At 59.4% G+C, this 57671-nt stretch carries 51 protein-coding genes (1 of these 51 running past the window's edge); 30 read left to right on the top strand and 21 right to left on the bottom strand.

What is annotated here, in order from left to right; genetic code table 11:
* Positions 1-639: the beginning of a polynucleotide kinase-phosphatase gene (locus ACYU7Q_RS02460; RefSeq protein WP_460607848.1), read on the bottom strand. It extends 2091 nt beyond the left edge of the window; the window shows 639 of its 2730 coding nt (coding positions 1-639); the start codon lies at positions 637-639; its stop codon lies off the left edge, out of view.
* Positions 640-820: 181 nt separating this feature from the next.
* Between ACYU7Q_RS02460 and ACYU7Q_RS02455 the strand changes: the two genes are divergently transcribed.
* Both ACYU7Q_RS02455 and ACYU7Q_RS02450 read left to right on the top strand, forming a co-directional pair.
* A complete protein-coding gene (locus ACYU7Q_RS02455; RefSeq protein ID WP_460607847.1) occupies positions 821-1258 on the top strand; it encodes a hypothetical protein in 438 nt (145 codons plus the stop codon).
* 3 nt (positions 1259-1261) lie between these two features.
* Entirely contained in the window at positions 1262-1867 is a 606-nt protein-coding gene (locus ACYU7Q_RS02450; RefSeq protein ID WP_460607846.1) for a hypothetical protein, read from the top strand.
* Here the strand turns inward: ACYU7Q_RS02450 and ACYU7Q_RS02445 are convergent.
* The gene (locus ACYU7Q_RS02445) at positions 1830-3350 is read right to left on the bottom strand and encodes a 3' terminal RNA ribose 2'-O-methyltransferase Hen1 (protein ID WP_460607845.1); all 1521 of its coding nucleotides are present in this window, start codon (positions 3348-3350) and stop codon (positions 1830-1832) included. The genes ACYU7Q_RS02450 and ACYU7Q_RS02445 overlap by 38 nt on opposite strands.
* A gap of 141 nt (positions 3351-3491) precedes the next feature.
* Between ACYU7Q_RS02445 and ACYU7Q_RS02440 the strand changes: the two genes are divergently transcribed.
* A complete protein-coding gene (locus ACYU7Q_RS02440; protein ID WP_460607844.1) occupies positions 3492-4121 on the top strand; it encodes a hypothetical protein in 630 nt (209 codons plus the stop codon).
* 78 nt (positions 4122-4199) lie between these two features.
* Here ACYU7Q_RS02440 and ACYU7Q_RS02435 read toward each other — a convergent pair whose 3' ends face one another.
* The 4 genes from ACYU7Q_RS02435 to ACYU7Q_RS02420 form a co-directional block, all read right to left on the bottom strand.
* Positions 4200-5657, bottom strand: a complete 1458-nt coding sequence (locus tag ACYU7Q_RS02435) for a glycoside hydrolase family protein (RefSeq protein ID WP_460607843.1) — start codon at positions 5655-5657, stop codon at positions 4200-4202.
* A gap of 32 nt (positions 5658-5689) precedes the next feature.
* Positions 5690-6742, bottom strand: coding sequence for a glycosyltransferase family protein (locus ACYU7Q_RS02430; protein ID WP_460607842.1), 1053 nt, complete (start codon positions 6740-6742; stop codon positions 5690-5692).
* A 140-nt stretch (positions 6743-6882) separates the two neighbouring features.
* The gene (locus ACYU7Q_RS02425) at positions 6883-7815 is read right to left on the bottom strand and encodes a UDP-2,3-diacylglucosamine diphosphatase (RefSeq protein ID WP_460607841.1); all 933 of its coding nucleotides are present in this window, start codon (positions 7813-7815) and stop codon (positions 6883-6885) included.
* A complete protein-coding gene (locus ACYU7Q_RS02420; RefSeq protein WP_460607840.1) occupies positions 7812-8039 on the bottom strand; it encodes a hypothetical protein in 228 nt (75 codons plus the stop codon). The genes ACYU7Q_RS02425 and ACYU7Q_RS02420 overlap by 4 nt, the downstream gene beginning before the upstream one ends.
* 228 nt (positions 8040-8267) lie before the next feature.
* Between ACYU7Q_RS02420 and ACYU7Q_RS02415 the strand changes: the two genes are divergently transcribed.
* Both ACYU7Q_RS02415 and ACYU7Q_RS02410 read left to right on the top strand, forming a co-directional pair.
* Positions 8268-8858: a hypothetical protein gene (locus ACYU7Q_RS02415; protein ID WP_460607839.1), complete on the top strand. Its 591-nt coding sequence runs from the start codon at positions 8268-8270 to the stop codon at positions 8856-8858.
* A 306-nt stretch (positions 8859-9164) separates the two neighbouring features.
* Positions 9165-9929 carry a hypothetical protein gene (locus ACYU7Q_RS02410; RefSeq protein ID WP_460607838.1) on the top strand — a complete coding sequence of 255 codons (765 nt, stop codon included), beginning with the start codon at positions 9165-9167 and terminating at the stop codon, positions 9927-9929.
* A gap of 216 nt (positions 9930-10145) precedes the next feature.
* On the opposite strand, the gene ACYU7Q_RS02405 is transcribed toward ACYU7Q_RS02410, so the two are convergent.
* On the bottom strand, positions 10146-10736 hold the full coding sequence (locus tag ACYU7Q_RS02405; protein WP_460607837.1) for an NUDIX domain-containing protein: 591 nt from the start codon (positions 10734-10736) through the stop codon (positions 10146-10148).
* 222 nt (positions 10737-10958) lie between these two features.
* Between ACYU7Q_RS02405 and ACYU7Q_RS02400 the strand changes: the two genes are divergently transcribed.
* Positions 10959-12473, top strand: coding sequence for a DEAD/DEAH box helicase (locus ACYU7Q_RS02400; RefSeq protein WP_460607836.1), 1515 nt, complete (start codon positions 10959-10961; stop codon positions 12471-12473).
* A gap of 106 nt (positions 12474-12579) precedes the next feature.
* Positions 12580-13068, top strand: coding sequence for a hypothetical protein (locus ACYU7Q_RS02395; RefSeq protein WP_460607835.1), 489 nt, complete (start codon positions 12580-12582; stop codon positions 13066-13068).
* A gap of 109 nt (positions 13069-13177) precedes the next feature.
* Here the strand turns inward: ACYU7Q_RS02395 and ACYU7Q_RS02390 are convergent, their stop codons facing one another.
* From ACYU7Q_RS02390 to ACYU7Q_RS02380, 3 genes are all read right to left on the bottom strand, one after another.
* Complete coding sequence (locus tag ACYU7Q_RS02390; RefSeq protein ID WP_198068736.1) at positions 13178-13363, bottom strand: hypothetical protein; 186 nt, start codon at positions 13361-13363, stop codon at positions 13178-13180.
* Positions 13364-14332: 969 nt separating this feature from the next.
* Complete coding sequence (locus ACYU7Q_RS02385; protein ID WP_460607834.1) at positions 14333-15106, bottom strand: helix-turn-helix domain-containing protein; 774 nt, start codon at positions 15104-15106, stop codon at positions 14333-14335.
* Between the two features lie 427 nt (positions 15107-15533).
* Positions 15534-17285, bottom strand: a complete 1752-nt coding sequence (locus tag ACYU7Q_RS02380) for a L,D-transpeptidase family protein (RefSeq protein WP_460607833.1) — start codon at positions 17283-17285, stop codon at positions 15534-15536.
* A 391-nt stretch (positions 17286-17676) separates the two neighbouring features.
* Here ACYU7Q_RS02380 and ACYU7Q_RS02375 point away from each other — a divergent pair, with 391 nt between their 5' ends.
* The 3 genes from ACYU7Q_RS02375 to ACYU7Q_RS02365 all read left to right on the top strand — a co-directional run bounded on the left by ACYU7Q_RS02375 (position 17677) and on the right by ACYU7Q_RS02365 (position 21666).
* The gene (locus ACYU7Q_RS02375) at positions 17677-19509 is read left to right on the top strand and encodes a M1 family metallopeptidase (protein WP_460607832.1); all 1833 of its coding nucleotides are present in this window, start codon (positions 17677-17679) and stop codon (positions 19507-19509) included.
* 91 nt (positions 19510-19600) lie between these two features.
* A complete protein-coding gene (locus ACYU7Q_RS02370; protein WP_460607831.1) occupies positions 19601-20521 on the top strand; it encodes a cyanophycinase in 921 nt (306 codons plus the stop codon).
* 158 nt (positions 20522-20679) lie between these two features.
* Entirely contained in the window at positions 20680-21666 is a 987-nt protein-coding gene (locus ACYU7Q_RS02365; RefSeq protein ID WP_460607830.1) for an aldo/keto reductase, read from the top strand.
* An 82-nt stretch (positions 21667-21748) separates the two neighbouring features.
* Here the strand turns inward: ACYU7Q_RS02365 and ACYU7Q_RS02360 are convergent, their stop codons facing one another.
* Positions 21749-22729: an isoaspartyl peptidase/L-asparaginase family protein gene (locus ACYU7Q_RS02360; protein ID WP_460607829.1), complete on the bottom strand. Its 981-nt coding sequence runs from the start codon at positions 22727-22729 to the stop codon at positions 21749-21751.
* Between the two features lie 132 nt (positions 22730-22861).
* Here ACYU7Q_RS02360 and ACYU7Q_RS02355 point away from each other — a divergent pair, with 132 nt between their 5' ends.
* Positions 22862-23275: a DUF3127 domain-containing protein gene (locus tag ACYU7Q_RS02355; protein ID WP_460607828.1), complete on the top strand. Its 414-nt coding sequence runs from the start codon at positions 22862-22864 to the stop codon at positions 23273-23275.
* 112 nt (positions 23276-23387) lie between these two features.
* Positions 23388-24014, top strand: coding sequence for an AlbA family DNA-binding domain-containing protein (locus ACYU7Q_RS02350; protein WP_460607827.1), 627 nt, complete (start codon positions 23388-23390; stop codon positions 24012-24014).
* 409 nt (positions 24015-24423) lie between these two features.
* On the opposite strand, the gene ACYU7Q_RS02345 is transcribed toward ACYU7Q_RS02350, so the two are convergent.
* Positions 24424-25923: an alpha/beta hydrolase-fold protein gene (locus tag ACYU7Q_RS02345; protein ID WP_460607826.1), complete on the bottom strand. Its 1500-nt coding sequence runs from the start codon at positions 25921-25923 to the stop codon at positions 24424-24426.
* 196 nt (positions 25924-26119) lie between these two features.
* On the opposite strand from ACYU7Q_RS02345, the gene ACYU7Q_RS02340 reads away from it, so the two are divergent.
* From ACYU7Q_RS02340 to ACYU7Q_RS02305, 8 genes are all read left to right on the top strand, one after another.
* Complete coding sequence (locus ACYU7Q_RS02340) at positions 26120-26827, top strand: alpha/beta fold hydrolase (RefSeq protein WP_460607825.1); 708 nt, start codon at positions 26120-26122, stop codon at positions 26825-26827.
* Between the two features lie 51 nt (positions 26828-26878).
* On the top strand, positions 26879-28063 hold the full coding sequence (locus ACYU7Q_RS02335; RefSeq protein WP_460607824.1) for an ATP-grasp domain-containing protein: 1185 nt from the start codon (positions 26879-26881) through the stop codon (positions 28061-28063).
* 77 nt (positions 28064-28140) lie between these two features.
* Positions 28141-29244: a carboxylate-amine ligase gene (locus ACYU7Q_RS02330; protein ID WP_460607823.1), complete on the top strand. Its 1104-nt coding sequence runs from the start codon at positions 28141-28143 to the stop codon at positions 29242-29244.
* Between the two features lie 119 nt (positions 29245-29363).
* A complete protein-coding gene (locus tag ACYU7Q_RS02325) occupies positions 29364-30188 on the top strand; it encodes a type 1 glutamine amidotransferase (protein WP_460607822.1) in 825 nt (274 codons plus the stop codon).
* A 31-nt stretch (positions 30189-30219) separates the two neighbouring features.
* Entirely contained in the window at positions 30220-31410 is a 1191-nt protein-coding gene (locus ACYU7Q_RS02320; protein ID WP_460607821.1) for an ATP-grasp domain-containing protein, read from the top strand.
* 84 nt (positions 31411-31494) lie between these two features.
* Entirely contained in the window at positions 31495-32016 is a 522-nt protein-coding gene (locus tag ACYU7Q_RS02315; RefSeq protein WP_460607820.1) for a YkvA family protein, read from the top strand.
* Positions 32017-32146: 130 nt separating this feature from the next.
* Positions 32147-32446, top strand: a complete 300-nt coding sequence (locus ACYU7Q_RS02310) for a YciI family protein (protein ID WP_460607819.1) — start codon at positions 32147-32149, stop codon at positions 32444-32446.
* Positions 32447-32501: 55 nt separating this feature from the next.
* Positions 32502-33374: a DUF1571 domain-containing protein gene (locus tag ACYU7Q_RS02305; RefSeq protein WP_460607818.1), complete on the top strand. Its 873-nt coding sequence runs from the start codon at positions 32502-32504 to the stop codon at positions 33372-33374.
* Between the two features lie 157 nt (positions 33375-33531).
* Here the strand turns inward: ACYU7Q_RS02305 and ACYU7Q_RS02300 are convergent, their stop codons facing one another.
* On the bottom strand, positions 33532-34404 hold the full coding sequence (locus ACYU7Q_RS02300) for an SDR family oxidoreductase (RefSeq protein WP_460607817.1): 873 nt from the start codon (positions 34402-34404) through the stop codon (positions 33532-33534).
* Between the two features lie 189 nt (positions 34405-34593).
* Between ACYU7Q_RS02300 and ACYU7Q_RS02295 the strand changes: the two genes are divergently transcribed.
* The 3 genes from ACYU7Q_RS02295 (at position 34594) to ACYU7Q_RS02285 (ending at position 37310) form a co-directional block, all read left to right on the top strand.
* Positions 34594-35472 carry a Rossmann-fold NAD(P)-binding domain-containing protein gene (locus ACYU7Q_RS02295; RefSeq protein ID WP_460607816.1) on the top strand — a complete coding sequence of 293 codons (879 nt, stop codon included), beginning with the start codon at positions 34594-34596 and terminating at the stop codon, positions 35470-35472.
* Between the two features lie 43 nt (positions 35473-35515).
* Positions 35516-36790 carry a BaiN/RdsA family NAD(P)/FAD-dependent oxidoreductase gene (locus ACYU7Q_RS02290; RefSeq protein WP_460607815.1) on the top strand — a complete coding sequence of 425 codons (1275 nt, stop codon included), beginning with the start codon at positions 35516-35518 and terminating at the stop codon, positions 36788-36790.
* Positions 36791-36851: 61 nt separating this feature from the next.
* Positions 36852-37310, top strand: coding sequence for a ferritin family protein (locus ACYU7Q_RS02285; RefSeq protein WP_460607814.1), 459 nt, complete (start codon positions 36852-36854; stop codon positions 37308-37310).
* A 260-nt stretch (positions 37311-37570) separates the two neighbouring features.
* On the opposite strand, the gene ACYU7Q_RS02280 is transcribed toward ACYU7Q_RS02285, so the two are convergent.
* Together ACYU7Q_RS02280 and ACYU7Q_RS02275 are read right to left on the bottom strand one after the other, a co-directional pair.
* Positions 37571-39556, bottom strand: coding sequence for a DEAD/DEAH box helicase (locus ACYU7Q_RS02280; protein WP_460607813.1), 1986 nt, complete (start codon positions 39554-39556; stop codon positions 37571-37573).
* Between the two features lie 439 nt (positions 39557-39995).
* Positions 39996-40190 carry a cold-shock protein gene (locus ACYU7Q_RS02275; protein ID WP_168673032.1) on the bottom strand — a complete coding sequence of 65 codons (195 nt, stop codon included), beginning with the start codon at positions 40188-40190 and terminating at the stop codon, positions 39996-39998.
* A gap of 156 nt (positions 40191-40346) precedes the next feature.
* Between ACYU7Q_RS02275 and ACYU7Q_RS02270 the strand changes: the two genes are divergently transcribed.
* Entirely contained in the window at positions 40347-40757 is a 411-nt protein-coding gene (locus ACYU7Q_RS02270) for an acyl-CoA thioesterase (RefSeq protein ID WP_460607812.1), read from the top strand.
* A 5-nt stretch (positions 40758-40762) separates the two neighbouring features.
* Here ACYU7Q_RS02270 and ACYU7Q_RS02265 read toward each other — a convergent pair whose 3' ends face one another.
* Positions 40763-41104 carry a hypothetical protein gene (locus ACYU7Q_RS02265; RefSeq protein WP_460607811.1) on the bottom strand — a complete coding sequence of 114 codons (342 nt, stop codon included), beginning with the start codon at positions 41102-41104 and terminating at the stop codon, positions 40763-40765.
* Between the two features lie 80 nt (positions 41105-41184).
* On the opposite strand from ACYU7Q_RS02265, the gene ACYU7Q_RS02260 reads away from it, so the two are divergent.
* The 4 genes from ACYU7Q_RS02260 to ACYU7Q_RS02245 all read left to right on the top strand — a co-directional run bounded on the left by ACYU7Q_RS02260 (position 41185) and on the right by ACYU7Q_RS02245 (position 47913).
* Positions 41185-44583: a UvrD-helicase domain-containing protein gene (locus ACYU7Q_RS02260; RefSeq protein WP_460607810.1), complete on the top strand. Its 3399-nt coding sequence runs from the start codon at positions 41185-41187 to the stop codon at positions 44581-44583.
* 43 nt (positions 44584-44626) lie between these two features.
* On the top strand, positions 44627-45208 hold the full coding sequence (locus ACYU7Q_RS02255) for a hypothetical protein (protein WP_460607809.1): 582 nt from the start codon (positions 44627-44629) through the stop codon (positions 45206-45208).
* 481 nt (positions 45209-45689) lie between these two features.
* Positions 45690-46418 (top strand): hypothetical protein, encoded by a 729-nt coding sequence (locus ACYU7Q_RS02250; protein WP_460607808.1) that lies wholly within the window; start codon positions 45690-45692, stop codon positions 46416-46418.
* Positions 46419-46590: 172 nt separating this feature from the next.
* Entirely contained in the window at positions 46591-47913 is a 1323-nt protein-coding gene (locus ACYU7Q_RS02245) for a leucine-rich repeat-containing protein kinase family protein (protein WP_460607807.1), read from the top strand.
* Positions 47914-47988: 75 nt separating this feature from the next.
* Here the strand turns inward: ACYU7Q_RS02245 and ACYU7Q_RS02240 are convergent, their stop codons facing one another.
* Positions 47989-49179 (bottom strand): hypothetical protein, encoded by a 1191-nt coding sequence (locus ACYU7Q_RS02240; protein WP_460607806.1) that lies wholly within the window; start codon positions 49177-49179, stop codon positions 47989-47991.
* Complete coding sequence (locus ACYU7Q_RS02235) at positions 49179-50105, bottom strand: alpha/beta hydrolase (RefSeq protein ID WP_460607805.1); 927 nt, start codon at positions 50103-50105, stop codon at positions 49179-49181. Before ACYU7Q_RS02235 ends, ACYU7Q_RS02240 begins: the two co-directional genes overlap by 1 nt.
* A 140-nt stretch (positions 50106-50245) precedes the next feature.
* On the opposite strand from ACYU7Q_RS02235, the gene ACYU7Q_RS02230 reads away from it, so the two are divergent.
* Both ACYU7Q_RS02230 and ACYU7Q_RS02225 read left to right on the top strand, forming a co-directional pair.
* Complete coding sequence (locus ACYU7Q_RS02230; protein ID WP_460607804.1) at positions 50246-51067, top strand: transporter; 822 nt, start codon at positions 50246-50248, stop codon at positions 51065-51067.
* A gap of 99 nt (positions 51068-51166) precedes the next feature.
* A complete protein-coding gene (locus tag ACYU7Q_RS02225; protein WP_460607803.1) occupies positions 51167-51619 on the top strand; it encodes an META domain-containing protein in 453 nt (150 codons plus the stop codon).
* Positions 51620-51652: 33 nt separating this feature from the next.
* Here ACYU7Q_RS02225 and ACYU7Q_RS02220 read toward each other — a convergent pair whose 3' ends face one another.
* From ACYU7Q_RS02220 to ACYU7Q_RS02210, 3 genes are all read right to left on the bottom strand, one after another.
* Entirely contained in the window at positions 51653-52471 is an 819-nt protein-coding gene (locus ACYU7Q_RS02220) for a hypothetical protein (RefSeq protein ID WP_460607802.1), read from the bottom strand.
* A gap of 218 nt (positions 52472-52689) precedes the next feature.
* Entirely contained in the window at positions 52690-54027 is a 1338-nt protein-coding gene (locus tag ACYU7Q_RS02215) for a zinc-binding metallopeptidase family protein (RefSeq protein WP_460607801.1), read from the bottom strand.
* A 7-nt stretch (positions 54028-54034) separates the two neighbouring features.
* Complete coding sequence (locus ACYU7Q_RS02210) at positions 54035-57475, bottom strand: pyruvate carboxylase (protein ID WP_460607800.1); 3441 nt, start codon at positions 57473-57475, stop codon at positions 54035-54037.
* Positions 57476-57671: the final 196 nt, after the last annotated feature.

The raw sequence follows: 57671 nt of genomic DNA, 5'->3' as shown, positions 1-57671 counted from the left end.
TTCCAACACCTGATACCCCAGCTGCTCCAGCAGCGCGCGCAGCTCCTCGTAGCAGCCGTGCACGTCGCCGATGATGTCGAAGGGGCCGGTTTCCTGCTGGCGGTTGTTGTAGAGGCGGTCGCGGGTGATGGACTGGACGGCGTCGATTTCGCCCACGTTGCGCAGGTGGTGGATGTGCCGGAAGCCCTCCTCTTTCAGACTGCGCAGGCTGCGGCGCAGGTCCTGGCGGTGGCGGGCGATGACGTGCCGGCCCAGGTGGCGGCGGTCGGGGCGCTCGGCGTTGCGCTCCTGGGCGACGGATTCGGGCACATCGAGCACGATGGCCACGGGCAGCACGTGGTATTGGCGGGCCAGGGCTACCAGGGGCTTGCGGCCTTCGGCCTGCACGTTGGTGGCATCGACGACGGTGAGCAGCCCGCGCTTCAGGCGCTTGGCCACCAGGTAGTGCAACAGCTCAAAGGCGTCTTTGCTGGCCGATTGGTCGTTTTCGTCGTCGGCCACCAGGCCCCGGCAGGCATCGGAGGACACGATTTCGGTGGGCTTGAACAAGCGCCGCGCAAACGTGGACTTGCCCGCGCCCGTGCTGCCGATGAGGAGGATAAGGGAGAGTTCGGGGAGCTTGAGGGTATCTTGGGGCATTGGAAAGGAAAAGGCGTAGAGTTGCCGTATACAAGGTTAGGCACGGCTACCCACAACTGAAGCATTAATTATGAAAGTCGGCCGGCAATTCAACACCCTCACTTACGGCGAGTACCTGCATCTCATTGAGAACCACAAGAAATTCACGGACTTCAACACGTTGGGCCTATTTCGCTCCATTGTGGAAACCACGAAGTTGAGCCTCGAAGAGAAACTTGAGCTTCGGAAAGTGGCTGTGGCGGCGTTTGCGAAGACGTTTGAGTTTCTGCAATTGAAAGACCCGCAAACCTATTTTGAGGTGACGACGCTTGGCGAAAGCCTGACCGTCGCTGATAAGAACCAGGCGTGGGATGATATCAAAGCAAATCAACAACGGATACTGGAAAGCAAAAGAATAAAACACCGCAACTTGGGGATTTATTCTAAACACAATTGCCCTTATGCCGACTGTCCATTTAATGGTGTGATGTTTAAACAAGATTCTCTTTTGTCCGATAGAAATATGCATTTCCATACAGACAGTGGGAACAGTTACTCTCGCTGGGAAAGGTCAGAGGGAAGGAGGAAAGACCGGAAATCGAAACAAGGATTAATCAGACAACGAATGCTTGAGGAATAATTTATGGAATCTATCGAACCTCGCTATAACGCACCAGCTACGATAGGTCGCTCCTACATGCACGAATATGCTGTTGAGTGCCCAAAGTGCCAGCACTTAGCATTGGTAACAACTGGTTCCCGTAACCAATGTGGTAATTCGCAATTAGATTGTAGGAACTGTGGACATACTGAAAAATCTATTGATTCAGTTCGGTATAAAGTTTCGGTCAGGAGGAATTGTGACAATTGTGGCAAGCTCATTAGTAAAATAATCCCGCATTCCAAAGGACCTGTTGATACATTCGCTCTGCCATGTCCAAACTGCGGTGAGGTCAGGATTTATAAGCCACGAAATGAAAGATATTATCAGCCTCACAACGAATATGCTAGTGGACAAGCCTCCATATTTGGTTTACCATTATGGCTGCAAGGAAGCATAAGAGGGGAGTTATTTTGGGCTTACAACAGGCAGCATCTACACGACATCAAGGAGTATGTAGGCGCAAAACTTCGTGAGCGCCAAACAACCACTCATACAACGATGGTGGAGAAGCTACCACAGTTTATTAAAGAAGCCAAAAATCGTGCGGCTATTCTGAAACTGATTGAGAAATTGGAGCGGAAGTAAGCTGCTGCGAAAACACCGCCATCTGCGAGGGCGCGCCCACGCCTTCCACCTCCTCCCCCATGCTCTCCAGCCGCAGTTGATACCCGTGCCGCTCGGCCACGCCGGCGGCCCAGGCGGCAAACTCGGCGCGGGACCATTCGAAGCGGTGGTCGTCGTGGCGGAATTCGCCGGCGTTGAGCTTTTCGAAGAGCTGGTTGTAGTCGGCGTTGGGGCTGGTGACGAAGACGTGCGCCGGGCGGGCCTGGCCAAACACCACGGCTTCGAGGGCGGCGAGGCGGTTTTCGTCCAGGTGTTCGATGACTTCGACCAGAGCCGCAACGTCGAAGCCGGCGAGGCGCTCGTCGCGGTAGAGCAGCGAGCCCTGGATGAGGTCGATGCGGGTGCGCTGGCGCGGGGGCATCTCTTCGAGGTGCAGGCGCTGGGCGGCGCGGGCCAGCGCCTGGTGCGACACGTCCATGCCGAGGATGTACTCGATTTTGGGCTGGCGCAGGAGCAGGCGCAGCAGCTTGCCCTCGCCGCAGCCCAGGTCGAGCACGCGCTTGGGGGCCAACTGGTAGATTTCGTGGGCTACTTGCTGCAGGCGCTGGTCGTGGAGCGAAAGCTTGGGCTGTAGCGTGGACTCTGCGAGTTCGCGCATCGTATCGCTTGGCTCTGCTGCTTGCGGCTGCACAGTTTCTACAGAATTGCTTTCCACGTCCTCCACGAGCGGACTCGCAGAGTCCACGCTACTGGTATCTTCCACCTCATTCCCTTCCATTAGCCGCTCCAGCGTCGGGTTCACGTAGGCAGCCAGATACCTCAGGTACCGCCGCGTGATGAAGCCGCGCTCCGGGTGCTGGGGCAACCAGTCGCCGCCGCGGTGCAGCAGCTTCTCGGCCTCGTGCTCGCCGATGTAATAGTGCTTGTCGTTGTCGAGCACCGGGAGCAGCACGTAGAGGTGGGTGAGCACGTCTTGCAGGCGCAGGCCCTCGTGGCGCAGGTGCAGGGTGTAGTAGCGGCTGTCGCCCCACTCCGGCACGGTGGGGTCGAGCGGGGTGGTTTCGATTTCAACTTGGTAGCCCAGCGGCTCGAAGAGGCGGCGCGGCCAGTCGGGGCCGGGCGCCGAGACTACGGCCACTTTGACGGCCAGCGGCAGGGCCTGGGCGGGCAGGTCGGGTTTGTCTTTGCAGGTGCCGTTCATGGCGGTGCCGTAGGCTTTGCTCAGGGCCGCGCTCAAGAAGGACGAGGCCACGTAGGGCCGGTCGTTCACGTATTGCTCCAGGGCGAAGCCTTCGCCGGCCGCGCCGCCCCGGCCGCGCACGAGGCCCACGGGGTCGAGGTCGAGCAGCAGGGCGGCAGTGCAGCGCTCGGCGGAGGCTTCGGGGTAAAAAACGTGGGCCTGGCCGCCGGCTACTTCGATGCTTTGCAGGCGTGACGGGTTTTTGTGGAGCAGGTAGCCGAGGTCGGTGGCGGGCTGGTAGGTGGTGGAGATGGTGAGGAGCATGGGCGCGGCGCGGAAATTCAGTAGGCCGAATGTAGCACGGCTGGGCCTGATGCGGGGCCAGGTTACTGGCGGGGAAGTAGGTTTGCAGTCGGTTAGCCCAGTTTTCAGCTGGTCCACCCCTCTTCACTTCTCCGCTTGCTCGTGTCCGACGCCATTCCCGCCACCCCACCTATCGGCCCCACCCTTGCCGACTTCGCCTGCTTCTATCTCTACGGCCTCACCAACCAGCCCTACCAGCAATCAACTGATTTAACGAAGTTTGGCGAGCTGTACAGCCTCGTCATCGGCAACCACGGCGGCTTGGGAATCGCCAGCTCCTTCCACCCTTACCAGTTGGTGAGCCCGGGCGGTATTTCGGTGTGGTACACGGCCTACGCGCAGTTCTACGCCCAGCCCAACCGCTTCGAGCTATTCGCCGAGATGACGCTGGAAAAAGCGCAGTTTGTGGTGGTGCCGCCGGCTTCGTTCGCCGAATTTCACATTTGGCCCGACAACCGCCTGACCACCGACGAAAACCCGATTTTCGGCCGCTTCGTCCCCTTCGTCATCCCGTTCCTCGTGCGCAAAGACCCGGAACTGCTGCGTTGGGACAAAGAATTTGCCGCCGCAGGCGACAAAAGCCGCATCAGCCCCTACTTAAAAGCGGTGAACGAAGCCATCCATTTCGTGCAGCCCGCCCCAGCCTTCGTGCTGGGCTTTGGCGAGTTTGACGAGCAGCAGCCGGAATTGTTGATTGAGCATTTCTTGAGTTGCCGCGATATGCTGCTGTAATGTAGCGCGGACGCTACGAGTCCGCGCATCGACGAGCTCGTTTCGGGGTCGTGCATACGCGGACTCGCAGCGTCCGCGCTACAGCCGCTCAACGGCTGCCGGTACTTGCTCCCGTGTCACCGCCGCGCCGCCCAAAAACGCCTGGTACCAACGGCCCGAGTCCTTCACAATCCGCTCCTGCGTTTCGTAGTCGACGTGGATGAGGCCGAAGCGCGGGCCGTAGCCCTCGGCCCACTCAAAATTATCGGTCAGGCTCCAGGCAAAGTAGCCGCTCACATCCACGCCGTCGTGCCTGGCCCGCAGCACCTGGCCGATGGCTGCTTGCAGGTAAGCCCGGCGAGCAATATCGGGCACCCGGCCGTTCGTGGCCACATCCGGGAAAGCTGAGCCACTTTCAGTTACCAACAGCGTTGGGGCGTTGGGATAAGCCGAGAACTGTTTTAGCATTTGGTAAATCGACTCCGGATACACTTCCCAGCCCATGTCGGTGTAGGGCACCCCGCGCTGCTTGGCGGGCACCAGTGCGGCCCACTGCAAGGGAAGCCAGGGCGAGAACTTCACCACTTCGCGGGTGTAGTTCTGAATGCCCCAAAAGTCAAAATCGAAGGCCATGCGCTGTTCGTCGCCGGGCTTTTGGTAGCGTTCCAGCAGCCAGCGCAGGGCAGGCAGCTCGGCCGTGGGGTAGCCCAGGCCGAGGGTGGGCTCCACGAAAAAGCGGTTCAGCAGGGCATCGGCGCGGCGGGTTGCGGCTTCGTCGTAGGCGTTGCCGGGGCGGTACGGCGTGAGGTAGGAGCACGAAAACGTGGTCCCGATTTGGGCCACGTCGGGCAGCAATGCGCGCAACGCCCGGCCGCCCTCAGCCTGGGCCAGCGTGGCGTGGTGGGCCGCCGCCAGAAACGCCCCGAGGTGCCGACGGCCGGGCGCGTGCACGCCCAGCAGGTGCCCGGCGCCCACAAACACCATCGGCTCGTTGAGCACGGCCCAGTTTTGTACCCGGTCGCCAAGGCGGCGAGCCATGATTTGGGCATAGTCCGAAAACCAGCCCACAATGCTGCGGTTGGCCCAGCCGCCTTTGGCCTGCAGGGCGCTGGGCAGGTCCCAATGGTAGAGCGTGAGCATGGGGCGCAGGTCGCGCTCCAGGCAGGCATCCACCAGCCGGTCGTAGAAATCGAGTCCGCGCCGGTTCACGGCGCCGGTACCCTCGGGCAGCACCCGGGGCCAGGCGGCCGAAAAGCGGAAATCCGTCAGGCCCAGGCTGCTGGCCAGGTCCAGGTCGGTTTCGTAGCGGTTGTAGAAATCGGCGGCCACCCGCCCGTGCTCATTGCGCCGGATAGCGCCCTTACGGCGCGTAAAATCGTCCCAAATGCTGGGGCCTTTGCCCTGGTGCTGCCACGCGCCCTCGGTCTGGTAAGCCGCGGCCGAGGCGCCCCACTGAAAATCATGGCCAAAATCGGCCCGGGAAAATGGTAGCGGAGCCGATGCCGGGTAGAAGGCCGCTGGCAGCGGCTCGGAATAGCTGGGGGGAAGTTTAATCATGCGCGGGGCGCGAAGAATTCAGCACGAATGAGTTAAGCACGCCACGCGTGACGCTCTTTTTTACGGTGTACCGGCCCGGCACCGTTTTCTGGCAATTGCTCCCGCAGCAGCTGCTCAATTACGGCGGCGGTCTGGTCGGGGTAGTCGACGGGAATTACCTGGTCCTGGTGCAGCCACTGGTCCACCTTGTCCAGGTTTTTGTCCTTGAAGTTTTTGATGACAGGCACGCCCATTTTTCCCAAGGCAGCGGCGTTGCACTGTTGCTCATACTGTTGTTTCATGGGCATTACCAGCAGCTTTTTGCCCAGGTAGAGCGCCTCGGCGGGGGTTTCGAAACCAGCGCCGCACAGCACGCCGGCCGCGCGGGCCAGGCTATCGAGAAACGCTGGCCCGCTCACGGGCCACACCCGCACGTTGCCGTACTCGGCGGGCTGGTGGCTGTGCTTGCTGAACACCTCCCAGCGCACGCTTCGGCTGAGGTATTGCAGCCGCTCCGCCAGAATTTCTTCCTCGTAGGCCGGCAAATACACTGTGTAGTGGCCCTCGTTGGTCGGGCTCAGCTCGCGCACCTGCTGGCGGATAACGGGCGTAGAAATCTCCGGCGCATACCGCTGAAAATGAAAGCCGTACCGAGCCGTGCTGGGCGCGTAGTGCTTCAGCACCGCCCGGCCGGCCGGGTCTTCCCTATCGGGGCGCGGGGCGGCGGGGTGCAGCACGGCGCTTTGGTGGCTGAGGGCCACGCAGGGCACGTGCCGCATTTTGCAGGCCCAGCTGCTCACCGGCTCAAAATCACTGATTACCAAATCATACTCTTCCACCGGCAGGTGCCGCACCTCGTGCAGAAACCTGGCTGAATTGAATTGCCCGAACGTCTTCACGAAGTTGATGCCGCCCTTTTTACCAAACACAAAGCCCATGCCCTGCGCCTTGTACTTCACCGCAAACGGCAGCGGCAAATCGGCGGGCGGGCCGCTCACCAGCACGTCGAGCTGCTCGCAGCGGCTTTGCAGCAGCGGCACCACATCGAGCGCCCGGCTGAGGTGTCCATTGCCAGTGCCCTGGATGGCGTAAAGTATTCGGGACATTTAAGGATGGTTTTATAATTCTATTTGCACAGGACGGTCATGCAGAGCGCAGCGAAGCATCTTTACCGCAGTAGTAATTGATTAGTGTCGAGGTAAAGATGCTTCGCTGCGCTCTGCATGACGTTATTCAACGCCACCGTTTACGCCTTAATCTTAAACTCGGCCAACAATCCCTCCAACAGCTGCGCCGGGTGGGCATCGGCCAGCTCCTCGGCGGCGTCGGCTGCTTCTGCTTCGGCGGCCTGTTGCATGGCTGGGTCGTCGTTGTAATAATAAAGCTGCCAGCCGGCTTCGGCCGTATATTCCAACGCCGTCAGGTTTTCCACCCAATCGCCGGAGTTCAGGTAAATCACCTCCCCTTTCCCGGTATTCAGGGTCTTAATTTCGGGCTGGTGAATGTGCCCGCAGGCCACGTAGCGGTAGCCTTCATCGGCGGCGATGGTGGCGGCCGTTTCTTCGAAGTTGCTCACCGCCGCCACCGCCGATTTCACCCGCTCCTTCACCCGCTTGCTCAGCGCCACGCGGGGCCGGCCCAGCTTGGCCAGCCCGTAGTTCACGAAGCGGTTTATCAGAATCAATAAATCGTAGCCGTGGCCGCCCAGCTTGGCCAGCCAGCGCGAGTGCCGCATGGTCACGTCGAATACGTCGCCGTGGAACAACCAGGTGCGGCCGTGGGGCAGGTCGAGCACCAGCTTGTTATCGAGCCGGAAATGGCCCAGCTTCAGGCCGGCAAATTTGCGCAACAGCTCGTCGTGGTTGCCGGTGAGGTAATGAATTTTCACGCCCTTGGCGGCCAGGCCGGCCAGGTAGCGCACCACCCGCATGTGGGCCGGCGGCCAGTAGTTTTTGCTGAACTGCCAGATGTCCACGATGTCGCCGTTGAGCACCAGCACCTGGGGCCGGATGCTCTTGAGGTAACGCAGCAGCTCGGTGGCGTGGCAGCCATACGTGCCCAGGTGCACATCGCTGATAACGGCCACCTGCACCCGACGCTTGCGGCGGGCCTTGGGCCGGGATGGTTCGGCGGGAATAATTGCCGGGTTTTTAGGCATCGAAACCGGTACTGCAATCATGCGGCAGTTGAATGACTAAACCGTCCCCCACGCGCTGGCCCCACCGAGCGACGCGGCCGAACGGCCGGCCCCGCCGTGCGCCGGCCAAACTCGCCCCCCAAAGCCGAGCGCAGGCTGCCCAGCGTGTGCAGCGCAAAAGCCACCCACAGCGCCAGTTGAAACAACTCGTACACGAGCCAGCGCCCCAGACGGCGCAGCCCCGAAATCAAAGCCGGGAAGTGCATAGCAGGAAAGGTTATAACCAGTGAAAATCCTGCTTTCAAAGGTCAGGCCATTCAATTAAGTCTTGATTACGGGTGTATTACGCTTAAATCAATTTGTATATCGACAACGCAGTCCAATTCTGCCGAATCAGAATTTTGCCGGATTTCGGCGGGGCTTCCGTTTCTTTGTTGCCCCAATTATTGGTTGGCGAACATCCCCTTATTTCATTCCTCATTTTACCGCTTATTATGCAGTTTCTACCCCGTTTGGCCCGTCATTTCTTCGTTGTGGGCCTGCTCCTGCTGTGCGCCGGGGCGGCGCTGGCCCAGCCCACCGGCAAGGCCGCCAAAGGCCGCAGCCGCTACACCTTTGCCCAGCGCGACTCGGAGTCGCCCTACGTGAAGAACCTGACCAAAAACACCGACGAGGAGCAGGACGTCGACGGTTCCTTCACCCGCCTCGGCTACCGCTCCTACACCGACATGCTTACGGAAATAACCCACCTCAAAAAGCTGCACGACTGGGCCGATACCACCTACCAGCGCCGCGTGGCCGCCATTCCGCCCGGCGGCGCGCTGGTCGTCATCGTGCACCGCCAGGGCCCCAAGGGCGTGGAAATGTCCAACCTCACCCTCACCACCACCGACAAAGCCGGCAAGGAAGTCTTCACCCAAACCCTGGCCCCCGCCACCGGCCGCTTCTTCGGCCGCGACCTCTACCAGGGCAAAGCCGTCATCCCCTTTCCCAAAATGGACCCGCAGGAGCTCAACGTCAGCATCCGCGACGCGAAGCTGTACCAGACGTTTGATTACACCCTGGAACTGCCGGCGGCGCAGTAGCCGCAATAGTTTCTTTTCACTTCAGTGGGGCGACATTCGCAGCGGCGGGTGTCGCCCTGTTGCGTTTTTGTGTGCGCAATAATCAATTACAGTCCCAGTTGAAGCGGAATGAAGCGAAAAATTACTCTCCTCTTCTCCTTGTTACTTCTGGGGCTATGGATTGCCTTCAGTTGGCCCACCTATCGTTACCCCACGCCGGCAGCACTCCGCCAAAAAGCGCATTACCTGGAGCGTATCATCCAGGCGCCGGCTAGTCAGTCGCCAGAATTGGACGCGCTGGGCAATGCGGAGTGGTCCTTGTTCTCCATGTCGTATTCGACGTACGCTTTTACCAACATGGCGCAGTTGGACAGCAGCTTTCGACCCGAAGCCGCGCGTTATACCGCTCTGGCCATTCAGAAAATGTTGACGGGCAGCATTGCCCAATCCTTTCGCAATCCCAATGCCGCCGTCCCGGCCGATTCCGTTACCTCGGTGCTCTACCTTGGGCATCTGAATCTGATGCTCGGCTGCCACCGCCTGCTCGACCCGGCTTCTCCCTATAAAGCATTGCACGACTCCCTTTCTGCCAGTCTGCACCGCCGGCTAGTCAGCGCGCCCAATCATTGCCTCGAATCGTACCCCGGTGGGGTATGGGTCCCCGATAATACCGTGGCCCTGGCCTCGCTGCAAATTCATAGTAACCTGACCGGCAGTCCCTATCATGCCTTCTGCCAGCAGTGGCTAGCTTATGCCCGCCAGCACCTCTCCGACCCGCAAACGGGCCTGCTCCTTTCCAAACCGGCCACCCGCCACCAGGCAGCTGAAGAACCCCGCGGCTCACATCTGGGCTGGAGTATTTTCTTTCTCTACCGCTTCGCCCCCGCCTACGCCGCCGAGCAATACCGAGGCTACCAACAGCATTTCAGCACCAACTTCGGCGTCTTGCGACTCTACCACGAGCGCATCGGCCGCTATGAAACCAGTGAGGGCGACGTCGATAGCGGCCCACTAATTCTGGGCTATAGCATCCCAGCCAATGCCTTTGCCTTCGGCGATGCGGTAGCGCTACGCGACTGGCGCAACGCCTAGCGACTGCGCCGGGTCATCAGTTTTGGCAGCCGCGAAGTAGCGACGCCGCAGGAAATATCCTATGGCGTCCGCTTCGTGGATTTGTCCGTCAGCCCGCTGGCTGAAGCGCTGTTATTAAATGCCGAAACAATGACACCCTGGCAAATTCCTTTCCGGAACCAATAGTTAGTTTCGGCTTAACCATACCAAAGGACTCTGCACGGGTAGTCGGCACAACTACCGCCGCAGCCGCACCCACTGCACGGCAATCACCGTCTTCGCATCGCGCAGCGGCTCAGCTACCAGCGCTTCCCAGCTCAGCTCCACCATTTCGATGTTCTCGTGTTCCTCGGCCAGCCCGCCGCCGTCCCCAGAGCGGTGGCTCACTTCGGCGTAGTACACGGTGATTTCCTCGGAGCTGGTGCCCGGCGAGGGCCAGATGCACACGATTTCCTCCAGCTTGTCGACCTCGTAGCCCAGTTCCTCGTGAATCTCGCGGCGCACGGCCGTTTCGGGGGCTTCGTTGCCGTCAATCATGCCAGCGGCAATTTCCAGAATTTCCGCTTCCGGGCCGATGCGGAACTGGCGGGTGAGCACGTACACCTGCCGGGCCGTGTCGTAGACCAGCGCGGCCACGGCCCTGCCGGGGGCGAACTGCTCGCGTTTGAGCTGGTGCTCGCCGTCCTGAACGATTAGCTGGTTGACTTTGTAATGGCCATTGAAGACCCGGGTGCGCTCGATAATCTGCATCGTCGGATTTGTGTGTTGTACCTTTGTTGTCACCAGGGCCGCCGTCGGAGCAGCCCGCTGCCCGGCTGCGTCGGGCAAAGCCCCGCGCCTCGGCTGTCTCCGCGAAGTAAGCGCACCTCACCCCAATTCCTCTTCATTCAGGGAATCTGACGGCCTCCGACGAGCCTTCAAACCCCGCCCACGCCCGGCCTCGTCCGGCGTGGCCATGCCCGCCTGTGCAGCCTCGCAGGCTCAACAACCTATTGCGCAGACTGCTGTCTGCCAGCCCAATACCAGCGTACCCAGTACCAATCCCGACCTATGACGTTTGACGAGTTAAACCTGATTGACCCCATTCTCAAAGCCCTCAAAGAAGAAGGCTACACCACCCCTACTCCCATCCAGGAGCAGGCCATTCCCCACGTCCTGGAAGGCAAAGACCTGCTCGGCGTGGCCCAGACCGGTACCGGCAAAACGGCTGCCTTCACCGTGCCCATTCTGCAGGTGCTGCACCGCACGGCCCAGGTTGCTAACCATTCTTCGCGCGCCATTCGCTGCCTCGTGCTCACGCCCACGCGCGAGCTGGCCATCCAGATTAACGAAAGCTTCGGCGCCTACGGCCGCCATTTGAGCCAGATTCGTCACACCGTTATTTTCGGCGGCGTAGGCCAGAACCCGCAGGTGCAGGCCCTCAAGCGCGGCGTGGAAGTGCTCATCGCCACTCCCGGCCGCCTGCTCGACCTCATGAACCAGGGCTTCGTGGACCTGCGTCAGGTAGAAGTGTTTGTGCTCGACGAAGCCGACCGCATGCTTGACATGGGCTTCATCAACGACATCAAGCGCATCCTGCCCAAGCTGCCTACCAAACGCCAGACCCTGTTTTTCTCGGCCACCATGCCCGGCCAGATTCAGGAGCTCGCCGCCACCATTCTGCGCCCCAACCCGGTTCGCGTGGCCGTAACGCCCGTCAGCAGCACCGCCGATACCGTTACCCAGTCGGTGTACCTGGTGGAAAACAACGACAAGCCCGCCCTGCTCCGCCACATTCTCGAGGACAAAGGCATCAAGCGCGTGCTCGTCTTCACCCGCACCAAGCACGGGGCCGACAAAGTAGTAAAAGCCCTCTCCGCCAATCAGATTCCGGCCGAAGCCATCCACGGCAACAAGAGCCAGAACCACCGTCAGCGCGCCCTGTCGAACTTCAAAGCCGGCAGCACCCGCGTGCTGGTTGCCACCGACATCGCCGCCCGCGGCATCGACGTGGACGAGCTGACCCACGTCATCAACTACGAAATTCCGAACGAGCCCGAAACCTACGTGCACCGCATTGGCCGCACCGGCCGGGCCGGCGCTTTCGGCACCGCGTTTTCCTTCGTCGAAGACGAGGAGCGCGCTTACCTCCAGGATATCCAGAAGCTTATTAGCCGCCAGATTGACGTGGAGGCCGAGCATCCCTTCGTGTCGGGCCGCATCAAGCCCGTGATGCTGCACGGCAACGAACGCATCATCCGGCCCAAGGGTCCGGCTGGCCGTCCGGCCCGCTCCGGCCCCCGCGAGGGCGGTAATGGCGGCGGTCGTTCGGGCGGTGGCCAGGGCGGCGGGCGCTCGGGTGGCGGGCGCGGCGGCGAACGTCCCAGCGGTGCCGGCAACGGCGGTGGCCGGCCCAGCGGCGAGCGCAGCCGTCCGGCCGCACCAGCCAGCAACGGCCAGTCCGATACCGCGCGTCGCTTCGGCAGCGGCGGGGCCCGTGTGAACGTAGGCGGCAACCGCGAAGGCGGCGACATGGGCGGCCGTCGCCGGGGCGATGCCGGCGGCACGCGCCGTGGCTCGTTCTAAGTGCCAATCCCAACTAAAAGCAGAAGGACCCGGAAAACTTTTTCTGGGTCCTTCTGCTTTTTAGGGCTGATTACTTGCTTTTTCCGCGAATAATTCCTCCGTTTATATGGCCCAGCCCACGCTCCCCGTTATCCAGGCCCTACGCGACACGGCCCAGCGCCTTGCCACCCAGGCTCCATACCAGTGGGGCCACATGGGCAGCTGCAACTGTGGCCACCTCGCCCAAACCGTCACGCGCCTCACCAAGGCTGAAATCCACGCCCGGGCCATGCAACGCTACGGCGACTGGGAACGCCAGATTACCGACTACTGCCCCACCAGCGGCCTGCCCATCGACCAGACCATCGACGAGATGCTGGCCCTCGGCTTCAGCCGGCGCGACCTCACCCACCTCGAGCGCATCTCCGACCCCACCATCCGGGCCGCCATTCCTTTCGAACGCCGCGACGCCCTCCGCCACAACCAGCGCGACGATGTAGTGCTCTACCTCAGCACCTGGGCCGACCTGCTGGAGCGTGACCTGCTGGCCGGCATCAGCCTGCCAAACTTCGATGCGGTTCCCGTTCCCACTCCGGTACTAGCCGCCGCTCGCTGAGTCATTAGGGCCAACATGGCTCGCTAACAACACAGAAAAAGCCCCCGCCGAAAATCTGGCGGGGGCTTTTTTATTTTTCAGTCAGGTAGCTGCGAAGCCGGCTCTTGCCTTAGTTGCGGGTCACGTTGGAGCGCTGGGCTTCGCGGTAGCCCTCGGCGCGGTGGGCGCGTTTGTAAGCGGCATCAGCGGAAGGGTCTTTCTCAGCCTCAGCGGCATCGGGGGCCTGGGCGCAAGAGGCCGTCAGGAGCATGGCCGTTGCGGCGGCCAACCAAAGATTCGTGCGGGTCAGTTTCATGCCACGAAGGTAGACCACGGCCGCCAAACGAACAACCCGGCCAGCAACGGGACCCGCACCCTCAGGCACTCCCGGCCACATTAGTGCCCTGGTACCAGGCTACCCTCGTGATGCAGCAAAAGCAGATTACAACCATTTACAATTGATAACAGCACCTCATGCCAACCCCCACACAGGACGCATGCGGCTGGCGCAACCCGCAACCTTTCAAAAGTGGAAGAATAGCTTTCCCGCCTGCTCTAAAATAGCCTATCCAAGCCGCAAAAGACAGGCTCATCATGTTAGCACCCGACAATCACGCCCAAATTACTCTTAGCACTTAACAAGGATGATTATTTTAGTCAGCATGTCAACTGCGTTAGCAGCAATGTGTGTCCTTGCGGTGTAACACTCATTGTTCGGTTGCTCAAAAATCTAGGATTATCATGTCTTCAACTCCCGTTTCAAGGCCGTAATCCCCAGCGCGTAACGCCAAACCTTTGCTTCTATTAGCTTAGTATAACTTATTGAAAAACCGCACAAAATGCAATCAGAAATCCTTCTTATACGTATCCTCGAATTATCCCCACAAAAATTAGCAGTCTATGCAATTACATATTGCTGTATCAAAGACTACTCAGACACTAGCGTCAATACTATCGGAAGCCGCCAAAGGGCAACCCCAAGGGCATGACAAATTGAATGATACTCATTCAAACCCCAAAACGTTAATTCAGATAATGCAGACTCAAAGTCTGCCTGCAGCCGGGATTTTAATAATAGGCTACAGGCAGACAGGCCAAAGAAAGTTGCGGTGAAACCCCGTTCCGCACGCCCTACATGGCCCTCCTTTTCCTATCCTCCTGCCCTTAGCTATACGCTAAACTGAACCGGACAGATTCCATTCCTCGTGACCCGATACGCTTCGCCAGCACTCCGCCGCAAAGAGTTTGGAGCATCGGAATGTGGTTCTACCACCCACCCGGAAAGTTACTCGGGCTGATAATCGGCAAATGAACCGTCGCGGTAGAAAATCACAATCCGGCGGATGGGCTTATCTCCGCCCGCAAACAGCGCCGATGCTAAGGCCGCACCGGGCTTCTCATCGCCCGGCACCGGCGGAGGCAGAGTTGTCGTAGCAGGCACTTCTGCCAAAGGCGTGGGGGAGGAAATAGGCGCGTAGGCGGCATTGCCCTGAACCGCAGCTGCCGCCTGAGGCAGCCCGGCCGTCACTGCCAAGGGTTGCGGTTGCGAGGGAGCAACCTGCTGAGCCTGCGGCGATGCATCTAACGATACTGCACTGGCTACGAAGCGTTTGGGGACAACCTGGTTACGGTTCGGGACCGTGGTGCTGGCACGCAACGGAGCTGCAATGGGCATAGCAGTGCTGGCAGGCTGCTGCTCAGCGTGTTGCCTACTGGAGGCAGGAGCCTCAGCGGCAGCATGCACATTGGCTTGGGTACGCTGCTCGTCGGCCATAACGGCTACTGGCCGAGGAGCAGCCGATGCAACCGCTATCATAGCGTCGCCCGAAGGCAGGGGCGCGGCGCTGCCCCCGGCTAGCATAGGCCCGGTACCGTTCAGCAGCCACGGCATGGCCAAATCGGGCATAGCGGCCAGAATGCGCTGGACAACTTCCAAGCTCGGCTTGTTGCGCCCCGACAGAATGTGACTGACAATGGGCCGCGCCACGCCGATAACATCCGCAAACTGCGTAGGCGTGAGTTGTCGGCTTTCTAATAGGGTTCTGATACGCTCAACCATAGCTGGAATTTAATTACAAATGTAGCGCCTGAAATTAATAGCGGCAGAACTCCGGCTCAATGCCGTTGATTACAATTGTATGCACATGGATTTGCGCACCCTGTTTACATCTGTAAAACATTTGGAAATTCCAGTCCCTCAACTGTCCTTTAAACAAATGTAATCAGCCCAAATGCGCAAATCATTCCGCCCTGGCACGCTTCGACGCTTCATCATTAGAGTCCGTTGCCCTGTATCCCGGCAGTTTTTTTCGGGAGTCAACAGGACCCAATAATGAGCTGAACACATGGATTTCTTGTCCGATTCATCTCTTTGTTTGCACCTATTACCTGGAACAACGACACAAAAAAGGCCCGGCAACTTCTCAGTTACCGGGCCTTTTGAAGCTGTCAGCGCCTCTGTAGATGGAGGCACAAGCCAGTTATAGCTAGTCGAAATACTCGCGGGCAAGCTTTTTATCCAGCCCGTAGATGTCGTCGCGGAAGTGCGGATGCCCATCAGCATCGGCCCAAGCCGTGAAATACACCAGGTAAACGGGCAGCTTTTGCTTGAGGGTAATATACTTTTCGTGGCGGGTTGCAATGGAATCCAGGATGGTGGCCTTGTCCCATTCGGGCCGGTCGCGCAGCAGGTAAGTGGCCAGCTTGATGGGCTCGGAGAGGCGCACGCAACCGTGGCTGAAGCTCCGGTTACTCTGCGAAAACAACTCATCGTGGGGCGTGTCGTGCAGGTAAATGTCGTTCGAGTTGGGGAAGATGAACTTCACATCGCCGAGGTCATTCTGGGGCCCGGGGCGACGGCGCAGCGTGTACTTGAACGTTGCCTGCGTCACGTTGGCCCAATCGATAGTGGCCGGGTCGATGATGGTGGCCTTGCGGCCGTAGCCTTTCACCACCTCCATATCGAGGCGGTCGAGGTAGTGGGGGTCGGCCACGAGTTTATCGCGCAGCTCATTGTCGATGATGCTAAACGGCACATTCCAGTAAGGCGCCAGCACCACGTACTCCATTTTGTCGCTGAACACCGGCGTTTCGTGCAGCACTTTGCCCACGATAACGCGCATATTGAAGGCCTCTTTGTTGCCCTCAATCACGTGCAGCGTGTACTCGGGAATGTTCACGAGGAGGTAGTTCGGTTCAAATTTTTTGGGCAGCCAGCGCCAACGCTCCATGTTCAGAATGAGCTGGTCGATGCGCGTGCCGATGGGCACGTTGAGCTGCTTCAGCGTCTCCCCGCTGACGATGCCAGTCGGCTTGAGGCCGGCATCCTGCTGAAATAATTTGACGGCCTGCACCAGTTCGGGGTCGTAAACCTGGGCGGCGGGGACCGCAGCGACCGGTGTTCCGGGCTGGGCAGGGTTGGCTGGGGGCGTGCTGGCGGCAGCCCCACCGGCGCTATCTAGCAGGCGCTTGCGCAGGGCTGCTACAGCTGGCGAGGTGGCCCCGGGTTTCAGGTTGAGATTGGCGGGGAGAGTGGGCCAGCCGCCGGCACGCTCTTGGGCGCGGTAGGTGGCGAGAGCCTTTTTCAGCTGGTCGTACTCAGGGTGCAGCGGGGCAAATTCGTAGTAGTTATAACGGCTTTTGCGCTCGCCCAGGAAGGTGAGCAGGGCCTTATTGAGTTTGATTTTATTGGGCTTAACCTGCCACGATGAGTCCTTTTTGTCGCGCGGGTTGGCCACGCCCCGATAGTAGTCGTTGGCCCATTTCATGTACGTGCCGGTCAGGGCAATATCAATTTGCCGCTCCAGCGCGTTGCGGCGCACAGAGTCGGCCCGAACCTTTTCAAGCTCTGCCAGCATCTTGGATATATCCTTAATCTGGTAGTCTTTAGGGTCAAGCCCCTCGTTTGCAGCTTTAGCAGTTATATCCTGCAATGTCTTCACTCGCTCTACCGGTTGGTGGTCTTTGAACCAAGCGAGTTTGAAGCCCCGCTCCCGGTAGAAGCGGCGCGCCGGTAGCAATTGGGCCTTGAACCGGGGTTCGGCCTGGAAAGCTTTGATAACCTCCGTGCTGTCGAGCCGAGGCTGGGGGCCGGCCACCGTGGTCACCGACGAGTCGGCCGCCGTTTGGCCGGCGGTCTGGTTCTGCGAGTCGGAACCGCAGGAGGCAAGGGTAGTGCTGCCAAGGGCTGCCAACAGGAGCAGCCACAGCAGGGAAGTAATTCGGAGGAGAAAAGTCATTGAAGGGAATAAAGCGGGCGGAAAAATAGCCTCGGCTGTGGCCGAAGGCTGGGCGTTGTACTGACAGGCTGCTGGCAGGGTTGCGCCGGGCCGCCCGCAGGCAGTCCGGTTGCAAAGTACGCCATTGCGAGGCACAGCGTGCTACCGCAGGGCCGGAATCGTGCCAATTCCGGGTAAAAATTGCCGCTCGGAATACCGGGTCGACTGGAATAGCCGTATTTGGCGGAGCATAGCCGGCTTCCGGCAGCTCCTGGCGGGCACTCCGTGCCTCCTGATGAGTCCAATGCACCGCTCCGGCTGTTATTTGGGGCCGGTATTTAGCGAGGCACTGGCGGACATCATCTGCTATTTCCCACCCGACTTTTTCGAATTCCTCTTCACCATTTCCCGCATGACATTTTCTGCTTCCGCCCCCGCTGCCCTGCCCACCGACCCGCATAGCTACGCCGGTAGCAGCCCAATGCGGGTGCGCCACCTCGCCCTGGACCTGGTGGTCGACTTCGCCCAGCACATCCTAACCGGCACCGCCACCTGGCACCTCGCCAATCCCGGGGCAGCGGCCGAGCTCGTGCTCGACACCCGCGACCTGACCATTGAAACCATAGAGTTGCTCGATGCCGCCGCCCAGGCCACGCCTGCCAACTTCGCACTGGATACGCCCGATGCCATACTAGGCCAGGCGCTGCGGGTGGCGCTACTGCCCACTACCACGGCCGTCCGTATTCGCTACCGCACGGCCCCGCACGCGGCGGCTTTGCAGTGGCTGCAACCGAAGCAAACGGCCGGGACCGAGCCCTTCCTCTTCACGCAGTCGCAGGCCATTCTGGCGCGCACCTGGCTGCCATGCCAGGACTCGCCGGGCATCCGCTTCACCTACGAGGCCACGGTGCGCGTGCCCGCCCACCTGCTCGCCCTGATGAGCGCCGAGAACCCGCAGGAGCGCAATGCCGCCGGCGAGTATGGCTTCCGCATGGAGCAGCCCATTCCGGCCTACCTCATGGCACTGGCGGTAGGCGACCTGGCCTTTGCGCCGCTCAGTAACCGGACCGGCATCTATGCTGAGCCAGCCACGCTGCCGGTGGCGACCCACGAGTTTGCCGACCTCGAAAACATGGTGGCCGCTGCCGAACAACTGTACGGCCCCTACCGCTGGGAGCGCTACGATTTGCTGTTGCTCCCCCCCTCCTTCCCCTTCGGGGGCATGGAAAACCCTCGATTAACATTTGTAACACCCACTATCCTCGCGGGCGACCGCAGCCTGACGAGTTTGGTGGCGCATGAGCTGGCGCATTCGTGGTCGGGCAACCTGGTTACAAATGCAACGTGGAATGATTTCTGGCTTAACGAGGGATTTACGGTGTATTTTGAGCGCCGCATCATGGAACATTTGTATGGCAGCGAATACGCCGACATGCTCCAAGTACTAGGCCGGGCCGCGCTGCATCACACCATTGAGGAAATCGGGGCGGCCAGTCCCGATACTCATCTGCACCTGGCCCTGGCCGGCCGCGACCCCGACGAAGGCCTCACCGAGATTGCCTACGAGAAAGGCTGCGCCCTGCTCCTGACGCTGGAGTCGCTCATTGGCCGGCCCCGGCTCGATGCCTTTATTAAGGAGTACTTCGCCCGCTTCAGTTTTCAGGCGATGGACACGGCCACTTTTCTGCACTACCTCCGCGCCGAGCTGCTGAACCAGGAGCCCGGCCTTGAAGCCCGCCTGAACCTGGCCGCCTGGGTCGACGGCCCCGGCCTCCCGCCCAACGCGCCCGTGCCCACATCTCGGCGCTTCGATAAGGTCGACCAAACCCTGGCCAACCTGGGAGCCGGCACCGCGCCGGCCGACCTCCGCCCGGTTACCACCGAGTGGAGCAGCCACGAGTGGGTCCATTTTCTGCACGGCCTCTCCCCGACCCTGGCGGCCGAGCAGTTGGCGGCGCTGGACGCGGCCTTTCACTTCACCACTTCCGGCAATGCCGAAATTCTGGCGGCTTGGTTTCCGCACACGCTGCGGGCCGGCTACGCGACGGCCGACGAAGCCGTGAAAAAATTTCTGCTTCACGTGGGCCGTCGCAAATTTGTGGTCCCGCTCTACCAGGCCTTGCTGGCTACGCCCGATGGCCCGGCGCGGGCCCATGCCATCTACACCGAAGCCCGGCCCAACTACCACTCCGTGACGACCGGCACGCTCGATGCGCTGCTCGCCACCCGGGCCGAGCGTCATTAATCCCCATCCGGCCCGAACTTTGCCTCAGGCTTTAGACCGGCCGCTATCTGGCCATTTTGTTTTTGCATCACTCCGTAATTTCCGCCATCCGTTGAAAACCATCATTCCGCTCGGCAAGCTCATCGCCGTGGGCGGCAACGAGGACAAGGGCACGTACCCCAACCCCCGGACCCGCCGCAAGTATTACCTCAACTTTTTCGAGTTGGGCATCCTGAAGCGCATCGTGCTCGAAACCGGCAAAACCGACCCGCGCATCGAAGTCGTCACCACCGCCTCCATGATTCCGGAGGAAGTCGGGCCGATTTACACCGGCTCCTTCGCCATGCTCAACTGCCTGAACGTGGGCATCATGGACATTCGCACGCCCGAGGATGCCCGCCAGCCCGAGTACCTGGAGCGCATGCTGGCCGCCGACGTGGTCATGTTTTCGGGTGGCAACCAGTCGCGCCTGCGCGAGATGTTCGGCGAAACCGATTTTCTTGACCGCATGATTCAGCGCTACTACGCCGAGCCAAATTTTGTGATTGCCGGCACCAGCGCCGGGGCCATGGCCATGTCGCACTACATGATTCGCGGCGGCTCGGTGCCCGATGCCCTGCTGAAAGGCGCCGTAAAAATGGGCGTCGGCCTGGGCCTGCTGCCCGCCGCTATCGTCGACTCGCACTTTGTGAAGCGGGGCCGCTTCGGCCGGCTCATCGAGTCGGTGGCGCTGCACCCCAAGCTCATCGGCATTGGGCTGGGCGAAGATACCGGCGTGCTCATCACCGAAGGCAACCTAGTCGAAACCATTGGCTCTAACCTGGTTATCATCCTCGACGGCCACAATATTCAGCACAACAACGCCGCCGCCGCCAAAAAAGGCACGGTGCTTTCCATCGAAAACGTGACCATGCACGTCCTGGCCAAAGGCAACGTGTACGACATGCGCGAGCGGAAATTCTATCCCAGCAAAGATGTGCTGGCCCCCGCCGTTGCCCCGAGCGTAGCCATTGATGTTACGCCCGTCGGATAAAAAAGTCCTGCATTTTACCAGGCGAAGCCCATTCATTGCATAAATGAATGGGCTTTTTCTTTTCGTCGCCGCATTTTTGCCGTAAGCGACTCAAGTATTACCCGGTTGCATTGGCACAGTGGGCTGCTTTTGACGCTTTTCCACCCAACTTAAATTATATGAATTACCGCAAGCTCGGCAAAACCCAATTTTCAGTTTCAGAAATCAGCTTGGGCACCTGGCAGGTCGGCGGCAAGTGGGGCGACCCGTTCAACCATGCCAACGCCGATAAAATCCTGAACGCCGCCGCCGATGCCGGCATCAATTTCATCGACACGGCCGATGTATACGGCGACGGCGAAAGTGAGCAAGCCGTGGGCCGGCTGGTGCGCGCCCGCTCCGAGCGCATTTTCGTGGCCACCAAGTGCGGCCGTCGCCTGCAGCCCCACACGGCAGAGGCCTACCAACCTGCCGTGCTCCGCCAGTTCGTGGAAGACAGCCTGCGCAATATGCAGTTGGAAACCATTGACTTGATTCAGCTACACTGCCCGCCTACGGAAGTTTATTACCGCCCCGAAATATTTGGGGAGTTCGACCGCCTGCGCGAAGAAGGCAAAATCCAGCACCTCGGCGTGAGCATTGAGAAAGTGGAAGAAGGTCTGAAAGCCATCGAATTCCCCAACGTGACCACGGTGCAGCTGATTTTCAATATGTTTCGCCAGCGGCCGCCGGAGTTGTTGTTCAAAGAAGCGGCCCGCCGCGACGTTGGCCTGATTGTGCGGGTACCGCTGGCCAGCGGCCTGCTCACCGGCAAGTTCTCGCCGCAAACCCATTTCTCCGCCGACGACCATCGCAATTTTAACCGGCACGGCGAAGCCTTCGACAAAGGCGAAACCTTCTCCGGTGTGGATTACGAAACCGGCTTGGCCGCGGTGGAAGAGTTGAAACACGTTTTCGGGCCGCAGGCGCCCCTCGCGGCCCAGGCGCTGCGCTGGATTCTGATGTTCGACGAAGTAAGCTGCGTCATCCCCGGTGCCTCCCGCCCCGAGCAGATTCTCTCGAACCTGCAGGCCGCCGAGCTTCCTGCCCTGTCGGCCGAGCAAATGCAGGCCGTGCGGCAGATATACGACGAGCGAATCCGGCCGCTGGTACATTATAGCTGGTAATCGCAACCGGTACGCAGCCCCCAAAGTACGTCCTGCTGAACGCAGCCGCAGCAGGACGTACTGGCTTTCGAACAACCGAAAGCTAATCCTTATAAATAGCCACCATTGCCTCGCCTCCCTTAACGCGGCTGGCCCGGTACATTCCTTCCGAATTAAACGGCAGTGTAGTGTTGGCCGCTGCGTCCACGGCAATCAGGCCGCCCTCCCCGCCCACGGGGGCCAGCTTGTCCTGCACCACAATGCGGGCCGCCTCTTCCAGCGACAACCCTCTATATTCCATTAAACAAGCCACGTCGTAAGCCGCCACCGCCCGAATAAAATATTCCCCATTGCCGGTGCAGCTGATGGCGCAGCGCGCATCGGCCCAGGTGCCGGCCCCAATGAGGGGCGTGTCGCCGATGCGGGAATAACGTTTGTTGGTCATGCCGCCGGTGCTGGTGGCAGCGGCCAGGTGGCCGTGCTGGTCGCGGGCCACGGCCCCCACGGTACCTTTTTTCCAATTCGGGTCCGCCACGCCCGAAAAGGTGTCGGGCTCCTCGAGCGGCGCTACCGGAACCGGGCGGGCCTGGCTGTGGTCGAGGCGCATGCGACCTTCGCGCAGGGCTTCCTGCAATTGATTGTAGCGGTGCTGGGTGAAGAAATACTCCACGGGCTGCAGCGGCAGGCCGTACTCAAGCGCCAACTCGTCGGCTCCCGGATAGCCCAGTAGCACGTGCTCGGTTTTTTCCATCACCAGCCGCGCCGCCCGAATGGGATTTTGCACCTGGCGCACGCCAGTTACGGCGCCGGCCAGTTTGTTGTGGCCGCTCATGAGGGCGGCGTCCATTTCGTGGTGGCCGTCGTGGGTGAACACAGCCCCGCGCCCGGCGTTGAACAGCGGGCAGTCTTCGAGGCTGCGCACGGCGGCTTCCACGGCGTCGAGGGCAGCGGCGCCATCGCGCAGCATATCGTAGCCGGCGGTGAGGGCCGCCTCCAGCGCCGCGCGGTAGAGCTGTTCATCGGCGGGAGAAAGCGACGCGCGGGCGATGGTGCCGGCACCGCCGTGGATGGCAAGGGCGAACATATATATAAGGAGTAAAAATGTCGGGAGAAATGCGCCCGCAAAGGTAGCCGGAGGGAACGGCGGCGGGGCCGCTTGCGTTTTTTTTCGTAGGTTTGATGTTCAAGTCTACACATACAAAAACACCCCATTTTTATGGCATACGACGTAACCGGCCGGCTGCACGAAATATTTGACGAACAGCAGGTAAGCGAAAAGTTTCGCAAGCGCGAGTTCGTGCTGGAAGTCCAGGACGGCCAGTATCCGCAACACATTAAATTTCAGCTGACCCAAGATAAAGTTAGCCTCGTTGAGTCCTTCAAAATGGGCGACGAAGTGAAAGTAACGTTTGACCTGCGCGGCCGTGGCTTCAACAAAAACGGCCAGATGCTGTACTTCACCAACCTGGAAGCCTGGAAAATTGAGCCCGCCGGCGCTGCCAACTACAGCGGTGGTGGCCAGCAGCAAGCCGCGCCCCGCCCGGCTGCTCAAAACCAGAACCCCACGCTGCGCGCCCAGCCTTCGGCCGCGCCCATCGCCAGCGACGACGACAACGACCTGCCCTTCTAAGGCCAGCCGTTCGCACCGGTCGGTAGCTTAGCTACTTGATAATGCTTCTAAAAATGCCGCCTCCGGTACCCGGGAGCGGCATTTTTTATGTCCCATTTGCGTATAATATTCCATGGACTTACACGAGCTGATAGCACGGGGCGAGGGCGAAGCGCTGGAATTCAAGCAGAAAACCACGCACCCGCACCGCATTTCGCGCACCTTGGTTTCACTGGCCAACACCCGGGGCGGGCAGGTGCTGGTGGGCGTCGATGACGCGGGCCGCATTCTGGGTGTGCGCGATGCCGAGGAAGAATTATTTGTGCTGCGCGATGCTGCCGCACATTACGTTGCCCCGCCCCTGGTCGACTTGCACTTTCACGAAGTGGAGGAAGACGGCCGCATTGTGCTCATCGTAACCGTGCCCGAGAGTCCGCGCAAACCCCACCGCGCCCAGGTAGCGCCCAACGACTGGCGCGGCTACGTGCGCGTGCGCGACGCCAGCGTGCAAACCAGCGGCCTCACCGAGAAAGTGCTGGAACGCCAGCAGCCAGAATCCCGCTTCGAGCAAATCCCACTCAACAAGCAGGAGTTGGCCGTTATCGACTACCTGAAAAACCACCCCCGCATCACCCTGGCCCAGTTCATGAAGCTGGTCAATTTTGGCAAGCGCCGCGCCTACCAAACCCTGATAAAACTCGTGCTCCACGGCTACATCCGCCACCACGATAAGGAGAAAGAGCCTTACTATACCGTCTGAACCACGAATCCACGCGAATTTTGCGCATTCTGTGGATGGTAGATTTTAGGATTATTCAAAACAGAACAGCCTGCTCAATGAGCAGGCTGTTCTGTTTTGGTTCCGAAAAAATTCCAGCGCAAGCGGTGAAAAGCATGGTCCACAAAATCCGCGAAATCCGAAAAATTCGCGCGAATTCGTAGTCCGAATTACTCCTGCTTGCGGGCGCGGGCTACTTTCTTCTCTTCTTTCTCCGCTTTTTTCTCCTTCATGGTTTTTACGGGTTCTTTCTTTTTCTCTTTGCGGGCATCCTGCGCTTTGGCCATGATTGAAAAGAAGTTTAGGTGAGGGGTTGGGTTTCGGGGATTTCAACGCACGACCGGGCCGGCGTGTTGTGGTGGGCGAAGGTAGAAATTTTACCGAAAACCCGCTATAAAATGGGCAAATACCGCTCGCGGATGATATTGAGGTGGTGTCGCTCGTGGCCCGGCACCATGTAGAGCAGCGCCCTTACGGTGGCCGGGCCACCGTTGGCCGTGCCCCGCCGGTCCAGTTGCTCTTCGGTGAACGTGTCGAACAAGGCCACGGTGGCGGCGCGGGTGGCATCGTACTCGGCCAATAAACTGGCGATGGACCGGGCGTTGGCTCCGCTGTGCGCCACGTAGTCGTCCTGCTCGAAGCCGGGCAGGTTCTGGCCGTCATTGCGGGCAAAGCGCATGGCGCGGTAGGCGAATACCCGTTCAGAATCAATCTGATGCAGCAGCATTTCCTTCAGATTCCATTTACCGGGAGCGTATGCTTTTTCGGCCTGCTCTTCACTCAGCCCGGCAAAAACGGCGTGAATTTCGGCGGGTTGGGAGCGCAGCACCTCGCGCGGGTCGGCTTCGGCCGGTACAAGATTGATGTAGCCGGCGGCATAGGGAAGGAAGTCACCTTCGGCGGGGCGGGTCACAGACATGGGAGTTGGAATTGAATGATAATCAAGGACTACGGCAGTCGTCAAGGGTTGCCCGGCCGCGTTTTCAGGAGTTGGCAGCACCAGTGGCGCGGCGGCCGGCGCGACTGGCGGAGCCGAAAGGGGCAGGATGGCGGGGGCTAGGTGTGGGTCGAGTTGCAGGCGCACCACCGGCAGCGGAGCAGGCAATACAGCCGAACCATTCGCCTTTCCAAATGCCCAAATTAGGAAATCAGGCATCACCCGGCCCCAGGTGTCAGGGTGGTGATGGCCGCCTTCTACCTGCACGTAGCGCAGGGCATTTTGGGTATCTAATCCGCAGGCCACCAATTCGTCAATCAAATCCAGACAGTCTTCCACTGAATCGATGACGCCGTTTTCGTTGCGGTCGCCGCGCTCATCGAGCGTGCCTACCTGCAACCAGAAACGGTGGTTGGGATGCAGCCTACCGGCCCGCACCAGACCGTGCATAATGCGGTCGGCGGGCGTGTAGCCAGCCCCAACGGCCCGCTGCCGCCACCAAAACGAGCCCGAGAAAACGCCGGCCCGCTCAAACACCTCCGGATGGTGCCATACCAAATCGAAAGCCGACAGCCCCCCGAGCGAAAAGCCCGCCATTACCACTTCTGCCGGATTGGCCGAAACCTGGTAATGCGCTTGCGCAAAGGGCATAAGCTCTTCTAGCACGAACTGCGCATACGCCCCGGCCAGGCTGCCCCGGCCGTTGAAATCGGGGTGGTCGGCCGTGCCGTATTCCTGCACCCGCAGCTCGTTGGCGTGCATGCCTACTACTATAAAAGGCAGCACCGCTTCCCGGGCATACAGCGCATCGAGGGTGGCCTGCAGGTGCAGGCGCTCAAAATCCTGCCCATCATTAAGGTACAGTACCGGGTAAGAAGTGGGCGTGGCCAGGCCCGCCGGGGGCAACAAAATGCTCAACTCGACCTCGCGCGCCAGGAAGCTGGACGGTAGCACTTCCCGGCAAAGGCGAGTACCAACGGATGACAATGGGGGGCTGGTGGGGTCTGCAAGCATCAAACAAAGTAACGCCGCCCGGTTGGAATGCGCTCCGTAATCAAATAAAAACCGGATAAATGCAGCCGGTCCATGATTTCTTTACTAGTTTGCCACACCGCTCCCCAACTATTTCTCCGCTCCCTTCCCCCACCCCGTGCAAGAACAACACCGCCGCTTTTACTCGCACCACCTCGGCCAGGACATTGATATGCTGGTTTTTGGCACTTGGGGCTACCCCGTGGTCATTTTTCCCACGTCCGGTGGCCGCGAGTACGAGGCCCGCGACTTCAAGCTCATCGAGGCAGCGCGCCCGCTGGTGGAAGCCGGCCGGGTCAAGCTTTTCTGCATCGACAGCATCGACCAGCATTCCTGGTACGCCAAGCATTTGGAACCGCGCATCCGGGTGCAGAATCACGTTTTCTACGACCGGTTTCTGAGCGAGGAACTCGTGCCCATGCTCCAGCAGGAGTGCCACGTCGATAAAATCGCGGTGGCGGGGTGCAGCTTCGGCGGCTTTCACGCGCTCAATTTTGCGTTCCGTCATCCCAACCAAGTGGCGCATTTATTTACGATGGGCGCGGCCTTCGACATCCGCCAGTTCGTAGACGGCTACCACGACGACAACGTGTACTACAACAACCCGCCCGAGTACCTACCCGGGGCCTACAACGAGCATTTCCAGTGGATGAACATCATCCTGGGCACTGCCGAGCATGACTTCTGCAAGGAAGCCAACTTCCAGATGGCCCGTTTGCTCAGCGAAAAAGGCATTCATTACACGCTGGACGTGAAGCCGTTTGGCAACCACGACTGGCCCGTATGGCGCGAAATGTTCCCCCAATACCTCGCCACCATCGGCTAAACTGCCGCCGCTTTCGTACCCCTATCACTGCCCCAAAACACCTATTTACCTATGAAAAAAATTGGCATTCTCTTCGGACAGGAAAACACGTTTCCGCAAGCCTTCGTCGACCGTGTAAACGAGAAAGCTGTGGACGGCATCACGGCTGAGTTCGTGAAGATTGAGCAGGTAGAACAGGCCGTGCCCTGCGGCTACGACGTCATCATCGACCGCATTTCGCAGGACGTTCCGTTTTATCGCGCCTACCTGAAAAACGCGGCCCTCACCGGCACGTCCGTTATCAACAACGCTTTCTGGTGGAGCGCCGACGAGAAGTTTTTCAACAACGCCCTGGCCGTGCAGCTCGGCGTGCCAGTGCCCAAAACACTCCTGTTGCCCAGCAAGGCCCGCCCCGACGACACCACCGAAAACTCGTTCCGTAACCTGACCATGTTCAACTGGGAGCGCGCGTTCGAGCGCATTGGTTTTCCAGCGTTTATGAAGCCGCACTCCGGCGGCGGCTGGAAAAGCGTCTATAAAGTTGACAACCCCGAGGAAGCCTGGCGCGCCTACGACGAAACCGGCCAGCTGGTGATGCTGTACCAGGAAGCCATTGAGTTTGACGACTATTTCCGCTGCTACTGCCTGGGCGGCAAGCACGTGCTCATCATGCCCTACGAGCCGCGCAACGCCCCCCACGAACGGTACCAGACCACCATGAAAACCCAGGGCGAAGCCGGCCAGCAACTGCTTGACACCATCAAGGACTACACCCTGCGCCTGTGCCAGGGCCTGGGCTATGACTTCAACACGGTGGAGTTTGCCGTGCGCGGCGGGGTGCCCATCGCCATCGATTTCGGCAACCCCGCCCCCGACGCCGACGTGAACTCCGTTGGTGCTGAGAATTTTGAGTGGGTGGTTGAGCACGCCGCCCTGCTGGCCATTGAGCGCGCCCAGGCCAACCAGGCCGGGAAGACCAACCTCACCTGGGGCAGCTTTGTGCAGGACTCCGTAGCGGCCGCGCCCAAAAAATCTGCTGGCAGCCGTGCCGATGTGCAGGTAGGCAGTGCCGTGAGCGAAACCAATGACTTGGGCGCCACCGGCGCTCCTAAGGCCGCCGCCAAAAAAGCTGCGCCGAAGAAAGCGGCCAGTGCCCCGAAGCCCGTGCCACCCACCGGCGAAGTGCCCGTAGCCAAAGCCCCGGCCGCAAAAAAAGCCGCCGCCCCCAAAGCTCCGGCTGCTAAAAAAGCGAAATAGCCTGCCAATCAAGTAGCCGCGCCGCATCAGGCGCAGCTATGCTTGTCTCCTTCGTCCTTCCTTCAGTCGCCCCGTCCATGCCAACCCCCGTGTTTACCCTCGGCATCGAGGAAGAATTTCAGACCATTGACCCCGAAACCCGGGAGCTTCGCTCGCACCTTTCACAAATCGTCGAAAACGGCAAAATCACGCTCCACGAGCAGGTGAAGGCCGAAATGCACGAGGCCGTGGTGGAAGTGGGCACCAATATCTGCCAGAATATTGGCGAGGCGCGCACCGAGGTGCTGCACCTGCGTCGCCAGGTAATTGAGCTGGCCGACCGGCAGGGCCTGAAAATCGGGGCGGCCGGTACGCACCCCTTTTCGCGTTGGCAGGACCAGCCCATTACGCCCGATGTGCGCTACGATAAAATTGTGGAGGAATTACAGGAAGCCGCCCGCTCCAACCTCGTTTTCGGCATGCACGTCCACGTCGGCATCGAAAACCGGGAAATGGGCGTGTATATGATGAACACGCTGCGGTATTTCCTGCCGCATTTGTTTGCACTCAGCACCAATTCCCCTTTCTGGGAAGGCCGCGAAACCGGCTATAAATCCTTCAGAACCAAAGTATTCGAGCGATTTCCGCGTACGGGGATTCCGGGCTTTTTCCACAGCGCCAGCGACTACGACGAGTTTATCGCGCTACTGGTAAAAACCGGCTGCATCGACAACGGCAAAAAAATATGGTGGGACGTGCGCCTGCACCCCTTCTTCGACACCATCGAGTACCGCATCTGCGACATGATGATGCGCGCCGACGAAACCATTGCCGTGGCCGCCATCATGCAGGCGCTGGTGGCCAAAATATACAAGCTCAAGGCTCAAAACCTCAATTTCCGCATCTACCGCAGCGCCCTCATCAAGGAAAACAAGTGGCGCGCCGCCCGCTACGGCCTCGATGGCAACATGATTGACTTCGGCATTCAGCAGGAGGTGCCCACTCGCAAGCTCATCCTGGAGCTGCTTGACTTCATCGACGACGTAGTGGACGACCTCGGCAGCCGCCACGAAGTAGAATACGTGCTGAAAATGATGGAAATGGGCACTGGGGCCGACCGCCAGCTCCAGGTTTTCCGCGAAACCGGCGACCTGACCAAGGTGGTCGACTACATTCTGGCCGAAACCACGTTCGGCCTGTAGCTTAATTATCTTTGCCTTCGCAACGCCAGCCCTCCGGTTGGCGTTGCTTGTTTTAACGCCTCGCCCAACTTGGCTTTTTTCTATTTTTTGGCTACAATGGCCTATTTATTAGCTACTCTATGAAAGCTATTCGCATTGCGATTCTGGATATGTACGATAACGCCCGCAATGAAGGGATGCGCTGCATCCGGCAGTTGCTGGCGCGGAGCGCGGAGGAAAACGGGGCCCGATTTCGCGTCGACACTTTTAATGTGCGGGCCGAAAACGAGCTGCCCGGCCTGGATTATGACATTTACGTTTCGACCGGCGGCCCTGGTAGCCCACTGCCTTCCGATGAGTTGTGGGAACCCCGCTATTTCCGGCTGATTGATACAATACTTGCTCATAATAAAAGCAATGAGCAGAAGAAGCATTTGTTACTGATTTGCCACTCCTTTCAGTTAGTGAGCCGCCATTTGGGCGTAGGCACCATCAGCCGACGCAAATCCACTTCGTTTGGCGTACTGCCGGTGCACTTTACCCCGGCCGGCGCGGCCGAGCCCACACTCCGGGGATTGGCCGACCCTTTTTACGTGGTCGATTCGCGCGATTATCAATTGGCCGACCTTAACCTGCCGCGCATCGAGGAATTGGGGGCCAAAATTCTGTGCCTGGAAAAAGAGCGTCCCCACGTGCCCCTGGCCCGCGCTGTGATGGCCATCCGCTTCTCCCCGGAGGTATTCGGCACGCAGTTCCATCCCGAAGCCGACGGCGAAGGCATGCTGCGTTACATGCTCACCGACGAGCGCAAGCAACAGGTAATCAGCGCGTACGGAGAGGCCAAATACCACGAAATGGTGCGCCTGCTGGCCGCCCCCGACACGATTGAATACACCGAATCCATCATCCTACCTACATTCTTACGTCGCGCTTTAGCCCAGTTGGGCCAGCTCACGGCCGCTTAATTACTGCCCGCATTCAGCCGCTCCTTTCCGTATGATTCCTGAGCACCGCCTCCGCTATAATGCCGCTTTCACGCCCGAGAAATATCAGGGAATGCTGGCTGATATCGAGCAGCAATTTCCCGGAAAATTGGATTTCCGAGTGGCCGAAACACCGGTATTTATTCCAGCGGATTTACGCGATAAACTAATTGCGGCGGGCAACTCAATTATTGACGTTATTCAGCAGGATAATTTCAAAGAATTAACCGAAGGAGCAATTCCCGCGCACCAGCGCGTGCCCGGCGATGAAGGCAGACCGGAATTTCTAACATTTGATTTTGCGGTGTGCCGTAATGCCGATGGCAGCCTGGAGCCTCAGCTAATTGAGATGCAAGGCTTTCCATCCCTTTATGCCTTTCAGTCCTGGTTGCCAGGCGTTTTCGAACGGCATTTCCCTATCGCTGATTCGGTATCGGCCTTTCTTAACTCACCGAATGCCGCAGGGTACCGCGAGGAAATGCGCCATTTTTTACTAGGCGGCGAAGCACCGGAGAACGTTATTCTGCTGGAAATTTTTCCGGAAAAACAAAAAACCCGAATTGACTTTATTTTAACGAAAGAATTTTGGGGAATTGAGGCTGTTTGCCTTACTAAAATCCGCAAAACCGGTCGGCAATTATTCTACGAAAAAGACGGGCGCCAAATTCCAATCAAGCGTATTTATAACCGCGTTATTTTCGATGAATTGGAGCGGTATTCGGACTTGCCCGGCGAATTCCGTCTGACCGATGATGTGGACGTAACCTGGGTGGGGCACCCCAATTGGTTTTTCCGCGTCAGCAAGTACACGCTGCCATTGCTCAGCGGGCTCTTTGTGCCGCCTAGCTTCTATCTGCATGAGCTAACGTCCTACCCGGCCGACCTGGAGAACTACGTGCTTAAGCCGTTGTTTTCCTTCGCCGGTGCCGGTGTGCGCCTGAACATCACGGCCGACGACCTGGATGCCATTGCCGACAAGGAACATTATCTGCTGCAGCGCAAAGTGCAATACGAACCCGTGGTACAATCTCCTGACGGTCTGGTTAAATGCGAAATCCGCCTGCTCTATATCTGGCATCCCGACCAAGCACGGCCTACGTTGGTATGCGGCCTCAGCCGCCTGAGCCGGGGCGAGATGATTGGGGTCGATTTTAATAAGAACAAGGATTGGGTGGGAGGTTCCACGCCCCTATTTGAGCGCTAACGACAGGCCTGGCATGAAGTGCGCATGAACAACGCGGGCCAATTGCGCGTAAAGCCCGGCCAACATCCCTTCACTCGCATTAGTATGCCCACGTCTTCGCTGGCCGAAAAAGGCCTCAAAATTTCCAAAAACGCACTTTTCAACGTCTTTATCGGTCGCGCCACCAAGCTGCTGGGCAAGCCATTTAAGGTGGTCACCATCCTGAACGAAACCGCCGATAAACTAGCCAGCAAGGATAGCACGGACAATAAATTCAAGCAGCTATTCGACGTGGGCCTGACGCTGGTGCGGCTGGTGCGTGCCTTCATCAGCGGCGAATACCGCGACATTTCTACCAATACCGTTATTTCGGGCCTGGCCGTGCTGCTCTACGTGCTGTCGCCCGTCGACTTGGTGCCGGATTTTATTCCGGTAATTGGTTTTCTTGATGATTTGAGCCTGATTGGCTGGTTTGTGGGCAAGTTCCAGGGCGAAATCCTCAAATTCCGGGAGTGGGAGCAAACCGGCGCTCGTACCGCCGTGGCCGGAACCGGCCCGGATGCTGCCGCCGAACCTGCCCGGGGCGACCAAACCCTGCCCAGCGTGGCTGAGCTGGGGCATTCGTAATTTGCTCCTTGCCGTTAAAGCCTCAGCCTCGGCTGGGGCTTTTTTCGTTAATATTCGGACCAAACCGAATGGTTATTTGCCCTTCTACTTTTAGCCACGCTCGCTCCCACCGCTGTGCCGTTCCACCCATATGCCAACTTTCGTAGTTACCCTCCGCCTGCCCGATGACTTTAACGAGGAGTTTATCGCCATTATTCCACGCCACCGCGATTTCATCAACCGCTTGCTGAACGAAAAAATTGTAGAATCCTACGCCATCAGCAGCGACCGGAGCCGGGGCTGGGTCACCATGAACGGCGAGGACGCCGCTGCGGTGCAGGCCCTTGTCGAACAGTTTCCGCTCTACCGATTTATGCGTGGTGTAGAAATTGATGAGCTGTTTATTTTCGACAGCACGGCTTCGCGCTTCCCTCACATCAACCTCAATTAAAGCTTGCGCTGCTTCGTAATTTTTGCAGCAGCCGGCCGCTCATTTTATTGTTTTTATGCCCGCTTTTCTCATTACAGCCTCTACTGGACTACGCTTCCTTATTCCGGGGGGAATATTGGCTTTAATGGCTGCCACGGCCCCCGCCACCCCGCCCACCATTACCACGGAACAGCTCACGACGCGCATGAGCGCGGCCATCGAAGGCCTGAAGTTTCTGCGCTGCACCGTAAAGGCTCAGGAACGTATTGACGGCAGCATCCATCAGGCGCGCAGCATCATGAAGCTGACATACAAGCCCCTGCGCATCTACATCAAGAACCAAAAAGGGGTGGAAGTGCTGTGGTTGGCAGGCCAGAACGGCGGCGATGCCTGGGTGTACCCGGCGGCTTTTCCCTACGTCACCCTCAGCCTGGACCCCAACGGCAAGCTGATGCGCGGCGGCCAGCACCACACGGCTTTGCAGGCCGGTTTCGGCACTATTTCGGACTTGCTGCGCACCACTGCCCTGCGCCAGGATAACTCCTACAGCCGCTCATTCCGCTACGTGGGCGACACCACGCTGCTGGGCCACACCAACTACATCCTCCGCTCCGACTACCCGCAGTACCGCTACGTGAGCTACAAAGCCGGCAAAAACGAAACCATCGGCACGGTTGCCGAACGGTTTGGCTGCGGCGAATTCCGCATCATCGAGCGAAACGGCCTGAGCATCGGCGAGAAAATACCCGAAGGCAAGGTGCTGCAAGTGCCCAATGCCTACGGCCGCCGTACCATCCTCTGCGTCGACCCCAAAACTTACCTGCCCACCATGGTGCAGGTGAATGATGAAAAAGGCTTGTTTGAAAAGTTTGAATTTCTGGATGTAATTCCCAACCAGCCCATTCCGCTGGAGGAATTCACCAAGGATTACAAAGGATACAAGCTATAAACCACGGATTCGCTCGGATTTTTCCGGATTGCACGGATTTTGTGACGAGTCATAAAAAAGGCCTGCCTATCAGCAAGCCTTTTTTGTAAAATGATAACGAGCCAGTTTACGTCTACAAAATCCGTGCAATCCGGAAAAATCCGAGCGAATCCGTGGTCTAGCGGCGCATGGTTTTCTCGATGGTATCCCACATATCGGGCGTCAGCATTTCGAGCTTGTTGAACTCGCCGGCTCCGTTCAGCCACTCGCCGCCGTCAATGGTCACGACTTCGCCATTCACATAAGCCGAGAAATCGGATACCAGATACGCAGCCAGGTTGGCCAGTTCCTGGTACTGGCCCACACGTTTGAGTGGCACGCTGGCAGCGGGGTCGAGCTTGCTGGCCAGCGGCTCGGGAAAGAGGCGGCTCCAGGCCCCTTCCGTCGGGAATGGGCCGGGCGCGATGGCATTGGAGCGAATGCCGTACTTGGCCCATTCTACTGCTAATGAGCGCGTCATGGCCAGCACGCCAGCCTTGGCCGTGGCCGAAGGAACCACGAAAGCCGAACCCACCGAGGCGTAGGTGGTCACAATATTGAGGATGGTGCCGGGCTTTTTATCAGCAATCCAGCGCTTGCCTACCGCCAACGTGCAGTTGTAGGAACCGCGCAATACGATGTCCACAATTACATCGAACGCCTTGTGGCTCAGGCGCTCAGTAGGGCTAATGAAGTTACCGGCCGCGTTATTCAAGAGAATATCCACGCCACCAAACTCCTGAATAGTGCGTTCCAGCATCGCCTCCACTTCGTCGTACTTGCGCACGTCACAGGCAATGGCCAGTACTTTGCCGCCGGTTTGCTGGCGGAGTTCATCGGCAGTTTTTTCCAACACGTCCAGCTTGCGGCTGGTGATGGTGACGTTAGCTCCCAGCTGCAGGAAATAGGTGGTCATGGCCCGGCCCAGGCCGGTGCCGCCGCCCGTTACGATGATGGTTTTGCCAGCCAGGGCGTTATCGCGCAGCATGGGCTGGGTGTAGGGTGCGTTCATTCGGAAAAAAAGACGGTGAGGGTGGGATAAGCGGGTCAGTCCGCCGCCCGAAGGTACAAGGCTGCTGGTGCGAATGTTAGCCCACCCGGCTACGAAAGCCGGATTATTTATTTTCAATGCAGAATATAGTGTTTCATATTTTTTTCTCACCTTCGTGCCTTGAAGGCTTTACTAAGGCATTGACATTTCATGACTAGTTCCATTTCCGGGGGCTCCACGAGCCCGGCTTCGGGAGCGGAGCTCCCTACTGTTTTAGTGCTGGGCTGCGGCTGGCTGGGCATGGCCCTGGCTCGACAGCTGGCCGCCTCGGGCCACCCCGTGCTGGGCACCACCACCACCCCCGAAAACCTACCCCTAATGGCTGCCGCCGGCATTCAGGGCCATTTGCTCCGGCTAGGGTCCGATTTTGGCGCGCCGTCCGAAGCCCTACTGCACCGCCTGCTCAGCGCCGCCGATGTGCTGGTGCTCAACGTACCACCCCGCGCCGCCGCCGCCGGGACCTACCCCACGATGCTACGGCCCATCCACCGGGCGGTGGCGGCAGCTGGCACCCCACACGTATTGTTTGTGAGCTCAACCAGCGTGTACCCAAATGAGCCGCACCGCATGCGCGAAACCGACGCCATCAGTACGCGTGACGCAGCATCGGATGTACTGCGGGCCGAGGGCCATTTCGTGCCGCGCTACGGCCAGTGGAAAAGTACCGTGGTGCGTCTGGGTGGCCTCATTGGCCCGGACCGGGCACCCGGCCGCTTCCTAGCGGGCCGCCAGGGCCTCGACCAGGGCAATGCGCCCGTCAACCTCGTGCACCTCACCGATGTGGTGGGCGTGCTCTCCTGCATCATCGAGCGCGGGGCTTGGGGGCACACCTTCAACGTCTGCGCCAACCAGCACCCGCCTCGGCGCGACTTCTACCCCGCCGCCGCGCAATACCTCAACCTGCCCGCGCCCACTTTCAAAGACGAACAGGGCGTGAGCGGCAAAACCATCGACAGCAGCCTGGTGCGCAACATCGTACCTTATCAGTTCAAGCACGACGACGTGCTGGCCGCGCTGGCCTATTGCTAATCCGGCCCAACCTAGTGGCAGGCGGCTACTGTACCTTTGTCCTGTGAAATCTGCTGTAGCTCCCCCCCTCGTGGCCGTCCTCGGCGGCGGGGCGGCTGGTTTTTTTGGTGCCATTGCCTGCGCCGAAGCCAACCCCAACATCCCCGTCATTTTGCTGGAAAAGACGGGCAAGCTTCTCGCTAAAGTGCGCGTGTCGGGCGGTGGGCGTTGCAACGTGACGCACGCCTGCGACACACCGGCGCAACTGGTAGCCCACTACCCGCGCGGCAGCAAACAGCTCAAAGCCGCTTTTCAGCAATTCGGCGTGGCCGAAACCATTGCCTGGTTTGCCAAACGCGGCGTAACGCTGAAAACAGAGGCCGACGGTCGCATGTTTCCCACCACCGATTCGAGCGAAACCATTGCCCAAGCGCTGGAAGAAGCCGCCCGTCGGGCCGGCGTCCGCATCATCACCAACGCTAGTGTTGATGAAATTCAGCCTTTGTCCGAAGGTGGCTTTAATCTAAAAATCAGTGGTTCGGGCAGCGCGCAGCTGGGCTCGTCATTGCAGGTTTCGCGACTGCTCATCGCCACTGGCGGTAATCCCAAATCGGCTAATTATGACTGGCTGCGCGCCCTTGGCCACTCCATTGCCGAGCCAGTGCCTTCCCTCTTCACCTTCAACGTGCCCAACTCGCCCCTGAGTGAGCTCATGGGTGTGAGCGTGCCCCAGGCCCGCGTGGTGCTGGCCGGTGAAAAGCTGCAATATGAAGGCCCGCTGCTGGTTACGCACTGGGGCGTGAGCGGCCCAGCTGTGCTGAAACTCTCCGCTTGGGGCGCCCGCCGCCTCAGCGAGCTGGGCTACGTAGGCACTGCCCTTATCAACTGGGCACCAACTTTTACCGAAGAAACCCTGCGCCCCTGGCTGCAGCAGTTCCGGCAGGACAATGGCAAGAAAACAGTGGCCAGTAACCCCCAGTTCGGTCTGCCGCAACGCCTGTGGCGCAACCTGACCGAGCAGGCCGGTATCGCCACCGAAACGCGTTGGAGCGACCTACCCGCCAAAGCCCAGAACCGTCTGCTTGAACTGCTGCTCCGAATGCCGCTGGCTGTGCGCGGCAAAACCACTTACAAAGAGGAATTTGTAACCTGCGGCGGAGTCACCCTTGATGAAGTTGACCTCAAAACCATGCAGAGCCGCCGCGTGCCCGGCCTCTATTTTGCCGGCGAAGTGCTCGATATCGACGGCATCACCGGCGGCTTCAATTTCCAGGCTGCCTGGACTACTGGCTTCCTGGCCGGACGCGCGATGGCCGAACCGTTGGCGGCGGCAGTGTAACCTTCCACGCGGCTCAGCAGTAAACGAGGCATAATCTTTCACCTCAAAATACTCTTTCCTCATGGAAGCCAAAGCCACCCAAGCCCTGCTCAACGAACTGGTTGAAACCCTCAAAGATGGCCAGAAAGGCTATGCCGAAGCCATGGTCGACGTCCAGGACGCCGACCTGAAGGATACTTTTAAGCATTTCGCCGCCCAGCGCTCCAGCTACCTCAATGAAATTGAGGACCAGATGTTTAAGCTGGACCTCAAGCCCGACACCGACGAAGGTGCCAAAGGTTCTATTACTGGTGCCCTTCACCGCACTTGGATTGACTTGAAATCGGCCGTAACCGGCAAAGACCGTCACAGCATCCTCGCCGAGTGCGAGCGTGGCGAAGACTACGCCAAGAAAGCTTACCAGACCGCGCTGAAAGCCGAAGGCCTGCCCTCGGCCCTGAAAGCAGTTATCGAAAAGCAGTACCAAGGAGTGGTTGAAGGCCACGACAGAATCAAAGCCCTGCGCGATTCGTCGAAATAAAGACCACAGATTTTACCGGATTTGACGAATAGAAACAGTTTCTATTGCTCAGTCCGCTTATTTCTGTAGCCTTCAAAATCAAAAAAGGCCCCTCGATTAATCGAGGGGCCTTTTTTATAGCACTAACTTAAATAAATAACCTTGCTAATTATCATCAACAAGCAATAAATATATAATGACCAAACCGCTCAACTGATAAGTATCGGCCGGATTGTAATAACACGACCGAATCCGTACTTATCCGTTAAAATCTGCGATTCTTATTCGTCAAAGTTCTCATTGCGGGGAGCACGAGGCGTGGGGCGCGTATCGTACTCACGAGGCGTACCGTAGCTCGGCTTGTTGCCATAGCTGGGGCGGTTGCCGTAGCCCGACTTGCCCGTGCCGCCTTCGCGACGGTCGCCGTAGCTAGGGCGGTTGCCATAGCTGCCACCATCGCGGTTGCCTTTGTAGCCGCCACCGTAGCCGCCTTCGCGGCGCTCGCCGCCGAAGCTGCCGCCACCGCGGTTGCCTTTGTAGCCGCCACCGTAGCCGCCCTCGCGACGCTCGCCGCCGTTGAAGGGACGACGCTCGCGGTCGCCGCCGAAGCTGCCGGGGCCACCACCGCCCGTGCGGTTGAAGCCTTCTTCTTTCGCAGCCGCATCCTGCACTGGTGTAGCAATGCTGAAGCTAACCGGCGTGCCCTGGATGCTAGTGCGGCCCAGTTTCTCTACAATCTCATTGGCAAACTCCGAGGGTACTTCCACGAAGCTGAACTTGTCGTAGAGAGCGATGTCGCCCACTTTGGCGCCCGTCAGGTTGCTCGATTCCGAAATCAGGTCCACGATGTCGCGGGGGTGAATCCGGTCTTTCTTACCCATGGTCACGAACAGGCGGGTGTAGCCGGGACGAGCCTGGCCGGCCGCCTTGCTGGCGTCGAGGCTTTGCTGCGCGCTCTTGTCCTCCTTCATCGTCATCTTCAGCAGTGCTGCCGCGATGTCGAGCGAGGTGATTTCGTCGCCCTGGTCGAGCAGGCGCTGCACGCGGCCCACGTATTTCTCCAGGTTGCCCTTCTCGATGATTTCCTTGATTTGGTTTAGGAACAGCGTGGTTTTCACCTCCGACACATCGGCGAACGACGGCACTTGGGCCAATTTGATGTCGGCCTTGGTGAAGCGCATGATGTCGCGCAGCTTGTAGATGTCGCGGCCGCTCACAAACGTGAACGCCTTGCCCGACTTACCAGCGCGGCCCGTGCGACCGATGCGGTGTACGTAGTATTCTTCGTCGGCGGGCAGGTCGTAGTTAACTACCGCTTCCACATTGTCGACGTCGATGCCGCGGGCTGCTACGTCGGTAGCTACCAGCACTTCCAGCGTCGATTTGCGGAATTTATCGAGCGTGTTCTGGCGCTGCTGCTGGCCCATGTCGCCGTGCAAGCCTTCGGCGAAGTAACCTTTGGCTTGCAGGTCGGCCACGATTTCGTCCACCATACGCTTGGTATTGGCGAAAACGATGGTCGACTTCAGGTTGTACATGTCGAGCAAACGGGTCAGCACGTCCTTTTTCTGGGGGCCGCGCACCTCGTAATAGCTCTGCTCGATGTTGGTAACCGTCATCGTCTTATGGTTCACCTTCACAATCTGCGGGTCGCGCTGATATTTCTTGGTGAGTTCCATGATGGGCTTGCTCATCGTGGCCGAGAAGAACACCGTCTGGCGGTCTTCGGGCATCTTGCTGAGCACGTACTCGATGTCCTCGCGGAAGCCCATGTCGAGCATTTCGTCGGCTTCGTCGAGGATGATTTTCGTGGTTTTGTCGAGGCGCAGGGTGCCGCGCTCGATGTGGTCCATTACGCGGCCGGGCGTGCCAATCACAATCTGCACGCCACGCTCCAGGGCGCGGAGCTGACGGTCGTAGGGGCTGCCACCGTAGATGGGCACCACCATCAGGCCGCGCTTATACTTGCCCAGCTTCTGGATTTCGCCCGAAACCTGCACCGCGAGTTCGCGGGTGGGGCAGAGCACCAATACCTGCACGTCCTTGCTCTCGGTATCGATATTGTCGATGGCGGGAATGGAGAAGGCAGCGGTTTTGCCAGTACCCGTCTGGGCCTGGCCGATAACGTCTTTGCCGGCGAGCAGCACGGGAATGGCAGCGGCCTGAATGGCCGAAGCTTCCTCGTAGCCCATCTCGGTGATGGCGCGTTGTACTTCCTCGGAGAGGTTCAGTTCGTCAAAGCGAACCACAATTTTTTCAGCTTCCATGATTGGAGTTGATAAGGGGAAAAGAGACATAGCTCTGAAAACAGCCGTACTCAGCGACGTTTCCCCTCCTTCTACCTTGTCACAATCAGGTGGGAAAAAACAACCAAAAAACTACGCGGCCAATGCGTTAGCGCCTCTCTCGGGCGTGCGCGGACTTGGGCCGTCCTCAAATGCGGGTGCAAAGGTAGGATTTTTATTTGGGAAAAGCTAGACAATAGGTAAAATCAATTTCAGAACCTTTCAAAACGTCATGCTGAGCGCAGCCGAAGCATCTCGTGTGCCACCACTAATTTTTGCCTTATGATTGGATTACTATGGCACGCGAGATGCTTCGGCTGCGCTCAGCATGACTTTATAGGAAATATTGGCCATTCCAACGGGCATAAAAAAAGCCCGCCGGAAGGCGGGCTTTCTTATCAAGAACAAAGTTAGGACAGGACTAAACCAGCGTCACTTTCACAGCGTTCGGGCCTTTTTTGCCCTGAGCTACTTCGAACTGAACTTTGTCATTTTCGCGAATCGAGCTTACTTGCAGGTCGCTGATGTGTACGAAAATGTCATCGCCAGTTTCGTCGTTTTTGATGAAACCAAAGCCTTTGGTCTCATTAAAGAATTTTACCGTTCCGGTGGGCATGGTGGTTGGTTGTGGAGTTTCCCTAAGCTTTTGGGCCACCGTGGCTTGGTTTCTTAGGTTGCGTCAAAGATAGGCAGAAATTCCAAATCACCAAGTCGATAGACTTTTTTTTCAATCAGTACCGACCTTTGCTTTCTTCCCCTCCTACTATACAGTATGCCCACCGCGCCCGCCCACGCTTTTTCGCACGAATTTCAGGTTCCAGAAAGTGCCATTGATGCGCTGGGCCACGCCAATAACGTGGAATATGTGCGCTGGGTGCAGGAGGTGGCCGGCGCGCACTGGCTGAGCATCTGCCCGGCTGAGCTGCGTGACCAGATTATCTGGGTGGTGCGCGAGCACCGGATTCGCTACCTGCAATCGGCTTTCGCAGGCGAGATGCTGCGGGCCACCACCTGGGTGGGCGAAACTAGTGGGGCCACGTCACTGCGCTACACCCGCCTCACCCGCGCCGCCGATGGCGTGCTGCTGTGCGAGGCGGAAACAACTTGGGTGCTACTCGACCCCAAGAGCGGCCGACCGGTGCGCGTGACGGCGGAGATGGTGAGCTGGCTTGTCAACGATTAACGTATTTATTTATCTATTAGTGTAAACCCTCTTGTACCATCGCAAGGATAATCAATCTTGAGAGTAGAATGCTTTTTCCTTATAATAAAGAATGTTACTCCTCTCGCTTTAATTAATGTATCACCTATTTCAAGAGAGTCCTTAAGAGGCAGGTAAAATGCATCTTCGTCATAATACGTGACTTTCATGTGAGTCTCTGGATTTAATCCTTCTAAGAGAATTTCTCCTCCTGCTCGGCCTTTGTCTGTGACAATTAAATTCGTCTGTTTTTCAAGAAAGTTTTTTTTGTACACTTCACACGGAAGCACCTTCTCACGCGTACTTATCCAAAAAACAAGAACTGTCACAATTATCGAAATAACTATACTCAAAATTTTCATTTTGTCCGCTAAGCCATTCATTACAGATTTTCTTTAAATAAATATATATGCCTCCCTCCTTCCGCATCTATTCCTCTTCGGCCGGCTCGGGGAAGACGTACCAATTAACGAAAGAATACCTGCTGCTGGCGCTGGGGGCCGATGACCCGGCGTATTTCAAGCGGGTGCTGGCCATTACGTTTACCAACGATGCGGCGGGGGAAATGAAGCACCGCATTGTGGATGCGCTGCGGAATTTTGCCTACCCGGCGGCGGGAAAAACGGATGCACTGCTGGCCGATATTGCGGCGGAACTGAAGCTACCCGAGACGGAGGTGAAGCGGCGGGCGGCGGAGACGTTCCGGCTGGTGCTGTACCACTACGCCGATTTTGGGGTCAGCACGATTGACTCGTTTGTGCAGCGGATTGTGACGGCGTTTACCCGGGAACTGGGCTTGCCGGCCACGTTTGAGGTTGAGCTGGACACCGATGCAGTGCTGCAAAGCGCCGTGGCTGCGCTGCTCGACAAGGTCAACCGCGACCCTAATAGCAAGCTGCTCTCGCAGACGCTGGCGGAATATGCGCTGGGGCAGGCCGACGAGGGCAAAAGCTGGAGCCGGCTGCCGGAGGAGCTGGCGGGCTTCGGGCGGGTGCTGTTTAACGAGACGGTGCAGGAGGCGGTTGCGCAGCTCGACAAGCTAAGTCTGGCCGATTTCCGGCGGCTGGACAAGGAAATCCGGGCGCGGCGAGCGGAAATTGAGGCGGCGTTTGGGCAGACGCGGGAGGTGGCGCTGGCGGTACTGGACGCCGCAGGCGCCACGGAAGCCGACTTTTTCCAGGGCAAGCGCGGTATTTTTGGGTACGTGCAGAAGGGCGTGGATTTGCTGGCCCCTGAGGCCGGGCCGAACAGCTACGTACGCGCCACCTTGGCCGATGACAAATGGTACAGCGGCAAAATCAAGACGGCGGCTGATAAAGAACGGGTGAATGCGGTGAAGGAACCGCTGAGCCAATTGGTGGCGACGCTGGATAAATTACGCGCCGACTTTTTGCCTAATTATGTATTGTTGGCGGCGATGCAGCCGTATTTATTTCACGCTTCGTTATTGAGTGAATTAAATAAGATTGTTGAGCAAATTAGCCGCGAGCGAAACGTGGTTCTAATCTCGGAATTCAACCGGAGAATTGCCAGTATTGTGCTCACTGAGCCGGTGCCGTTTTTGTACGAGCGGCTGGGTGAGAAATACGAGCATATTCTGATTGACGAGTTTCAGGATACGTCCGTTCTGCAATGGAATAATTTGCTGCCGCTAGTGGAGAATACGCTGGCTAATGGGCACTCCAGTCTGGCGGTGGGCGATGCCAAGCAGGCAATTTATCGCTGGCGTGGAGGCGAGATGGAGCAGATTCTGCGGCTGCACCAGGGCAACACAGAGGCGCTGGCGGCGCGGGCCCGGGAGCCGGAGATGCGTGAGCTGCTGCGGGGACGCTACGAGTCGTTTCGCGGCAAATTAGAGCCTAAGGCTCTGCAGGTGAATTACCGCTCGGCGCGAGAGATTATAGACTTTAACAACTCCTTTTTTAAGGCAGTGAGTGACCGGCACGAGGCACTGGGGCTGGTGACGGGGATTTATGACGCGCATTTTGGGCAGCAGGTGCCCGAATCGCAGCAGGCCGACCAACAGGGGCATGTAGAGTTATTATTCACCCAAAAAGATGCGCCCGCGCTGATTTTCGACCCTGCAACCGGCACCTACACCGCCGATGCCCTCCCCGGCCACGCGCCCGAGGCGCTGCTGGGCTACGACGAAAGCACCTGCTACCTCACGTTGCAGCTCGTGGAGCAGGCCCTGCGCGACGGCTATGAGTTGCAGGATATTTCGGTGCTGTGCCGCACGCGCTACGCCAGTAAAATCATTGCCAAATTCCTGAAAGAGCGGGGGTACGCCATTATTTCGGCCGACTCACTGGCGCTGGAATTTGCGGAGGTGGTGAACTTGCTGGTGAGCATTCTGCGGGTGCTGCACCAGCCGGCCGATACGCTGGCGCGGGCCGAGGCCCTGTTGCTGGTGGACAAAGTGGTGCGCGGGCTGGCGCCCACGCCGGAACGCGCCCGTCACATTGCCACGGTGGCCAACGCGGCGGGCGGCACGTCCTTTTTCGATGAGCTACGGGCACTAGGCTATGACGTGCAGGAACACGAAACCGGCAACCTGGGCCTCTACGAGCTGGCCGAGCGGCTGCTGAATCTGTTCGGGCTGCTGGGGCGCAACGGGGAGAGCGAGTACCTGTTCCGCTTCCTCGATTTGACGCTGGAATACAGCCTGAAATTTGGCAACAACCTGGGCAATTTCCTCACGCACTGGGAGGAGCGCAAGGGGCGCATCAGCATCAACGCGCCGGGTGGGCGGGCCGCTATTACCATCACCACGGTGCACAAGGCCAAGGGCCTGGCGTATGGGGTGGTGATTGTGCCCTTTGCCGACTGGAGCCTGGAGCCGCACCGGGGCACCCTACTGTGGGGGCATTTGGAGGCCGGCCAGAAGCCCATCGAACTGATGCCCGACGTGGCGGTGGTGAGCCTGAGCAAGGGCATTCAGCAGACGGTATTGGGCGGGCAATACGACGAGGAGCGCGAGAAAACCTTCCTCGAAGGGCTGAACACGCTGTACGTGGCCTTCACCCGGCCGCGCCACCGCCTCTACGTCATCAGCAAGCGGCCGGAGGAGAAGAAAACCACCAAAACCGATGAACTGGAAGCCGCCGCGCCCGCCGCGGCGGCCCGCACCGTGGCCGATTTGCTCCACGGCTACCTCCAAAGCCGCGGCCAGTGGCAGGAGGAACAGGTGTCTTTCGTGGTTTCGAAAGGCACGCCAGCCGCCAAAAAACCTGACAACAAACAACTAACAGCTAACAGCTACGAATTAACCAATCTCGCCGCCGCGCCATGGGAAGAGCGCCTCAAATTGCGCCGCCACGCCACCACGCTCTTCGATTTTGACGAGCAAAAGGCCCAGGGCGAGTGGAATCGCAAGCTGCACTTTGCCCTGCGCCGCCTGCTCACGGCCGGCGATGTGGGCCGGGTGGCCAGCCAGCTTGTGGCCGAGGGCATCCTGAGCGCCCGCGAGCGGCCCCAGCTGGTCGAAAGCCTGGAACAGCTGGTGAGCGACCCGCGCCTGGCCCCCTACTTCGCCCCGCACCTGAGCGTGGAAACGGAGCGCGAAATACTGGTGGGAGGCGTGAAGCTGCGCGACTATAAGCCCGACCGCGTGGTGCTCGAACCCTCCCTCGAAGAGCACCACCGCCTGGGCGGCCGCGTCACGCTGCTCGATTTCCGCCTGCCCCCGCCGCAGGAGAAACATAAGCGGCTGCTGCGGAATTATGCCACGCTATTCGAGCAATTAGGATACACGGAGGTGCGCGGGGTTATTTATTATTTCGGGACGGGGGAAGTGGTGGAGGTGTGAAAGTAGACGTCGATAGAAGAGAAATCCATAAACAACTTTTTGTATGTATACATCTTTACGCCAAAAGAATTATCGCTCTGCGGCAGTGCTTATATGCTGCATAGCTTCAATTAGCGCGCAAATGCCTACCCAGCTAAATTACACGCAGTCAACGCATCCGGGTCTCTATTCAGTAGTCTTCCCAGCTCGCCCGACCACGCGTGGCCCCCTACGTCAACGCAATGCGTTGGGAGAATGGGTCGAAGCCGTTATAGATGAAGTTGAGCTGCCAGCCAGCGCTAAAGCGAATGTATGGTACGTGGTGACTTTTGGGTCCTATAGTGCAACACCGGTCAGTTTGCAAGCAACTCTCTCATCCAGCGTAAAACGGGCAGACCGCATCTGTGATGAGTTGTATGGCAACAATGGCAATATTGTATATGCCCGCTTGGTTACCCCCCCTGAATTAGCCCCGCTCAAGCTGACTTGCCAAGAAATAGTGTGGCGGAATGAACAGGGTGATTTTGCCTATATGCGCACCTTTTATCACCGCGGCATGGCGATTACGCTTGCCGTATCCGGCACGGGGGCTACCTATAATAAAACAGAAGTAGCCCGCTTCCTCTATTCGTTCAAGCCGTTGTAGCTGTTTATGCTGTTGCACATCTGCAACGCCCTGTCCTTTTCATTTGGATAAGAAGTAAGGGTTCCCTATAAACCCCGCTTCATGAACCCTCGGCTATTCCAGTAGCCGGGGGTTCGCCTTTTTAGGGGCAAGCGCTGGCCGGGGACTAACTACGCGTGGGACGAAGATAGGCGGGCGGTCCACCCGGCCAAATTCCGCCGGGGCTTCCAACTCAAGGTGCCGGAAGCTCCGGCGGGCCGTCGGAACATTCAGCACGCGGCGACAAGCCCCCGCCGGAGCCGTTGGAACCAGGTGACAAGGACACCGGCGGGCCGCCGGGCCATCCGGCGCTTCGGTCGAAGACCGGGGCGGCGCGCCCCGCCAATTGCCGCCCACGCTCAGGGCCGGAGCGGGAAATTTTGCCCCGTCAATATTTCTGCGCACCTTAGACAGGCCGTAATTCTGCGGCGCTTTCCAACCCTCATTCTTACTTGTTTACCTCATGGCAGACCAATCTACCACGCCCGTTCCGGCCGGTGCTTCTACCCCCACTTCTACCGCCGACGCGGTGGTGAACCCCAAACTCCTCATCCCCAAAAAAGACGGCCCGCTGGCTGAGGTGGGCCGGCTCGCGGCCGAAGCTTGGGGCAAGGAACCCTGGTTTGTGTTGCGCTGGAAAACGCAGGCCGATTTCGCCAAGCTCGTGGCCGATTTTAGCAGCGGCATAACCGAAAAGCGGAGCGCGGCGACGGCCCGCACCCCGCAAAGCCAGCGCTTACAGGAACTCGATGACCAGTTTGATGAGGGCCTGCGCATTCTGAAAAAATACATTGACGAGGACAGCGGCTACAGCAAGGCCAAAACGGATGCCCGTTTGCCCAGCTTCGGGCTGGTGGCGCGCAACAACGGCAGCTTCGCCCTGAGCCGCGACCGTGACGAGCGCCTCGTGGCCCTGCGCGATATGCTGCTGCCCAGCGTGGCCGCCGCGCCCTTCGCCAAGCGCGACTACGGCACGGCCTTCTGGCAAACCCGCTTCGATGAGTACAAAACCCTGCTAGACCAGACCGGCGGCCTGGCCGGCCAGGTGAGCAAGTCCGTCAGCAAGAAAGACGTAGCGAAGCTGGAGCTGCGCCGGGTGCTGCAAGCTGTGGTGTACGCGCTGAAGGCCAATTTCCCGGACACGTTCGAGGCCGAATTGCGGAGCTGGGGCTTCCGGAAGGAGAGCTATTAGGAAAGCTTTTTAGGCGTTGATAGCACGTCATGCAGAGCGCAGCGAAGCATCTTGCCCGCCACCAGTAGACCTTTTCGATTGGGTTAGTGGCGGCGGGCAAGATGCTTCGCTGCGCTCTGCATGACGTTCTTTTTTGTCGTTCAAAGTCCGCGCTACGCCGACCTTTGCGCCCATGCACACCCTTGCCCAATTGCGCGCTGGCCAGCTTCACGGCCTCAAGCGCTTAGATTTAGCCGAAGGCCTGACCGAATTTCCCCGCGAAATCTTCGCCCTGGCCGATACCCTCGAAGTCCTCAATCTGACCGGCAACGCCCTCTCCGCGCTGCCCGATGACCTGGGCCGGCTGCACAAGCTGCGGGTGCTGTTTTGCTCCGATAACCAGTTTACCGAAGTGCCCGCCGTGCTGGGCCAGTGCGCCACGCTGCAAATGGTCGGCTTCAAGGCCAACCAGATACGGACGCTGCCGGCGGCGGCCCTCACACCCGCGCTGCGCTGGCTCATCCTCACCGATAACCAGCTGGAAGCATTGCCGGCCGAAATCGGCCACTGCCAGCACCTACAGAAGCTGATGCTCGCCGGCAACCAGCTGCGCGAGCTGCCCGAAACCCTGGTCCAATGCACCAAGCTGGAGCTGCTGCGCATTGCCGCCAACCGGCTCACGGAGCTGCCGCAGTGGCTGCTGGCCCTGCCGCGCCTGGCATGGCTGGCCTACGCGGGCAACCCCTTCGGCGCGGTGGCTGAGGCGGCGGCGGAAAAGCTACACCTCATCGGCGGCATTGCCTGGGACAAACTGACCATCGAGCAGCAGCTGGGCGAGGGAGCTTCTGGGGTGATTTACCGTGCCCTGTGGGAGCAGCCCAATGTGGAGGACACCGAGGTAGCCGTGAAGCTCTTCAAAGGCGCCGTGACCAGCGACGGCCTGCCCCACTGCGAGATGCTGGCCACCATCAAAGCCGGCGCGCACCCCAACCTGATTGCCGTGCTGGGTCGCGTGGCCGGCCACCCCGCCGGCGCCGAAGGTCTGGTGCTGGAACTGATTGACGAAGCCTTCGGCAACCTGGCCGGCCCGCCCAGCCTGGCCACCTGCACCCGCGACGTGTACCGGCGCGGCACCTCGTTCAGCCTCGAAACGGCTTTGGCTATTGCTTCAGGCATTGCCGCCGCCGCCAATCATTTGCACGCGCAGGGCATTCTGCACGGCGATTTATACGCCCACAACATCCTGACTACCCGCGAAGGCAACGCGCTATTGGGTGATTTTGGGGCCGCCAGCTTCTTCAATCCCGAGGCTGCGGCCACTGCCCAGGCCTTGCAGCGGCTGGAAGTACGCGCCTTCGGCTGCCTGCTGGAAGAGTTGCTGACCCATTGCGACGAGGCCGACAAAGCTCCGGCGGCAGTGGCGGTGCTTTGGGACTTGCAGCGGCGCTGCGGGCAGGCAGATGTGGCGGCGCGGCCGTTGTTTGCTGAGATTGAGCGGGTGCTGGCCGGACTGTAGCGTGGACTCTGCGAGTCCGCGCATCGTTGGTGCTGCCTCGCTCATGCGCGGACTCGCAGAGTCCACGCTACAGTGTTACTCCAGCCGCTGGTAGCGGATGCGGGGCTGCACGCTGCTGGTATCCACGTAGAACGCGAAGGTGGTTTCCGCACTGTTGACTTCGACGCGCACCTCAGCCAGGCGCTTGGGCGGCGTGAAGCGCGGCATGGTGGCAAAGCGCAGTTCCACGGGCACGCCCGTGCCTGCCAGCGGCAGCAGGTAAAGGCCGCGCTTGTCATCGAGCAGGTACTGCGTGGCAGTGGCCCGCAGCTGGAAGCTGGGAATGGTGTAGCCCATTTCCTCGTAGTAGCCCTGGTAGTGGAAGCGGCGCAGCACGCGCCCGGTGCGGATGTTTCTCACGAAGGCATTGGGCGCGCGCAGCTGTTGCACGGTGGGCGTGCGACCGTAGCCTTCCATGCCATCGGCAAAGCGGATGGGGTGCGCCTTGCCGGGCGCGTACACCACCAGTACGGTGCTGTCGCTGAGGAAGGAGGCCCCCACCAGCTCGGCATCGGGCCGCTCGAAGCGCATGGGCGGCCGGCCGGGCCGCAGCAGCTCCGACGCCGTGAGCAGGGCCGCGCCATTGGGCGAGAGGGCAGGCTCGCACTCCGGGCCACCGCCGGGGCCGCGGCCTTCGCTCAGGCGTAGCACGTTACCGGCCAGGTCCAGCATGAGCACCACCTGGCTGCCTACGTCGCTATCGGGCACCATGAAATCGAGGGTGAAAACCAGCGCGCCCAGCGGCCGGCTATAGCCCAGGAACTGCGGCAGGTAGGCCTCGCTTTCGGTCACGATGTCGGCCCCAGCCTTCTTAAAAAATGCCGCTTTGCGCAGCTTGCGGCTGAAAATCTGGCGGCCGGATTGCTCGCGCAACGTCACGGTATAGTAGCCCTCAAAGCCCCGCACGCGCTTGAAGCGACCGGGCGTTTCTTCGTAGGTAGCCGTGAGGCGGTGGGTGGAGTCGGTTTCGGCGGCCAGCAGCAGGTGGTAGGGCTGGCCGTTGAGCAGCACCAGCGTATCGGCCGCGGCGGGCGGGGCCCAGCCGGGAATTTCGGGCGGCGGCTTTGGCTTGGCCTGGGGGGTCGGGACGACAGGCGACGGCGCGGGCAGGGGCGCTGGCGCGACCGCCACGCTGGGCATGGCCCGCGCATCTGAACGGGTAGAATGGAGCTTCTGCTCGCAGCCTGCCAGCAGCGCCAGCAGTCCGACGGCAACTAGATTGCGCATTATTTCGAGAGCCAGCCGTTGGCGTCGAGCCAGTTGCGCAGGCGGTCCGTCCAGAGGTCTTTGGTGGTTTTATTGTTGAGCCCGAAGCCGTGGCCGCCCTTGGGGTAGAGGTGCATTTCGGCCGGCACGCCGTGGCGCAGGCAGGCCTGGTAGAACACGATGCTGTTGTTCACGGGCACCGTTTTGTCGTCCTGAGCGTGCACGAGGAAGGTGGGCGGCGTCTGGGCCGTCACCTGCAATTCGTTGGAATACTGCCGGATTTGCGCCGCCGAGGGCGTTTTGCCCAGCAGGTTATCGCGCGAGCCCGTGTGTTTCAGGGTATCGCTGAAACTGATAACCGGGTACATCAGCACCAAAAACGCGGGCCGCACCGAAGTCGGCCCCACGTTGTCGCCCACCGGCTTGGCAAACTGGGTGCCGGCCCACGCCGCCAGGTGCCCGCCCGCCGAGAAGCCCATCAGGCCAATGCGCTCGGGATTGATGCTGTATTTGGCGGCCTGCTGGCGCACGAGGCGCAGGGCCTGCTGGGCATCGAGCAGCGGGGCAATGGATTTGTCGGGCTGGCTTTCGTCGTTGGGCAGGCGGTATTTCAGCACGAAGGCCGTCACCCCGAACTCGTTCAGGCGCTTGGCCACGTCGTAGCCCTCGCTGTCGATGGACAGCCGGGTGTAACCACCGCCGGGGCAAATAATAACCGCCGTGCCGTTGGCCGTGCCTGCCGCCGGCAGGAATGCCGTGAGGTTGGGCTGCACCACGTTGGAAATCCGCACCCCGCCGTTGGCCAGCGTTACGCTGGTTTCCTGCACCGCGCTGGGCTTGGAATCGGGCACGGTGCCCGTATAAATCGGGAAAGTCTGCTGCGCGAGCAAGCGCCCGGAAGCCAGCAGCAGAAATCCCACAAAGGCAAGAGTAGCGGTTGTTTTCATAGGTTGGAGGATTGTACGCAAAAGTACACCAGACGGCTGTAAGGTGGCATTATGAAACAAGCAGGTGGTATTATCAGGTGAAATTTCTGGAAAGTGCAACCTAAGTTGAATCATTCCGTAGCGGAGGCGGTCTTTAGGCTATGCGCAAGACCACTCTGCTGGCCGCCGCTGCCCTGCTGGGCAGCCCCGGCCTCACCCTGGCCCAGAACACGCCCGACGAAAACAATCCCAACGTGGATGCCCCGTTCGTGCGAAACATTCGCGCCGACCGTCCCGGCCAAACCATCACCGCCCAGGTCCTTCGCCCGGGCCGCTTTCAGCTCGAAACGGGCTTCCAGCGCCAGTTTGGCGGCGTGGGCTTGGCCCAGAGCCTGAGCGCCGCCACGCTGCGCATTGGCTTTTTTAACAGCATGGAGCTGCGCGTGAGCCAGCCCTATTTCCACAGCGGCCCGTCGCGCATCACCGAAGCTGGCCGCGTCGATTCCAGCGGCTGGGCACCCGTGGTGGTAGGCGCGAAATTCATGATTTCGCCCAACTACGATACCCGCACGCAGGTGGCCATTCTGGTCGAATCGGCGGTGCCGGGCACGGGCAGTGCGGGCCTGCGCGGCACCACCTGGGGCCCCGGCGGCCGCCTGCTGGTAAGCGAGCAGTTGGGCCAGCGGTTTGGGCTCGAAGCCAACTTCGGCTTTAGCCAGCGTGGCCTCACCACCAAAGACATCGAAAAAGGCCAGTTCCTGGGCACGCTGGCCCTGAATGGCCCACTGAGCGATAAGGCTGGTTTCTTCGTGGAAGCCTACGGCTACGGTCGTCAAGCGCTGAATACTGGCACCACGGCGGGGGTATATTTCCGGCCCATTCCGGCTATGCGCCTCGACATCACGGCTGGCCAGGCGTTGGGCGGACTGGCGGCCGGCACTTCCACCGTTGGGGCTGGGCTCACGTTCAAAGTGGGCAAGTAGCACCGACTGGCGCAAAACCTGCTAAAATAACGTTAAGCAAAAAGCCTGCGTAGTCACGCAGGCTTTTTTGCGTAAAGTCAGCTTCTTAACGTGTTTGCTATGCGCTTCTCCTTTTTTCTGCTGGGCCTGATGGCCGCGGGCTGCCAGACCCGTCCCCCTCAGGAAACCGCTGCTTCCCGCCCGCCCGCCCGTGGGGTGCCCGACGCGCCACTACGCGAAACCCACTGGGTGCCGCGTCAGCTGGCCGGCCAACTGGTGGCCGTGCCGGCCGACACCCAGGAGCCTTACCTACTGCTCCGCGCCGATGGCACAGCCGAGGGCAACGGCAGTTGCAACCGCTTCCGGGGAAACTTCTTCAGTGAAACGCCCGGGGGGCTGAAATTTACTCCGCTGATGAGTACCCGAATGGCCTGCCCCGCCCTTGCCACCGAGAATGAATTTACTAAGGCCCTGGGCAAATCGAGCGCCTACCGCATCAGCGGCGACACGTTGCTGCTATTCAACGCTACCAGTGCGCCGGTGGCGCGGCTGGAAGCGGTGCATTTACATTGATTGCTGCACGATTGTTAGTATGCTGAATAAGTTTTAAGGACGGGCTTTGAGGATGCTATCAAGCCGCGCTACCAGTCCGCCTAAATCGGCATCAGAGCGCAGCTTTGTTTTATCGTGCATTTCAGCACTGGCCTTGTCGGCATGGCGCACAGCAAAAGCCGCCAGAATACTACTACGGTTGGGCTTCACTACTGTGCAAGTCCCATCACCCCAGCGCAGGAAGTATTGAGTGGCATCCTGGAAAGAATCGATGGGCGTGTTATTGCCGTATGAAGAGTCAGCGTGGCCCTTCAGAATCGTCTTTTTATAGAGCCGAAGCAGGCGCACCTCGCTGCCAGTCGACAGGTCTTCGGCATAGGCAATGGGCAGTTCCGGTACCAACGAATTTGGCAGGAGCTCAAAATGACGCTCGACCGGCTGGCCCTGCGCTCCAGTAGGCCGCAGGGTAAAGCCCTTGACATCTTCTGGAGCAATAATGATTGAGTCGTTTTGAGCAGCACGCCATACACGCAGTTGTTGGTTATACACGTCGAACTTTACAACTGCTGGCGTGGCCTTTGTAGCGGTGCCGAGCAGCACATCGCCCTGCGACCAAGTGGGGACCAGAAAGGAGGTGCCTCGTACACCTCGCACCCGACTGTCGAATGCCACGATATCATAGCCATTGGGGCCAGCGTCGTTGATGGCGTTCATTTTGTTTACAATTGCACCGTCTCGTGCGGCATCGTGCATGCTTTTCTCATGAGCGGCCGCATCCGTTTTCGACTTATATGGGGTAAGGTAGACCGTCTGAGCAGCCAATGGAGTTACCAGCAAGCTCATTCCCAATAAGATTAGCAGATTTTTTTTCACAAATTAGAACAAGTAGAAAGGTGAATCAAGTCGCAAAATACTTAGACAAAGCACTTTCGACAAGAAAAATCCAGTCCGCCAGCTTCTAATGTATAATGTAGCAGTTCCTGATTAAGGCTGCATCAGCGGTCACATGGTTTTACGGGACAATGTTCTGCCCTTCCGCTATCCTCTTCCAAGGAGCCAAGTAGCTCAAACAATCCGAACTGGGGCTGTTTCTACCGGTTGTCGTCGGTGAGGGGCGGAATGCGGGTGGGCGTTTGCTTACCCGATACAATGCCGCTGGCACTCTGCGCAATGGCTTGAATAACGGCTGTCATATTGCTTAAACTCAGGCTTTCCACTTCATCGTCGACGGAATGGTAGAGGCCATCCATCGGAATCTGGTCGGTGCTGATGGTATGGGCCGGCACGCCCAAACGTGCCAGCGTGGCGTTGTCGGACCGGTAGAACAGGTTTTGCTCGGGGTACGGGTCGGGCTCGAAGCGGAACTTGCTGCCGACGAGGTTGGCTTGGAGGAGCTTGCCGAAATCGGACCGCTCGTAGCCGGTGATGAAGGCGGTATTAGGGCCAAACTTGGCTTCTTTGCCAATCATCTCAATGTTGAACATGGCCGCCACCTGCTGCGGGTCGAGCTGCTTCGAGAAAAACTGCGAGCCGAACCCGCCCACTTCCTCAGCCGCGAAAGCCACGAAGATGAGCGGGCGGGCATTGTCGTTTTTCTTCTTGAAGTATTCGGCCAGGGCTACCACGGCAGTGGTGCCGCTAGCATCGTCGTCGGCCCCGTTGGCGATGGAGTCGCCGGCCACGGGCTTGAGGTAGCCCAGATGGTCGTAGTGACCCGAGAACACCACGTTTTCTTTGGCGCGCTTGGGGTCGTGGCCGGGCAGCATGCCCACCACATTGCGCAACTCGACCGGCTCCATCACGCTGCTGGCGCTAATGCGGTAGGTGAGCGTGGCCGGCTTAGGCCCCAGCACAAATACCGTCGAGAAAGGCTTGGGCGGCTCGGCGCTGGTGGTGCCTTTCGCCACATAACCGGCCAGCTGGCGGAAGGCTTTAACCTGCGCCGTGTCGACGAACACCAGCGTGTTGGCCGTGGGCCGCAGGTAGGAGAACATTTTGCCGCGCTCGGTCGGCTCGGGGCCGATGACGACCACGGCCGGCGGCTGGGCGTCCTCGCTGGTCCAGCGCAGCGTGGGCTGGCCGGAAATGGCCACAGCTTGCAACGGAGCCATGGTTTGGCCGTTAATCACCGCCGCTACCGGACTGGTCAGGCCCTGATACACGGTGAGGGTTTGCTCGAAATTGGTTAGCCCCGGCAGGGGTTTCAGGCCGATGCGCTTGAACTCGGCGGCCAGGAACTGAGCGGCTTTCAGGCCGCCGGGCTGGCCGGTGCCCCGGCCCTGCATGTCGTCTGCGGCCAGGGTCTGGATGACGCGGGTGACCGTGGCGGACGAGACGCTGGTAGGTTTGGCAGCGGGTTTAGTTGCTTTTTTCTGGGCGGCAACGGGCAGGGCAGCCAACAGGCCGCCGAGGAGAATTAAGTTTTTCATAATTCGCTTAGCTCAGGGTCAACACCAGGTCATCGGCAGCTACGCGGGTGCCTTCGGGCAAAACCACGTCGGCCACGGTCAGGTCCTGCGGGGCGGTGATGGTGGTTTCCATCTTCATGGCTTCGATGACGAAGAGCGGCGTGTTTTTGGGCGCGGCCTGGCCGGGCTTCACCAGCACTTTGCTGAGCATGCCTTGCAGCGGCGCGCCCATCTGGCGCGGGTTGGCCTTGTCAACTTTGGCGTTGCTGATTTTGGTGACTGCCACCGACTGGTCGCGCACCTGCAGGTTGCGGGTCTGGCCGTTGAGGGTGAAGAAGATGGTGCGGCAGCCTTCCTCGTTGATATCGCCCACCGACTCCAGGCGCACGATAACCGATTTGCCCCGGGCGATTTCGATAATTGTTTCCTCGCCCGATTTCAGGCCGTAGAAGAAGGTCGAAGTAGGCACCTTGCTCACGTTGCCGAACTTCTGGCGGAAGGCCCAGTATTCCTCAAACACCTTCGGATAAAGCAGCGACGAGAGCATATCGGTGAACTTCGCCCCGGGAAATTTCTCCTGAAACGCGGGCCATTCCTTGTCGAAATCGATGGGCGCAAGGTGCTCGTTGGGCCGGTCAGTGAACGGGGTTTCGTTCTTGAGAATAAGCTTTTGCAGCTCGGCGGGCCAGCCACCTTCGGGCTGGCCAATGTCGCCGCGGAACAGCTCGCGCACCGACTCAGGGAAGTTCAGGCTCTCCCCTTTTTCCATCACGTCCTGCGGCGTGAGGTTGTTGCTCACCATGAACAAGGCCATGTCGCCCACCACTTTCGAGCTGGGCGTTACCTTCACGATGTCGCCAAACATCATATTCACGTCGGCAAAGCGCTGCTTCACTTCCTCGAACTTATCGAGCAAGCCCAGCGACGCCGCCTGTGGGCGCAGGTTGGAATACTGCCCGCCCGGAATCTCGTGCTGAAACACCTCCGAAGTACCAGCTTTCAGGCCCGACTCGAACGGGTAGTACATCTCGCGCACAGCCTCCCAATAGTTGCTGAACTCATTGAGCGAATGTTGGTTAAATTCGCGGTGGCGCGGCGTGTGGCGCAGCATTTCCACCACTGAGTTGAAATTTGGCTGCGAGGTGAGGCCCGAGAGCGAGCCCAGCGCCACGTCGATGACGTTGGCCCCGGCCTCCACAGCCTTCGCATAAGTGGCCGCCTGCAACGAGGACGTGTCGTGGGTGTGCAGGTGGATGGGCAGCTTCACGGTATCGCGCAGGCCCTGAATCAGCTCCGTAGCGGCGTAGGGCTTCAGCAGGCCAGCCATGTCCTTGATGCAGAGGATGTGTGCGCCGGCATCTTCGAGCTGCTTGGCCAGCTTGAGGTAGTAGTCGAGGGTGTATTTGGTGCGGTTCGGGTCCATGATGTCCCCGGTGTAACAGATGCTGGCTTCGGCCAGGCGGGTGGTTTTGTTGCGCACGAAACCGATGCAGGATTCCAGCCCTTTCATCCAGTTCAGCGAGTCGAAAATGCGAAATACGTCGACGCCTGTTTCGGCCGCCTGCTCCACAAAACGCTCAATCAGATTATCCGGATAGGCCTTGTAGCCCACGCCGTTGGCCCCGCGAATGAGCATTTGCAGGAGAATATTCGGAATGGCTTCGCGCAGCTTGGCGAGGCGCTCCCAAGGGTCTTCGTGCAGGAAGCGCAGGGCCACGTCGAACGTCGCCCCGCCCCAGACTTCGAGTGAAAACGTCTGCGGATGCTGCTGGGCGTAGGCACGGGCCACTTTCAGCATGTCCCAAGTGCGCATGCGGGTGGCCAGTAGGCTCTGGTGGGCGTCGCGCAAGGTGGTGTCGGTGTAGTGGATGAGCGACTCGTTGCGCAGCCACTCCGCAAATTTCTCGGGGCCGAGCTCGTCCAGCTTTTGCTTGGTGCCGGGCGCAGGTTCGGTGTACTCGAAGTGTGGAATGTGGGGGCGGCGCGGGTTGGCGCGCGGGTCGAGCAGGTTCTTGACGTCGGGGTTGCCGTTCACCACCGTCTCGCCGATGAAGCCGAGCAGGCGCGTGGCGCGGTCCTGCCGGGTTTCGAACTGGAACAATTCGGGGTGGTCCTTGATGAAATCGACGGTGGCGTGGCCGGTCTGGAATTCCTCGTTGCCGACGATATTCTTCAGGAACGGAATGTTGGTTTTCACCCCGCGAATCCGGAATTCATCGAGCGCGCGCAGCATTTTCTGGGCCGCGCCGTGCAGCGTGGGCGCGTGGGCCGAGATTTTGACCAGCATCGAGTCGAAAAACGGTGATACCACGGCGCCCTGGTACACCGAGCCCTCATCGAGCCGAATACCGAAGCCGCCCGCCGAGCGGTAGGCCACGATGGTGCCGTAGTCGGGCTTGAAGTCGTTGGCGGGGTTTTCGGTGGTCACGCGGCACTGCACCGCGAAGCCGGCGCGCAGCGGTACCACGTCGGGGCCAAGGCCGATTTCGGGGTCGCTGAGCTTGTAGTTGGCGGCAATGTAAATCTGGGTTTTAATCAGGTCGATGCCGGTAATCATCTCGGTTACCGTGTGTTCTACCTGAATGCGCGGATTCACTTCAATGAAGTAGATGCGGTCCTGCTCGGGGTTCACCAGGAATTCCACGGTGCCCACGTTGTCGTAGCCCACGGCCCGGCCGATGCGCAGCGCGTACTCATACAGGAGGTGGCGCTGGTGGTCGGGCAGGTTCAGGGCGGGCGCCACTTCCACCACTTTCTGGAAGCGGCGCTGCACCGAGCAGTCGCGTTCGTAGAGGTGCACGAGGTTGCCGTGGTGGTCGCCCACGAGTTGCACCTCAATGTGCTTGGGCCGCTCGACGAACTTTTCCAGGAACACCGTGTCGTCGCCGAAGGCGTTCAGGGCCTCATTCCGCGCTTCGAAAAAGCCTTTCTCCAGCTGCTCATCGTCGCGGATAATGCGCATGCCGCGCCCGCCGCCGCCGCTGGCCGCCTTCAGCATCACCGGGTAGCCGATGCGCTGGGCTTCAGCTTTGGCGGTTTCGAAGTCGACCAAATCGGCCTCGCTGCTTTCAATCTGGGGCACCTGGCACTGCTGGGCCACTTCCTTGGCGCGCACTTTGTCGCCGAGGGCTTCCATCACCTCAGGGCGCGGGCCCACGAAAATGATGCCTTCCTCGGCGCAGCGGCGCGAGAGGGTGGCGTTTTCTGAGAGGAAGCCGTAGCCGGGGTGAATGGCATTGACGCTGTTTTCCTTCGCTACGCGGATGATGCCTTCGATGTCCAGATACGGCTTCAGCGGCTCATCGTCGCGGCCTATTTGATAGGCCTCGTCGGCCTTGTAGCGGTGCTGCGAGTATCGGTCCTCGTAGGTGTACACGGCCACCGTGGGGATGTTGAGCTCGGTGGCGGCGCGCATCACGCGAATGGCAATTTCGCCACGGTTGGCGACCAGGAGTTTGGTTATGTTCATAGAAGCAGTGGGGTGATAGGCGCGAATACGACGAATGTAGGCGAAAGGCTGCCAGCTGCCGCTTTTCGGCCGGTATTTATTGAGAAAAAACCCCGCCGCAAAGCCCCGCTTATTTCCATTAAAAGACGTCCGTTTGCAAGCAGACGGCCAAACCTTCCGCCGAACCGAGGGTTAGGTTGGCACTTATTTTATCCCG

This window comes from Hymenobacter terrigena, assembly GCF_054776515.1.
This window is presented reverse-complemented; position numbering and strand designations above follow the sequence as displayed.

Coding starts and splice junctions, on each gene's coding strand:
- ACYU7Q_RS02450 (WP_460607846.1), top strand. CDS start 1,262: ATGGAATCTATCGAACCTCGCTATAACGCACCAGCTACGATAGGTCGC.
- ACYU7Q_RS02445 (WP_460607845.1), bottom strand. CDS start 3,350: ATGCTCCTCACCATCTCCACCACCTACCAGCCCGCCACCGACCTCGGC.
- ACYU7Q_RS02435 (WP_460607843.1), bottom strand. CDS start 5,657: ATGATTAAACTTCCCCCCAGCTATTCCGAGCCGCTGCCAGCGGCCTTC.
- ACYU7Q_RS02430 (WP_460607842.1), bottom strand. CDS start 6,742: ATGTCCCGAATACTTTACGCCATCCAGGGCACTGGCAATGGACACCTC.
- ACYU7Q_RS02425 (WP_460607841.1), bottom strand. CDS start 7,815: ATGATTGCAGTACCGGTTTCGATGCCTAAAAACCCGGCAATTATTCCC.
- ACYU7Q_RS02420 (WP_460607840.1), bottom strand. CDS start 8,039: ATGCACTTCCCGGCTTTGATTTCGGGGCTGCGCCGTCTGGGGCGCTGG.
- ACYU7Q_RS02415 (WP_460607839.1), top strand. CDS start 8,268: ATGCAGTTTCTACCCCGTTTGGCCCGTCATTTCTTCGTTGTGGGCCTG.
- ACYU7Q_RS02410 (WP_460607838.1), top strand. CDS start 9,165: ATGTCGTATTCGACGTACGCTTTTACCAACATGGCGCAGTTGGACAGC.
- ACYU7Q_RS02400 (WP_460607836.1), top strand. CDS start 10,959: ATGACGTTTGACGAGTTAAACCTGATTGACCCCATTCTCAAAGCCCTC.
- ACYU7Q_RS02395 (WP_460607835.1), top strand. CDS start 12,580: ATGGCCCAGCCCACGCTCCCCGTTATCCAGGCCCTACGCGACACGGCC.
- ACYU7Q_RS02390 (WP_198068736.1), bottom strand. CDS start 13,363: ATGAAACTGACCCGCACGAATCTTTGGTTGGCCGCCGCAACGGCCATG.
- ACYU7Q_RS02385 (WP_460607834.1), bottom strand. CDS start 15,106: ATGGTTGAGCGTATCAGAACCCTATTAGAAAGCCGACAACTCACGCCT.
- ACYU7Q_RS02380 (WP_460607833.1), bottom strand. CDS start 17,285: ATGACTTTTCTCCTCCGAATTACTTCCCTGCTGTGGCTGCTCCTGTTG.
- ACYU7Q_RS02375 (WP_460607832.1), top strand. CDS start 17,677: ATGACATTTTCTGCTTCCGCCCCCGCTGCCCTGCCCACCGACCCGCAT.
- ACYU7Q_RS02365 (WP_460607830.1), top strand. CDS start 20,680: ATGAATTACCGCAAGCTCGGCAAAACCCAATTTTCAGTTTCAGAAATC.
- ACYU7Q_RS02360 (WP_460607829.1), bottom strand. CDS start 22,729: ATGTTCGCCCTTGCCATCCACGGCGGTGCCGGCACCATCGCCCGCGCG.
- ACYU7Q_RS02355 (WP_460607828.1), top strand. CDS start 22,862: ATGGCATACGACGTAACCGGCCGGCTGCACGAAATATTTGACGAACAG.
- ACYU7Q_RS02350 (WP_460607827.1), top strand. CDS start 23,388: ATGGACTTACACGAGCTGATAGCACGGGGCGAGGGCGAAGCGCTGGAA.
- ACYU7Q_RS02335 (WP_460607824.1), top strand. CDS start 26,879: ATGAAAAAAATTGGCATTCTCTTCGGACAGGAAAACACGTTTCCGCAA.
- ACYU7Q_RS02330 (WP_460607823.1), top strand. CDS start 28,141: ATGCCAACCCCCGTGTTTACCCTCGGCATCGAGGAAGAATTTCAGACC.
- ACYU7Q_RS02325 (WP_460607822.1), top strand. CDS start 29,364: ATGAAAGCTATTCGCATTGCGATTCTGGATATGTACGATAACGCCCGC.
- ACYU7Q_RS02320 (WP_460607821.1), top strand. CDS start 30,220: ATGATTCCTGAGCACCGCCTCCGCTATAATGCCGCTTTCACGCCCGAG.
- ACYU7Q_RS02315 (WP_460607820.1), top strand. CDS start 31,495: ATGCCCACGTCTTCGCTGGCCGAAAAAGGCCTCAAAATTTCCAAAAAC.
- ACYU7Q_RS02310 (WP_460607819.1), top strand. CDS start 32,147: ATGCCAACTTTCGTAGTTACCCTCCGCCTGCCCGATGACTTTAACGAG.
- ACYU7Q_RS02305 (WP_460607818.1), top strand. CDS start 32,502: ATGCCCGCTTTTCTCATTACAGCCTCTACTGGACTACGCTTCCTTATT.
- ACYU7Q_RS02300 (WP_460607817.1), bottom strand. CDS start 34,404: ATGAACGCACCCTACACCCAGCCCATGCTGCGCGATAACGCCCTGGCT.
- ACYU7Q_RS02295 (WP_460607816.1), top strand. CDS start 34,594: ATGACTAGTTCCATTTCCGGGGGCTCCACGAGCCCGGCTTCGGGAGCG.
- ACYU7Q_RS02285 (WP_460607814.1), top strand. CDS start 36,852: ATGGAAGCCAAAGCCACCCAAGCCCTGCTCAACGAACTGGTTGAAACC.
- ACYU7Q_RS02280 (WP_460607813.1), bottom strand. CDS start 39,556: ATGGAAGCTGAAAAAATTGTGGTTCGCTTTGACGAACTGAACCTCTCC.
- ACYU7Q_RS02275 (WP_168673032.1), bottom strand. CDS start 40,190: ATGCCCACCGGAACGGTAAAATTCTTTAATGAGACCAAAGGCTTTGGT.
- ACYU7Q_RS02270 (WP_460607812.1), top strand. CDS start 40,347: ATGCCCACCGCGCCCGCCCACGCTTTTTCGCACGAATTTCAGGTTCCA.
- ACYU7Q_RS02260 (WP_460607810.1), top strand. CDS start 41,185: ATGCCTCCCTCCTTCCGCATCTATTCCTCTTCGGCCGGCTCGGGGAAG.
- ACYU7Q_RS02255 (WP_460607809.1), top strand. CDS start 44,627: ATGTATACATCTTTACGCCAAAAGAATTATCGCTCTGCGGCAGTGCTT.
- ACYU7Q_RS02250 (WP_460607808.1), top strand. CDS start 45,690: ATGGCAGACCAATCTACCACGCCCGTTCCGGCCGGTGCTTCTACCCCC.
- ACYU7Q_RS02245 (WP_460607807.1), top strand. CDS start 46,591: ATGCACACCCTTGCCCAATTGCGCGCTGGCCAGCTTCACGGCCTCAAG.
- ACYU7Q_RS02240 (WP_460607806.1), bottom strand. CDS start 49,179: ATGCGCAATCTAGTTGCCGTCGGACTGCTGGCGCTGCTGGCAGGCTGC.
- ACYU7Q_RS02235 (WP_460607805.1), bottom strand. CDS start 50,105: ATGAAAACAACCGCTACTCTTGCCTTTGTGGGATTTCTGCTGCTGGCT.
- ACYU7Q_RS02230 (WP_460607804.1), top strand. CDS start 50,246: ATGCGCAAGACCACTCTGCTGGCCGCCGCTGCCCTGCTGGGCAGCCCC.
- ACYU7Q_RS02225 (WP_460607803.1), top strand. CDS start 51,167: ATGCGCTTCTCCTTTTTTCTGCTGGGCCTGATGGCCGCGGGCTGCCAG.
- ACYU7Q_RS02215 (WP_460607801.1), bottom strand. CDS start 54,027: ATGAAAAACTTAATTCTCCTCGGCGGCCTGTTGGCTGCCCTGCCCGTT.
- ACYU7Q_RS02210 (WP_460607800.1), bottom strand. CDS start 57,475: ATGAACATAACCAAACTCCTGGTCGCCAACCGTGGCGAAATTGCCATT.